Raw genomic sequence first — 57,671 nt, 5'->3', positions numbered from 1 at the left:
GCTAAAAATGAGTGGTTCATAAACTTTTGCTGTTTACTGATACGCTGTTTATTTGCAAGGCGTTCAATTTGCTCTGCCGTCATCTCTTTTAACTGCAGTTGGCAATGCGGGCATACCGTACTTTTGTTTGAAATAGATTTGCTACAACCGGGACATTGTACAATTGCCATAAAAAACTCTCCAAATGCTACAAAAAAGCGCCCAATGTGGGCGCTATTTTACTTGTTTTCTAATCGAATGTCTTTGTTCAATTCGATTCGTTTACACGCATGCTGCTTTTATCGTCACCTTTTTTGGCACTTTGCGATTGCGCACCGTGTTCGCGGTTAAATTTTTCCCAATAGTCATCAACTGATTCTTTCATTTCTTTACGTAATAAGAAAATACCGAATAAGTTTGGCAGCGTCATCACAACGATTGCAACCGCGGCAAGCTTCCACACCAACGTGGTATCAGCAAATGACGCCCAAAAGAAACCTGCAACATAGAAAACACGATAAGGCATTACCGAGCGACTGCCCAATAAGTAAATCATTGCTCGGTCACCATAGTATGACCAGGCAATCGCGGTTGAAAATGCGAACATTAACAAACCAATCGACACAATATACTGACCATTGTCACCAAAGAAACCACGTGTAAAGGCTTTGGTTGTTAGCTCTGCTGAATGCACCAGTGATTTACCACGAATACTAATGCTATCGTCAACTAATTTACCGTCTTTAACTTCAACGGTTCCTGTGTAAACGTGGCGCTCTGTAATACCAAAACGAATATCTTCACCAATTGAGCGAGAATGAATAATCGTAAAGTCATTAACGAGTGCTTTGCCTTTTTCTACCTCAATATTGCCGTTGTACAATTCAACTGAATGTTCTTTGCCGCCATTAAGGTATTGGTACAAAGCTTGTCTTTGTTGTTCGTTGTCTTCATTGTATTGACCTTGAATGATGGTCATGGACGAACGCTCGAATTGAGTGTCAAACTTTTCAGTCCATACACCTGAAGATAAAATCACCAAACCTGTCAACGTACAAATAATGATAGTATCGATAAACGGTTCAAGGATTGACACCATACCTTCCGACACGGGTTCGTCCGCTTTTGCCGACGCGTGAGCAATTGGGGCAGAACCTTGACCCGCTTCGTTAGAAAATAAACCACGGTTTACACCTCGGTTAAATGCATAGGCAAACGATGCACCAAGGAAGCCCCCTGCTGCCGCTGAACCTGTAAACGCGTTTGTAAATACAGCAGCAAAAGACGGTCCAATATTTGCGAAGTTATACAAAATAACACCCAACGCACCGACAATATAAACCGCCGCCATAAGAGGCACGATACGTGAAGTAATCGCTGCAATACGTTTGATCCCACCTAAAATTACCAATGCCAACAACACGGATAACACACCACCGGTGTGCCAAGGCTCAATGCCAAACGTCGCTTCCATACCCTGAGCTATGTTGTTTATTTGCGGTAAACTACCCGTACCAAAAGAACTAATAACGGTTGCGATAGCAAACAAAATTGCTAACCACTTCATATTTAAGCGGCGATCCATGTAGTACATAGGTCCACCTGCCATCGTGCCATCATCGGTTTTTACGCGGTATTTGTGCGATAAAGTAACTTCTACAAACTTAGTCGTCATACCAAAAAACGCAGTCATCCACATCCAAAATAAGGCTGCTGGACCACCAATGGAAATAGCCAGAGCTACACCACCAATGTTACCTGTACCCACGGTTCCAGATAACGCAGTTGCAAGTGCTTGGAAATGAGTGGTATCTCCTTCATGACCTTTTTTGTCAAACTTACCACTTACGACTTTACAAGCATGTTTAAAGTATCTGACTTGAGGGAACTTAAGGTAGATTGTGAAAAATAACCCCACCCCTAATAGTACATACGGGAACCAAGCGGAACCCCCCAAAATGCTGTCTATAAAATCTAGAAACTGTCCGAATGCATCCACGACTCATCCTCTTGTTGTTATACGTAAAAAGCAACCCAGTACTGGGTTGCTTTTTGTTTTTGTTTATTATCTTAATTTATCAACCACACTCACAATTGCAGCAAGTGTGTCTTGTCCAAATTGGTACGAACGTCTGTCTGACCAACCATAATATGGATCAGGTAAATTCGCATTATCTTTAAAAGGCATTTCTACGGTATAGGCCAAAGCCTTAAACTCCTCGCCGACTGCGTTTGATGCAACCGTCAGATTAGCTTCTCCCGGCGCATCTTTGTCATAACCAAACTCATCTTGAAACTCAGGCGTAATCGTTAATAATGCGGCCTTAAAGTCATCTTCTAACCCTTTGAGGCGCTCATCATAACTTGGAATACCTTCCGAACCTGCTACAAAATTGTATGGCAGGGCTTCGTCACCATGAATATCTAAGTACATATCAAGGCCTGTTTCACGCATTTTATTCAGTGCATGATAAACCTCAGGTGACTTTTCAAGGCTCGGCGTTTGCCATTCGCGGTTTAAGTTAACACCCGCAGCGTTCGTGCGCAAATGTCCCCTAACACTACCATCTGGGTTCATATTAGGCACGATATGGAATATAGCTTTAGACAACAGCGCTGCAGCGTGTGGGTCTTCATCATCAAGCAACTTGTGCAAAAGACCTTCTACAAACCATTCAGCCATTGTTTCGCCTGGGTGCTGACGCGCGGTGATCCAAATATGCTTTTTATCATCGCTTGGTTCACCAATCGTTAAAACACTTATATCACGCCCATCTAACGTTTCACCTAGTGTTTCAATTTCACATATATCATGACTTTGTGCCCAATATAGTAAATCTAAATGGCGCTCATAGCTGTATGGCGTAAAGTAAGCAAAGTAGGTATGCGCGTACTCAGGTTCAAAATCAATGATTAAACTGCCATTTTCAAACCTACTCGGTACTCGAAACCAAGTTTGACGGTCATATGAGGCAACCGCATGGTAGTCATCCCACCCTTCTGGATATGCAGATTTATCTAACCCATTAATGTGCAACTTGTGTGATAAGAAAGGAGTACTTTCGAGGCGAAAGTGGAACCACTGAAAAAAATCAGATTCATTGTCTTTATTAATTTCTAGCTGGATATCAAGAGGTTCACTTAAGGAAACCACTTTAATATTGCCACTGTCAAAATTACTGGAGATCTTCATTATGTACCTTAATATTTCATCCCTGCGTAATGCGTGGGAGTACTTAGCTGTTAATCTTGTTAGCTAGCTGTAACGTAATAGGGTCAAGAGTATCACAGCCTGAAACGTTCAAAAACTAAAAAAGCCAGCAAATGCTGGCTTTTTTAGACTAAATCAATATCAACGAGGTAGGCTCGGGAAAGATACTTCTGCCATATCACGCATTACACGTACAACTTGGCAGCTGTAACCAAACTCGTTATCGTACCATACATACAGTACAACACGATCGCCATCTACAATTGTTGCTTGCGAATCAACAACACCCGCGTAACGGCTGCCAACTAAGTCTGTTGATACGATTTCTGTTGACGCTGTGTAATCGATTTGATCGCGTAAATCAGAGTAAAGAGACGTATCACGCAAGAACTCATTCAGCTCTTCGCGGTCAGTGGCCGTTTCTAAATTCAAGTTAATGATTGCCATTGACACGTTTGGTGTTGGAACACGGATAGCATTACCTGTTAACTTACCAGCAAGCTCAGGAAGTGCTTTAGCAACCGCTTTTGCTGCACCTGTTGAGGTAATAACCATGTTTAACGCTGCACTACGACCACGGCGTTCAGCTTTGTGGTAGTTATCAATTAGGTTTTGGTCATTGGTGTAAGAGTGAACAGTCTCAACGTGACCATTCTTAATGCCAAACTTGTCGTTAATTGCTTTTAGCACAGGCGTGATAGCGTTGGTTGTACAGCTTGCCGCTGATACAATTTTGTCTTCACTCTTGATATCTTTGTTATTTACACCGTATACAACGTTTTTGATATCACCTTTTGCAGGTGCCGTTAGTAGTACTTTTGCAGCGCCTGTTGATTTAAGGTGAAGGCCTAAACCGTCTTCGTCTTTCCAAATACCAGTGTTATCAACAATCAGTGCGTCTTCAATACCGTATTTTGTGTAATCAACTTCATCAGGTGAATTAGAGTAAATTACCTGAATGTAGTTTCCATTTGCTTTGATAGCGCTCTTTTCATGGTCAACCGTGATTGAGCCATTGAAAGGACCGTGAATAGAGTCACGACGAAGCAAGCTTGCACGTTTTTCTAGGTCGCCATCGCGACCACCACGCACAACAATGGCACGTAATCGTAAATCAGCGTGAGAGCCGCCACGTTCAATCAGTAGGCGCGCTAATAAACGACCGATACGGCCAAAACCATAAAGTACAACATCACGCGGCTTTTGCTCGCCACCTTTATTAAGGAGCTCGCTTAACTCTGCGTTTAAGTATTCTTCAATAGAACGACCTTCGCCCGCGTTTTTATAAATATAGCCATAGGCTAGCTTACCAAGGTCAATACGTGCTGGCGCTAAGTCCATTTTGCTGATTGCTTCTAAAAAAGGAAAGCTTTCACGCAAACGTAATTTTCGCTCTTCAAAGCGAGCAACTGTTTTGTGCGCTTTGATCACATCAATTGTGCTCGAATTTACTAATGGACGACCATAAACTGCAATTTCAATTCCTGAGTTACGGTATAAACGGCCAATAATTGGCTGCATGTTTTCAGCGTAATCTTGGCGCTCTTGCCAGCTGTTTTGATATTCTTGCTCGTGAGATAAGGTCATTTTTTCTGCCTAATAAACAATTTTTTGAACGGATAGCCCCTGTGGGCATCGCTATTCTAATTTAAACTGCTTTGATTCTCCACTGTTACTCATCAATTCATTGAGCTAGAATAATGAGAATCAACTAAGACAAGAGGAAATCTTATGGCATTAAGGCAAGCTTTTGTCTTATCTGTATTGCTATTAGCTGGGTGCGACAATCCTTTAACATTAAAGCAAGTCTGCGACGAAACGCCGGGGTTTTGTAACGATTTAAATACCGACAGCCACTGTAGAGAAGAGCGTGCCGATTTAATCATTGCTCGCTATGTCGAATACAAACAACCGACTGACGAAAACAAATACCAGCTGCTTAAATTGTTTGAAAGCTACGACAAGTGCGTTGCACGCGCCGCCAAAATTGAGCATATAAAACTAAAAGAAAAAACCACCTCTCGTGTTGAAGGCCATTTAACCAGCCTCAAAGAAATAAACCGTATTTTTAATGAAACACTCAGTACCTCTCACCCAGGTCTGCTCTATTACCATTGGTCAAGAAACAACAACAAGTTAGCAATGAATAAGTTGCTAAACATGCAAGAGCAAGAAGGCGTGCGTGATGACCCTGAGATCCAGCTATTTTTAGCGACCTTTTATGCAAAAATCGATGATAATAAAACGGTAGATTTGCTATATCGAGTACTTGAGCTGAACAAAGCTGGGCAACAACCGGCTCCTGAAGTATACGAAACGTTGACAAGTATTTTTTATAAGCAAGAGAAGTATAAGCATGCTTATACCTTTGCAAAAATCGCTAAGTTATCTGGCTATAAAAATGTCGATATTCTTCCAATCGAGCATCATCTGACTAGCCTTGGAAAATCACTAGATTCTTACGATGAATTAGCATTGCAAACGTATACACAAATTCAAGAAGGTAAGTTTGTCTCACCGAGAGAATTTTAAAAAAGAGCAGCGCTAGCTGCTCCTAAACTTTTAACTTTAAAAGTCGGAAAGTTAAAACTGCTAAACCTTACTTTTCAATTCGCTGGTTACTTGTGCAAGGCCAACTTCTGAAATACGTGTGGTAATTTCTTTTTGCTTGGCACTGAGTAATGAAATACCTTCAGCAACCATGTCATACACTTTCCAGCTGCCGTCATTGTTTTGTCTAAACTTGAAGTGCATATCGATATCAGGACCTGAGTTTTCTTTTATCACTACTTTTACGGTTGCAAAGTTACTATCGCCACTTACAGGTAACTCCTCAAATAGCACATCTTGGCCTTTGTACTGCAACAACGCGTTGGCGTATGTAGTCACTAAATAGCTATCTACGGCATCAATAAACTCTATCGCATCTGTACGCTGAAGCCCCTTGATATGCTTTCCTAGTAGTTTAAAAGACACAAATTTCACGTCTATATGAGGCATAAGACGACTACGAACGATATTCTTCATTAGCGTTGAGTCTGCCTTGCCATCTTTATTTACAGCTTTTATATCTGAAAATAAATCATTACCAACTTTGTTTATTAGTTGATACGGCGTATCAGCAGCAAAGCTAAAAGCCGAAAAAAACAGTGCAAATACGATGAGTAGCTTGTTCATAAGAAACGTCCTAAGTGTTTATATGAGCGTATGATACGCAAACTTTTAATGCACAAAAAGATGCAAAAGAGCACATGTTTGATGGTGATTCAGCACCAACGTGATTTCATCTTATGTGTGCTACCTCCCTACAATAAAGCTCATTGTATGACCTTAAAGGGGCTGTATTCCTGAGCGTAAGTATATCCATAACTACTTCCCAGAAGTGTTAGCATTTGTAAGGAATATAAAGAAAATGTGTGTAAATTTAGATGAGGCTTTGGATGATCTTGAGGCGCCATCCATAGCCATTAAAAGGGTAGGTAAATCAATGCGCTAGCTTTATGCTTTGAAAAGTGCCATGACGAGAATGAATTCTTTCCTTCAATGCCGATGTGATTGAATCAGCATCAAAGCCAATTAATTCATGGCTATGGATACTTAGTGAATCATTCACTAAGCTCTCTGCGAGCATATTGCCTAAAAAAGACATTCTTTGCTGAGCACAAATACTTTTTGCCAACCATGCGCCAGGTAAAGAAACAATGCCAATGTTCGGTGCCTTTTTAAATAACAATGCATCGTCCAATTGAGATAACCCCGCAATACAGCTTACTCTGCCGCAAAACTGTAACAGTGAAATCAGTTCATTTGTGCGCTCACCAGTGCAGTCTATAACCCCTTGAACACCATCATAGCCATACTTACGCTGAATTTGCTCTGCCAAATCATGCTCACCTTGTTCAAATACAGCATCTGCACCAAGGGATTTTAGTAAGTCTTGTTGTCCGGCGACGCAATTTGTAAACACAACCAAGCCCTGCTGCTTGGCAAACTGAATCGCAAGTTGCCCCGTACATGAGTGCCCAGACTCAATAAATACACTATCTCCCTCGTTAAGTTGCAGCTTAAATAGCGCAATGAGTGCCGTCATCCCAGGGGTAGGCAGACACGCTGCCTTGGCGGGGTCAATACCTTCAGGTAACACCGTCAGCGCATAATTAGCAACACTTGCATATTCACTCATTACGCCTGGTGTACTAATGTCGTTATGCCACATAACTTTGGTACCTACCTTAGGATGAACACCTATGGGGGCATCAACAACAGTGCCCACAGCATCAAAGCCAAAAACTCGTGGATACTGCCAACATGGTGTGCCTATTTGAGCAAATTTCTCATCTAAAGCACCTAAGCCAACATACTCTATTTTTACAAGCACTTGTTGCTCAGTAATTTTAGGCACGGCAAGCTCGGCTTGTTCTAGACAAAAGTCATGCCCTATTTTGCTTAACTGTATCGCTTGCATCGTGTTAGGTATCTTAGTATTCACGCTATTCTCTTTGCTAAATTAGGTTTATGCGCCGTCGCTGTTTTAAAGGTTATTGTAATTTATTTAATTATTAGAACATCCATTACCAAGCAGCTCAACTATAAGTTAAAAAGTTGCAAAGTTTTTTAGGTCAAAAGTTACAACACCAAGTCTTTGCTCTAAAAATCCACTTATTTACAAAGAAGAACAAATTACTCTCATAGTTTTGAGCAACAAGTCTGACTCACGGTAGAGCTAAAATCTAGGGTGATATCTTAAGTGATATTCACCCTATAGCACATCTCTGCACAGTTATACTTCAGATACTTTTGGTGCCTCAGTTGTGACTTTGTCACGCTTACCATTAACCAGCATATAAAATACGGGCGTAAACAATAAGCCAAACAATGTCACACCTAGCATACCAAAAAAGACTGCCACCCCCATTGCATGGCGCATTTCAGCTCCCGCGCCAGTAGCAAGCACTAATGGTACAACACCTGCTGTAAAAGCAATCGACGTCATTAAGATTGGACGCAAACGCAACCTACAAGCTCTAATGATTGCTTCAAAAGGCGTTTGCCCAGAGTCAGTTTGCTCTTTAGCAAATTCCACCATAAGGATGGCATTTTTACAGGCCAAAGCCACTAAAACTATCAGTGCTATCTGGGTAAAGATATTATTGTCGCCGCCTATCCACCACACCCCTAGCAATGCCGAGAATATAGTCATAGGTACAATCAAAATAATCGCTAACGGTAAACGCAAGCTTTCATATTGCGCCGCTAGCACCATAAACACCAACAACACAACTAGAGGGAAAATGTACACCATGGTGTTACCCGCTAAAATTTGTTGATAAGTCACATCGGTCCACTCATATGCCATGCCATTAGGTAGATGTTCAGCTAAAATCGCTTCCATCGCTTGTTGAGCTTGGTCTGAGCTATATCCAGGTGCTGGACTACCATTAAGCTCTGCACTTGGATAGCCATTATAATGCATTACTCTATCTGGCCCTGTCGTGGGCGTTGCGGTTAACACTGATCCTAAAGGAACCATATCACCACGCACATTACGTACTTTTAAGGCTAATATTTGCTGTGGATCTAAGCGGCTTTGCGCCTGAGCCTGAGCAGTCACCTGATAGGTGCGGCCAAATAAATTAAAGTCGTTAACATACAAAGAGCCCATATAAACTTGTAATGCGTTGAACACTTCTGACAACGCAATACCCTGCAGTAGCGCTTGTTCCCTATCAATATCAATATCCATTTGCGGCACTTGAATTCTAAAACTCGAAAAAAGGCCTGTTAAAGCGGGATCTTTACGCGCTTCATTCGTGACTGTTTGCAAAGCAGCAAATAATGCTTCAAATCCTTTATTACCTCTGTCTTCAATCTGTAGTTTAAACCCACCCGTGGTGCCAAGTCCTTGGATTGGCGGTGGCGGAAAGACTGCAACAAATGCTTCATCAATGGCTGTAAAACGCTTATTCAGCTCACCCGCAATCGCCATCGCCGATAAACTTGGGTCATCACGGTTCGCAAAGTCTTCCAGTGGTGTAAAAACAATGGCTGAATTAGGGCTATTAGTAAAACCATTTACTGACAAGCCTGGAAAAGATACGGTATTTGCAACACCAGGTACCTGCAGCGCTATTTTTTCCATCTCTCGGGTAACTGCTTCAGTTCTGTCTAGGCTTGCTGCATCTGGAAGCTGTGCAATCGCAACCAAATATTGTTTATCTTGCGCTGGAATAAACCCACCTGGCACCGCATCAAATAATTTAACGGTTGACCCCACCAGTGCCAAATATAGAACAGCCACAACAGCTGATAGCCTAATCAATTTTTTAACTAGCTTTTCATACCCTTGACCACTTTTTTCAAAGAAACGATTAAATGGGGCGAACAGCCAGCGGCCAAATAACTTATCCAAAATAACACTAAACTTATCTGGTGTGCTGTTGTGAGGTTTGAGTAACAAAGCCGATAACGCAGGAGATAAGGTTAGTGAATTAATCGCTGAAATAATCGTAGAAATCGTAATGGTTAATGCAAACTGTTTATAAAATTGACCCGACAAACCGGTAATAAATGCCGTTGGAATAAACACGGCACATAATACTAGTGCAATGGCAATGATAGGCCCAGTTACTTCGCTCATTGCAAGCTTAGTTGCTTCAACTGGTGACAGGCCATTTGCAATGTTACGTTCAACATTCTCGACCACAACAATCGCATCATCAACCACGATACCGATAGCCAATACCAATCCAAACAAGGATAACGTATTAATAGAAACACCTAACCACTGCATTACTGCAAACGTCCCGACCAAAGAGACTGGCACAGCGATTAAGGGAATAATCGATGCGCGCCAAGTTTGCAAAAACAAAATCACAACCAGCACAACAAGTACAATGGCCTCTAACAGGGTTTTTATAACCGCATCTATAGAGCCTCTAACAAAAACTGTGGGGTCGTACACGATATCGTACTCAACACCTTGTGGGAACGATTCACTTAAACGCGCCATTGTTGCTCGTACTTGGTCCGAAAGTTCAATCGCATTTGAACCTGGGCGCTGAAATATCGGCATCGCCAAAGCGGGTTGACCATTAAGTAGCGCTCTTAGGGCATATTGATTTTGTCCCAGCTCAACGCGAGCAACATCTTTAAGACGCGTGATAGCACCTTGATCACCCACCTTAATAACGACTTGTTCAAACTCTTCAATACTACTTAAACGCCCTCTCACATTAAGTAATACTTGGAACTGTGACTCATCAGCTGCGGGTTGCGCACCGAGACTTCCCGCTGCAACCTGCTGATTTTGTTCACGCAGTGCACTGACCACATCCATAGCCGTAAGTTGGTTAGAAGCAAGTGCGTCTGGGTCAAGCCATACACGCATTGCGTATTTGCCGCCACCAAAGAGTTGCACATCACCTACCCCACCTAAACGGGCAATTTCGTCTTTCACATATAAGTCAGCATAGTTTGACAGATAGGCCGTATCATGGGTGTTTTGTGGCGAATATAAATGCACCACCATGGTTAAATCGGGAGACGCTTTTTCAGCAACCACACCGAGCCGTTGCACCTCTTGAGGTAACCGAGGCAGCGCACTATTTACCCTATTTTGAACTTGTACTTGAGCACGATCGAGATCAGTGCCCAAAGCAAACGTTACCGTTAATGTCATACGGCCATCGCTGGTTGCCTGAGAAAACATATAAAGCATGTTTTCAGTACCATTGATTTCTTGCTCTAAAGGAGTTGCGACAGTTTGCGCTATGACTTTTGGGTTTGCACCGGGGTAACTGGCCGAAACCACCACGGTTGGTGGCACTACCTCTGGATATTCACTCACAGGCAGTTGAAATAAGCTCAACGCGCCTGCAATAAATATGACCAACGACAACATGGCCGCAAAGATTGGTCTATGAATAAAAAAGTGAGAAAACGACATTAATTATTCTCCACGTTCAGCAAGCAGCAACGCCTTGGCAGCTTGCTCAGACATCACTAATGCAGCATGATCGGGTTCAATTTCAACCAGTTGAGGAGCCACCGGCATACCCGGTCCTACTCTCGCAGGACCATTAACCGCAATCTTATCGCCAGGCTCTAGTCCCTGTGTGATAGCGCGCATTTTACCGTAGCGCTCACCCAGTTTTACTAGTCTGTATTGCAAAACATCATGCTCGTCTGTCACTAACACAAAGCGATTTTTTAAATCTGTACCAATTGCTTTTTCAGGAACCAGCACTTGTTTTTGAATTTCATTGGCGGCAACACGAATTCGCGCAAAAGCGCCAGGTTTAAGCTGATCATCGGCTTTAAATAATGCTCTTACCCGCAAAGTTCCGGTGTCTGTGTCAATATGGTTATCGACAAAGTCCACAACACCAGCATGATTAAAACCTTGCTCACCTAACATCTGCATAACGACGTTGGTTTGTTTATCACCTTTTAACTGGCTAAATTGTTGATGCCAAGTACGCTCATTAATATCAAAGTAGGCGTACACATAATCATCTGACACAAGGTGTGTGAGCAAACTTACGCCTGCTTGAACTGTGTTACCTTTTGTAAGCTCCGCACGCGATACAATGCCACTAATTGGCGCCTTAACTTCGCTATAAGCCAAATCGAGCTTTGCCGCGTCTAATTTTGCTTTTGTGGCCTGCACATTCGCTTCTTGCTGAGCAAGAAGTGATTGGCGGTGTTCAACCTCTTCTTGAGAAATTGACTTACTGGCAAGTAAGCGACTCGCCCTTTTCACATCGTTCTTTGCTTGTAGCAGTTGTGCTTGTGAATTGGCTAAAAGCGCTTCTAACTCTGCCACGCGCACCATAAATGGGCGTTGATCCAATGTAAAAAGCACATCTCCTTGATGAACTTGCTGTCCTTCTTCAAAATTAACTTCGGCAATATTGCCAGAAACACGGGGCCTAAGTTGTACAAACTCTACGGCCTCTAAACGACTGGTATAGGTAAACCATGCCTGCACTGGATAGGCTTTTACCGACGCCACATCTATGGGTTGTTTAAAAACTTGTGCTTGCTGAGCCTGGGGCGCTTCAGCATGAGATTCGCTACATCCTGTTAAATACGCAAGGCAACCTAATATTGCGATTGTCACTAGTGACTTCTTCATTGACTTTATCTCCTCTTCCTCGAATAGCAGATAGTCTACAGAATCAAAAGAAGCTAAATAAGCATCGATTTTTAAATTATTTAGTGCCAAAATAGCATCAATAAAAATGATTGAGTGATGGTTATGGATACGAGTACACGATTATTGATGTTTTTGGATGTTGTTGAACGTGGTTCTTTCGCAAAAGCGGCTCAACACCGGAACATAGATAGATCCGTTATTTCTAAACAAATCAGTAAGCTAGAGGAAGAGCTTAGTGTTAGATTACTCAATCGCACCACCCGCTCCTTTTCATTGACGGCTGCAGGTGCCGAAATGGTAAAAAAGGCACAACAACTTCGCAAGCTGCTCAGTGAAACGCAACTTTTAGCAGAGAATTACCATACCGAACCAAAAGGACTGCTGAGAATTACCAGCTCAACCATTATTGGCAGGCGCTATGTCCAACCCGTTGTAAATGAATTTCAAAAGCGCTTTCCACAAGTGGAGATTGAGTTACGCCTAGAAGATAGATTAGTTGATATCGTTGGTGAGGGCTACGATTTAGCTTTTCGTGTTGGCGAGCCCAAAGATTCATCCCTTATAGCACGAAAGATTGCTCGAAATAGGCTGGTCATATTAGCAACATCACAGTTTTTAACAACCTTTGGGGTGCCAAAGTCAATGGCTGACTTGAGTTCGTTACCTGCTGCATCATATGCTAGCGAAGGGCTTCGCTTTACAGGGATCAACTATCTAGATGAGCACAACGAACCGCAAGAAGTCGCGATAAAAAGTGTATTCCGAAGCAACGATGGCGAGTTACTAATGATGAAAGTGCTCTCAGACACCGCATTTTGCACTGTACCTGCGTTTTTGGTTGATCAGGAAGTGATTAATGGCCAACTAACCCCATTACTTACTGATGTGAAGCTTACAGATTATTCGGCACTTTATGCCGTGTACCCGCACCGAGATTTACCAGTAAGAACCCGCTTATTTTTTGATGCGATGAGAGAACATATAGGTAAGGATACACCTATTTGGGAAAAGAATATTCCGAATTTTGATACTCTTTATGGCTTCAAACCAACGATTAAGGCACCTCTATTTTAGTAAAATCTATCTCGATATAACGATACTTTTTGTTTATAGCAGTTGTTTATCAATGCAGCATACATTATCAAATAGATAGCTACTCATATTTTCTCAACGCCTTTTTCACCAATCCATTGGACTGTATCCACTTGATACAGTCGTCTAAAGGTAAGGCCTCACTGATGTTAAAGCCTTGAAGATAATCGCATTTTAAGTCACATAGAAATTGCGCCACACGATCATCATTCACGCCGACTGCAGTAATCGCGCATTGTAAACGCTGCGCCATAAAAACTGTCGTTTCAACAATAATCTGCGCTTTTTCATCTTTTAAACAAGACTCGATAAACGAAGGTTCAACTTTGATTTGTGAAACCGGCAAATCCTTCAAAACTTTGAAAGATGAGAAACCACTACCAAAATCATCAATGCTGACAGCAAAACCCATGTCAATGAGGACTTCTATTAACGCTTGAGCATGTTGTAAATCACTGATCATCATAGTTTCTGTTAACTCAAACATCACATGCTTAGCATCTACATTAGTATCGTTAAGTAAGCTGGCAAGTAAGCTAACTAGCTCCTTGTTTAACACATCATGGCTAGATAAGTTGATGTGTACAATCAAGTTACTATCACACTTTAACAGTTTAGGAAGATCTGCAAACACCTGCTTTATAACGAATAAGCTGAGCTGCCTGATTAAGTTGCTGCTTTCTGCCACATTCACAAAGCGCTCTGGCAACATCATATTACCGTTTGATTGTGGCCAACGACAAAGTGCCTCAACACCATGTACAGCACCCGTTTTTGCCCTGATTATGGGTTGGTAATACACTTTTAGCGTTTGTTGTATAAATGCTTCTTTTAAACCTACCGATATATGAAAGTCTTGTTCATTTTCTAGATGTAACGAATCATCAAATATAACTAACGACTGCTTTGAATTTTTTGCCTTATACATGGCAATATCCGCGGCTTTTAGTAACTCAACACTATCACTGAGCTTTTGCGGACTATAGATACTTGCACCAGCACTATATTGAACATCAACCGCAACCCCTTCTACTTGCAGCGGCTGGTCGAGTGCCTTTAGCAGCGCATTATTTTGCTCATATATTTGGGTTTCGATTGCACTGTCAATAACCAATACAAACTCATCCCCGCCAATACGAAACAACGTGCTGCCACTTAACAATGAACTCAACAACCGCTCTGATAGTGCAATAAGCACTTTATCACCAAATAAATGCCCTACCGAGTCATTGATTTGTTTGAAGTTATTTAGATCGATTAACATAACAGAGAATGGCTGTTGCAGCGCGATTTTTGCGTCGATGCTGTTAATACAATGCTCTCGGTTATTGAGTTTGGTAAGGAAGTCAGTTTGCGCGTGAAAGCGCTCATATTCAACCAGCTTTGCGAGTGACTGCAAACTTTGTTTAGCAAGGTAATTCACCAATAAAACAAATATAGACCCAAAGAATAAAATGCTCGCTAAGCCTATGTTTAATAAATCTGCCTGTTGTTGTTCAAACAAATAGGCGGCAAACGCTCCATATCCTAAAACGAAGAAAATAACTAAGCCAAATAATACACGCCAGCCAACATGTGGAGATATTTTACAAGTCTCATAAGCTGAGAAAAGTGCTAAACACAGCCCAACAATACCACTAAAAACGAGAACAAATGCTAACGAACCCACATGGCTTCACCCAGAACAATATAATGGTAGAAGTATAGTGGAAAATCCTATAAACGAATGTATTACCAAAAAATGCGCCCCCTTTAACGGCGCACTATTCTTTATATGTGCTTACTGGCACTATTTAGCGAGTGACTTCAAGATACTCGCTGCGAGATACTCAAGACTGTAAGAAGAAAAAAAGCCATGCCAAAAGCGCGGGGATTTATTGCTGAGGATAACAATCCCCATATTTTGCTCTTTGCAAAGCATCACAACAGAGTGCTGGCCAAAAGTCCCGCCATTATGCCATGCAATATTACCTAAGCCATCTCGCTGCTCTAAAACCCAAGCAAACCCCATATGACTAAGCTCAGAGGTATTAAATACCGGGCACGTTGTTGTTTTTAATAATGCTTGCCATTGTTCACCAGAGCAGCCAAGGTGCGCTTTTAAGAATTGCATCATATCGCTAGTGGTTGAACGCCACACGCCCGCGGGTTCCATTCCTTGCCACTTAAAATGAGGAACAACTTTACCGCTAGCACTGTGTCCAAGTGCAACGCGTTCAGGCTCATAGTGTGTCTCGTTAACATGGGTCTGTGTCATACCCAGAGGCGCAAGTAAATATGATTGAACTGCACTTTCGTAGCTCATCTGTAGACACTCAGCCAAGGTATTGCCCAACAGTGCCATGCCTAGGTTAGAGTAGCAAAACTTACCTGGTTTTAAGGGCGCCTTAATGTCGTTTAGATAATCAGTAATATCTTCTTTTCTAAACTTCAGCAAATTAGATATAAGTGATGAGCGAGAAAAACAGATAGTTTTTATCGGGTTTGCCGGTAAACCCGAAGAGTGTGTTACGAGTTGTTTAAAAGTGACGTCTTTTAATACTGACAGTTTAGGATAGTATCTACCGATTTTATCCTCAATAGCAACAACCCCTTTGTCGATCAGTATTGCTAATAACGTTGCGGTAAACGTTTTACCAATAGAGCCAATTTCAAATACGTCTACATCTTCCCGCTTTGCACAACCAAAGGAGGACTGGTACAACTCCCCATCTCGCCAAACAGCCACATTTATTTGCGGTCGCTGAGTTTTACTTATAAATGCTGCAACTTTTTGTTCAACAAGATGTTTCATGGCTCGCACTATTCCTAAAGTTTGCTGATTAAGTGTACAAAGATTCAACTCCTTACCTATTTTGATACAAGCAAAGACTTTTGCAAAGCGGTAACGACACTATGCCAAGTCAAAAATTCGAACAATAAGGATGTTTTGATTAGCTAGGTTAAAGGTTTGAATCAGACGTGTTATATGCATGGAGGTCAAAGAAGATTCAGAAGGTACTCTCATATTTACCTTGAAAAAAGACAACTACGAGAGCACAGAGGAATTAGAAAATAACGGTTTTATCAAAATTCTATGCACATTTTAAAATGGCATAGAGCTGATCTTTTAAATGTAGGCGCTGTTTTTTTAACGAATCCAAATACTCGTCTGAAGTATTTTCTACCCCTTCCTCAATGCGAATTACTTCATGATCTAAATTATGATAATCGTCAAACAATCGTGCGAAATGACGGTCCTTCATTTTTAACTCATGGATCTTGTCTTTAAATTCAGGTAGTTCTTTGGCAAGGCTATGGCGTTCAATCGTCATGGTGTTATTCCTGTTGTTGGTTGTCTACAAATTTACTTCCGATGTAGTTACAGTACGCTTCATCTGCCTTTCAAATCTTGATCTAGCACAATAGCACGGCCTAAAGCACATAAAAAAAGCCCCACTAGGAGTGAGACTTTTGGGCAAGTATAAAAATTGAAATTGGACTTTTAACAACGTGGTTTAGCGGTCGACTCTCGTGTGATCAGTTTAGCTTCCAAAGTTGCTTGATAAACAGGTGTTTGCTCGTCACTTATCTGCAAGATTAACTGCTCTACGGCTTGGCGAGTCATCTCTTCCACAGGCTGTGCTATGGTTGTTAATCCTGGCCAGATATGACGAGCGATTGGCGCGTTATCAAATCCTGCAATCGAGATATCTTCAGGCACTTTTAACTGCCTTTGCGTAGCCAACTTGAGCACCGCCGCGGCCATGTAATCGTTTGATGCAAACACGGCACTTGGTCTTGGGTTTAAATCTAAAATCGCTTTTGCGCTATCGGCGCCTGAGTGATAACTAAAGTTACCTTCGGCAACAAGCTGCGGATTAAAAGCGATGTTGTGCTCACGCAACGCTCTTTGGTAACCGTTAAAACGTTGTTCGGTTGCACTGTGATCAGGGTGACCTTTGATGAATGCGATACTGGTGTGGCCCAAGTTAATCAGATGCTCAGTGATCTCATACGCGCCTTGCTCGTCATTACTGCGCACCGAGATTGACTCTGCATCGTCAATCGCAGAGGCAACACGGGCAAAGTGTATGTTCTTTTTCTTTAAAAAGGCGATCAGTTCTTCTGAGTCTGAAAACGGGGGGGTAAGTACCATGCCATCTAAGCGTGAAGTTGTCAGCAAGTGCTCAATATTTTCTATTAACGCATCGCCTCGAAGCTCACACGGATGGATCAGTAAATTATAGTTATGCTTATGACATGCTTCTAGTGCACCACTTTGAACACGAGTGATATAGCTTTTACTGGGGTTATCGTATAAGCAACCAATAATAAAGCTTCTATTTCTGGCTAAACCGCGCGCGATTGGGTTGGGCGTATAATCCAGCTCTTTGAATACTTTTAATACTTTCTCGCGTGTCGCAGGACTCACATTTGGCTCGTTGTTGAGTACGCGAGATACGGTTTTTTTAGAGACCCCAGCGTAGGTTGCAACACTATTAATGGTTACTTTTTTCATGCAATTATTCCAAGCCTCTTAATTAGCTGCGTCGCTCATGCAAACATGCCGCGGCACCAATCAAAGGAATATTGTCTTGTACTACTAAAGTCACAGGGATTTGCCCTACATATTGTGACATTAACCCTTTTTCAGTAAATCTTTCAATAAAGCGACTGGATAACAAGCGCTCTGTCATTCTTGGTAAAATACCACCACCAATATTAACACCGCCTAAGGCACCAAAGGTGAGTGCTAAGTCGCCAGCTACACTGCCCATCCAATCACAAAAATGTGTTAAAGTTGCATCGCAAATTTCACACTCTGCGGCAAGCTGGCTTATTTGTGAAGCATTTAAGTCCATTGGAGTATGACCTTTTACTTCCGCCATTGCTCTATATAATCGTGCTATACCTGGGCCTGAAAACACGCTTTCAATTGAAACATGTTGTAAATTTGCACGCAGTGCATGGAGCAACTGTCTATCAAGTGCGGTAACAGGCGCAAGATTAATGTGCCCGGCTTCACAGCTCATAACCGCACTACCGTTTATATCTCGCGCCAAACATGCAGCGCCAAACCCAGTTCCAGGACCCATTACCGCAATGTTGGCATCGGGTTCGGGTTGTCCTGACTTAATGAGTATATTTTGCTCAGTATCTAAGTATGGGGCAGCGTATGCAAAGGCAGCAAAATCATTGATCACAGCGAGGTCATCAAAACCCATGTGCTCTTTTAGTTCAGGGATACTAAAGTGCCATCCCAAATTAGTTAAGTAAACTTGCTGTGACTTAATCGGGCCGGCAACGGCAAGGCTTGCTCTAGATGGTTTAGCCACAGGTAACTGATCAATATAGCGCTTTAATGCACTTTCGAATGACTGAAACTCTGCACTGGGATAAGTAACTTGGTGTTGTATTTCAAATTGGCGAGTTTGCTGGCAATAATGGGTCACGACCGCAAACCTTGCGTTCGTTCCGCCGATATCTGCAACGACAATCGGGTCAAAATCTTGATGTTGGTAACTTGTTGTCTGGGTCATGTTGTTTTCTCTTTTGTCATGGCGCTATTTTGCACCTATTTTTTTGCTCTAGGCTCTATTTGCCCATGCAATTATTTCTATTGGTCACTCAGTTAATTTTGCACGCTAACTGACGTAAAAAAATGCTGCCCACAAAAGTTGGGCAGCCAATACGTTTTGACAACAAAATGATAAAACAGCCACATTATGACACCGGTGTCAGAGTGTGGCAATAAAAAATTAATGATTATGGCGAAATTGGTTGAAAAAATTATTCAAACCCTGACAATGACGGAGTCAACTTCATACGAGCAAAAAAATGAAACACAAAGGTAAAGCGACCTCTTTTGATATTGCCCACTACGCTGGAGTATCCCAGTCAACGGTATCTCGAGCCTTAAGAAACAGCCCTTTAGTCAATGAAGAAACTCGACGCAAAGTCCATGAAGTGGCAGCAAAGCTAAATTACAAAGTAGACAAAAATGCCAGTAATCTGCGCACTCAACAAAGCAGCACTTTGGCACTGTTACTATTTGAAGACCCTACAACTGATGAATCAAAGATCAACCCATTTTTCTTAAGTATGCTGGGTAGCATTACGCGAGCATGTGCCAAAGAGGGTTATGACTTACTGGTTTCGTTCCAATCAAGTAGCCAAGATTGGCGCGCAGATTATGAAGACAGTCATCGTGCAGATGGTATCATTTTGCTTGGATATGGTGACTATTTAGATTACCAATCTCGTCTGCAAAAGCTGTTAGAGCAAGATACCAAATTTGTCTGCTGGGGAGCCAAAGTGGATGGCCGACCAGATTTAACCGTCAGTTGCGATAACTATGGTGGTGGCCAGCTTGCCGCTGCGCATTTAATTGAACACAAACGAACTGATTGTGCGTTTATTGGTGATGCTTCGCATCATTGTCCTGAATTTTTTGCTCGCTACCAAGGTTTCAAAGATACTTTTGAAAAACATAATATTACCCTGAGTGAGCGCAAAATGGCCAATGCGATATCAACGGAAGACTCCGGCTATCATGCAACCAAATCATTAATTGCTAACAACATCAGATTTAACGCCCTATTTGCAGCCAGTGATTTAATTGCGATTGGCGCTATTCGCGCATTACAAGAAGCAAACATTAAAGTGCCAAATGATGTTCGAGTTGTCGGCTTTGACAACATTCCAGCTGCCAGTTATGTCTCACCAGCGCTGACAACCATTCAACAAAACACCACTTTGGCGGGCCAAATGCTGGTGAGTAATCTGCTTAATCTAATACGTGGAGAAAAAGTAGAGTCAACCCTGCTGCCACCTAATTTAATTGTCAGAAACACTTAATCCTAGTAGCACCAAACAAATCGGGCTTTTATTTAAACAGTGTGTTGACATGTATACGACGAACTATGCCAGTTGCATTGAATGATAGAGTGGTTCTAGCACAAGAAAATAACTCAATGCTAAGGCAAGATTACGATATATAGCTGTTCCATAATAAGAGATTGAGTTATTTAGTCCGCAAAACCACATATTGGGCGGCATATACATGTAGCCCGTAGCAGCACGAGTCTACCTAAGTTTTCAAGCGACTAAAATACAGCGCGTATCGCTCTAGCTATCGTGTGCAAACAGTTAAGGCGTTTATTGGCCTCATATCTATCTAACCCATTTATCATCTCTACGCTGTCCATAAAAAATGCAGCATCATAATTACCTGTCCATTTATTTTTTAAATACGTTAAGCAATAGCAGTGCTTATGGTGCAGCTGTGTAAAGCTGGCCTCTTCAATAGAGAGGTTGGGTTTTATAGACTCACCTAGTTCAGATACAAAGTAATATTTAATGTAAATGAACTGTTGATCTTTGGTGTATTTATAAATATCATTAATTCCGCTTGTTTTTATGGCTTTAACTGTAATTTGATCAAACATTGACAACGTTGACATGCCCTTCTTGTTTTAACATTTGCACTCCGTTGTTAACATTATGTAAATTTAACTGTGGAAAAATCTCCCCAACCATAAAAAGGATACGGATGTGATAGAGGGCGATGATTTAAAAGCTATGCGGGTCAATGCGGGTATATCTCAAGACGCGATGGCAAAAAAACTCAAGTGTGATAGAAAAACCATCATAAATTACGAATTAGGTGTGAGTGATATTCGTTCAAAACAGCTTTTTTTGTGGTTTTTATATTGTAAGATAGATGCTGGGTCGTTATTAAATGAAATAAAACAGATCCGCGACATCACAAACAGTAAAGAAAAACCAAACTTACAGGATGAAGAACCATGAAAAAATTAAACCTACACCGTGTATTTAGCTCTATGAATTTATTCATTTCATCTAACAATAAGCTAAACAAAAGTACCAGTGGCTGCGGACTGACAAAAAACATCTGTGTGACAATTAATGGCGGTGCTGGTGCTTCTAAGCCAGAAAGGCCTTCATTAAAAGGTACAAATATTAGAAATAGTTTATGTTCAATTAAAAGCACTCGTGAACTAACAGACAAAAACTGTTCTTCAATTTTAGGTGGAACAGTGCCAAATAAGCCTCCACAAGCAATGAATGCTGGTTTTCCATTTCTCGTTAAGCCTATAGTTACTGACAATGATTCACAAGGATAGAAAATGAAACTTTCAAATTTAATTCTGCTCAGTATCGCTTCTTTGGCGATTTTTTACATTCAGCTGTGGGATGATCAAATTGTCGCGCCTTTACATTTTTCATTACTGAGTTTATGTGCAGTCTATGCCATTCATAAAAAGAATATCAATATGGCTCACATTGCGATGTTTATTCTCGCTATCACTGTATTTAACCGTGTTGTTTATGAAACAGGTTTAATAAATGACGTGACGCCCAGTGGCAATTTATTCTTACAAGGACTCTTTATCTACGGTACAAATTTACTATTTAGCCTTGCACTTGCTTTAGTGTTAATCTTTAGAGTACAACTCTCTCGAACACTCTCTAGATCAGTAAATATCCAGCTCACTCATTTTGATGGAATTTTCCATTGGGTTTTTATCTATATGGCTGTAATTAATCTAATCGCTTTAGTTGAATACACAGCATGGTCCTATTTTGAAATGAAGTCTTGGCGATTGATTTACAATAACTTTGAAGGGCTAATTTATATTGGATGGGCGCTATGCTGTGGTGCATTACTCACTATGATGATTTGCGATACAAAAGCGAATAACTCTGGTGAAACAAGCACTCTCTAATTGATTACTTGCTCACCATTGCTCGTCTACACCCAACGTAAATGAAAAATACTGGCTGGCAGCTAGATTGCCAGCCATAATCCATGTTCATCACTTTTTAATCCCGCACACCCCTTAGCGCTCATCCCTTTTAAACCCGCTCTCACAAATTAATCGAATTATTTTCGCGCGAGTGAAGATTTTTTCACACACTAATAACCATAATGCTACTTATCGTAACTAATTAGAGAGAGCACTATGGATGGTATCAACTTACTAGAGGGCGTAAATGCCACAATCAAGCTTGTGCATGGTTTTAAAGATACCTATGTATATCATAAGGATAATCAGACTGTTTACATTAAGCATGTGTTTGCCCACAAACTCACAAGCAATCTCAAACCCAATATGACCGCGCAAGACATTGACTTAATACGCCAACTTGATGCACTGCATCTGCGTTGCTATGTATTGGTGCATATTAAAAGCTATAACAGTAAGCAATATGATTTAGCGCTCTTTTTAGATGATTATGAAGCAATTCAAGGAGTGTCGAGCGAACTCGCTAAGCAAAGAGCCATGCCTATCAATAACGCCGTCAATTTGATCAACACGATTTTGCTCTAAGGAAACGACGATGAAACATAACACAGCTCGTAGGCAAGCCCTAGTTGAGCAATTTAAGAATGAGCTGCAAACCATGATACGCAAGCTCAGAAAAGAACGCGGGCTCACACAAAAGCAACTTGCCGCTTTACTTGATGTTGATCAAGGCACCATTAGCAATTTTGAAAGCGGCAAAACGGTGATGAACCTAGTCCAAGCCTATGAAATACTTTTGATATTTGGGCGTAACCTGACTGTCTTGCCAGCCACTTCAACCGCAATTGAACTTACCCAATCAAAAGAGCAGCAACAAAAGTACAACCCTCAAAACACGTCCCATTAAATCAATTAAGTCATATTAATTGCACGCAGATTCAAATCTGAAACGCGCCATTTTAGGTAAAATTAAACAGTTATGTGTAGACGCTCGTGAAAAATAACGCCAAATATGGCGTTATTTTTATACATCACATTACACTTTTTTATCAACTAAATTGCCGCCGCTTTTTTCAAGAATTCAATGGCTTCTAGCTGTAAATTTTCCAATTTAGATTGCGTAAAATAGGTACTTATCGCTTGTTTAGACTGATTGGCATAAATTGGTGTAAAGCAGTAGGTTTTATCGTCCTGCTCGGATAAACGTTCCGACTGTTCTGTATAATCATCAATATACTGCTGCATATCCAGCTTTGCATTAAGGTGAAAGATAATAATTCAAATCATCAGTTAAATATAACGAGCACTGAACGGCTTTCAGGCTCGGTACTATGCTAACACCCAACTAAAGATTAGGGATTAGTATTTATCTGAGTGGTTATCCAGTCGATGTATGAAGAAATGCGCACTTGATACGATCTTCCGCCATACAGGCCATGTTTAAAGGTCTTTAGATCTCCTTCAACAAAATCCCAACTAAACATACCAACGAGGTACTGCTTGTCATTATCGAAGTATATGAGCGGGCCGCCGCTATCGCCCGAACCGTCAATGCCTTCGTATTGCAAGCCCTTCTCAGCTTTATCAAATTGAATCGATAGCCAATTGCCATTAACTCTATCTATGATGTTTTGCATCCACCGTAGTGTTTTTTGCCTCTTTGTCTCAAATATTGAACCATTCAGGCCATCACCAGTTGAGCCTCGGCCAAATGCCGTGATAGCTTTGCCTTGCTCATCAGAGCTAGTATAGAGTTCAATAGGCTTAACATGCGTAACAATAAAAAATGCGTTTTGGGTAAATGTGCGGGTATAAGAGCGGGTAATAAAAAACAGCAGGCCTTATCGCCTGCTGTTGAAATTGACGTTACTTAAGCTTTTGCTCCACTATTGGGTAGTGGTCCCATACTTGTTTATCTGCCAGCGACCTTATCAGCTTCACATACTCTGCATGCGTCCACGCCAGTGGGGTTGCTGAGTTAGTGCCCTGTCCAAACTTATAACCTCTTGGGTTAACGCCCACATTGTCCCAAACTTGCTCTGGTAACATCATGCCTTCGTTAGCAAATAGCTCCATACCTTTTACATAGGTTTGCTTTATTTGCTGCACTTTGTCAGCAGATAATTGATTATTTTGTGCCGCTGAAGCGATTTCAAAGTGGCCTCGCTCACCGGTGAAAAATGGCCAAACGCGACCACGTTGCCCTGCGGTATTTTTGCCACCTTGCGCATAGTTGGTGCCAGTGACTTCATCCTCACCGTAACCATCATTACCATAGCGTCTATAGCCCGGGTAAGTACCGCTATGCCCTTCAAAAGTAAAACTATATTTAACTCGTAAGTTATCAATCATGCTTTCATCTTCATACTCAGGCAAGGTGGCCAAAATACTCGGAGCATCAGCTGAGCGCACGCCGTAGCGTACCAACTCTAAAAATCCACCATCAATGATGGCTTTTTTATTCATTCCTTCACGGCCGTTATTACTATTGATTTTGCTATCGCTATTAGGGTTAGAGTCTTGACCAATTCTAAAGAAATACTGGCCATCAGTGGCTTGGCTTTGCGCTTGCTCTTTAAGCACGCCTTCGCTGGTAAACATCAACGCTTCAACTTGCTTATCATATTGCTGTGCCACTTCAAGATAGCGCGCTGCCGCCGCCATATCACCACTACGTTTAGCAATATCAGAGGCAGTCACTAATCCAGCTATGACCGCTGCGGTGGTTGAAGGAGAATAACCATTTTGCTCTTCCCAACGCTCTTGCTGAGTTGCCGGTGGCGTGATTTGCGTATCATTCCAAAGGATTTTTGCTTTGCCACCATGCACTAAAAAGTCAGCTGCTGGCTTTAGCATTTTAGTGTACCAATAGCTAAGCTCTTCATCATTGAGCACGTTTGCTTGATGTAACTTCCAAGCTAGCATAATTGGCATGGCTGTTTGGTCTAGCTGTACACCAACCCACTCCAGCTCGCCATCAACATGAGTTTTTTGCAAAAACCAACCGGTATCGCCTTTATTCCCCGGTGTAGAATCAGTTACTTGTACTTTTTCTAAATACTTAAATGCCGTTTTAGCGGTTTGTGTGTCCCCCATCGCCATAAAGGCCATGGCGACTTGATAAAAGTCTCTCACCCAAACTGCTTTATAGCCTGTCGACCCTTCACTCGCTGGAACCGTGTCACCCCATGGATTAGATAATGAGGCGATCAGTGCCCCCGCATAACTTTTATCTTCTTGCGCTTTTAAAACCATAGCACTGGTATATAAAAGCTTGCCTTGGTCAGCACTGTATTGAGCTAGACGAGACATTGGCTTTAATGACGCAAGGTAGTCTTCCCAACCGATTGCATCCCCTTTCCCGTTATAGGCATCAAGGACTGCTTGATACCCTTTAGAAAGCGTTTTGCTCGCTTGTTCAGCACTTTCGTTTTGAGATTTTCCAAAGCTGAGCACTATATCAAAGTGCGCACTGCCCTTCACATCCCCAAGCTTACCCAGCAAGCTCACATTGCCGGATTCTTCACCTGTTGACGTATATGTATGCTCAAGCTGTTGAGTATTCATAAGCGCCGCGAGATTATCACTTTGTCCTGTAAAACCTACCGACGCTTCTTCAAAGCCGCCTGCAACTTGCAAAGTAAGGTAGTTATCCCCTTCATAGGCAACTAAGCCTTGCTTGGTGACCTTAGCAAAGTCATTCACGCCATTGTTGTTAATGTAAGGGTTTGCAGACACATAGGCTTGAACAGGCGTATCTAAGCCTGTATTAATATGCGTTCGAACAAACAAGCTTTGCCCATCAGGGTCTGTAAAAATATGCTTTTCAAGCTCAAAACGCCCTAACTTATCTTTGCTTAGCACTTTATAGGCGAGCGATAACGGACGGCCTTGTGCATCTTTGTGCAAGTAATCAACTGAGATCTCAAAGTCACTTGAATTACTCTCTGCCACACTAAACGCTTGGCCCTTTGCATCAGTGCCGGTGATAACAAATTGCATCTCTTTAAGCTGAGCTTGATGAATAAGCCCAAACATGGTTTCGGTTATCATACCTTGAGCTAGTGAAAACCACACTTTAGATACTGGACCCGTTTGTGCCTTATCGCTGTATTGACCGTCTACGTATGCCTCATAAGACGTCCCGATACCCGTTTTGCCTGAATATGCCCAATAAGGCTTATCACCAGGTGCACCCGGTGCAATAGCAGTAGAAAGCGTATCTACTTGACCATTATTTTGTGCACTGCCACAGCCCACGAGGCTTGCCGCAATCAGTGCCATTGTTAATTTGTTGATTTTGTTTTTCATAAAAGCTTCCCTAAGCTGCTGCCGTTTTCACACGTAATACCGACACGGCTGCAAAAATAAATGATATGCCACCAATTACTAACGCGTAGATAGGCTGGTTTTCAAAAAGGTGTCTTAAAATTAAGCCTAAAATACTGGCTGCGAGTAACTGTGGGATCACGATGAAAAAGTTAAAGATCCCCATAAATACGCCCATTTTATGACTTGGCAGTGAATTACTCAGCATCGCGTAAGGCAGCGACAAAATGGATGCCCACGCAAATCCAACACCAATCATAGGTAGCCACAGTAATTGCGGCTGTGGAATTAAAATAAAGCTGATTAAGGCGCCCGCACCGAGCAATAAATTCACACAATGTGCTTTGGCTAATCCAATACGTTTAACCATCAGCGGAATAACAATGGCCGCCAATGCCGCAAAGCCGTTGTAGGCGGCAAACAATACGCCAACCCAGTCAGCTCCGTCGTTATAGGCTTTACTGGTAACATCAGAGCTGCCGTAGTGAAAACTGGTCACCGCAGAGGTGGTATAAATCCACATTGCAAACAATGCAAACCAGCTGAAAAACTGCACAACCGCAAGCTGTCTCATCGTTGTTGGCATGGTAAACACATCGTAAATCACTTGATAGAAGCCACCACTCACACGCTGTTTATTTTGCAAAACGCCTGCAATTAGCTGTACAACGGCAAAGCTAAGTAGTAGAGCCGATAATAAATACAGCTCTTTTTCAAGTGCCAAAGCAAAAACACTTGCCAGTAACCCACCACCGAGTACCGAAAATATCAGTGCACCTTTTGCGAAGTTGATTGTTTTAAGCGGCTCAGCCACTTTATTTTGCTTATCCGTACTGGCGTCGAACTGTGCTAGCTGCTCAGGGCTGTACTCTTTGGTTTTTACAATGGTCCACATCACCGCTAAAAATAAAATGGCCCCACCAAAATAAAACGCGTATTTGACTGACTCTGGGATTTGCCCGTTTTCTGCGGTGTTGCTAATGCCAAACCAATTGGTCATCATCCAAGGCAAAGCTGAAGCGACGATTGCGCCTATACCGATAAAAAAGCTCTGCATCGAGTAGCCCGTTGCGCGCTGCTTTTCATTAAGGTTGTCGCCCACTAGGGCTCTAAACGGTTCCATGGTCACGTTGATAGAAGCGTCCATGATCCAAAGCACACCGGCTGCAATCCAAAGCGTTGGCGAGTTTGGCATTATAAACAGCGACAAGGTGGTCAAAATTGCGCCATACAAAAAGAACGGTCTACGACGCCCCAAACGACCCCATGTTTTATCACTCCAATAACCAATAATTGGTTGCACGATTAAACCAGTTAGGGGCGCTGCAACCCAAAGAATCGGAATATCATCAACCGATGCACCCAAGGTCTGAAAAATACGGCTCACGTTTCCGTTTTGCAGTGCAAAGCCAAATTGAATACCTAAAAAGCCAAAACACATATTCCATATTTGCCAAAAGCTCAGGTTTGGTTTTTGTTGTTGCATGGCTATTCCTCTAGTAAATAAACCGCACTGGCACGTGGGGCTAAGGTAATCTTGATTTGGTTATCTTGTACACGCATGCTGGCATAGCGCTCTAACAGATCTTTGGCAAGATAATGTGTGTTTTGCCAATCAGTTGGCAGATGCAAAGTGATAGTGTGTGGCTCTGTTGCATCAAAATTACTGACCACAACCAGCTTTTGATTTGAAAACGCACGGGCAAATGCCATTATGCGCTGTTGCGCTATCGCATTTTGCGTGTCCACCACAATAGAATATAAGTCACCTGCGACAACCGCTGGTAATGTGCTTAACGACATCAGCTTCACGTAATAAGCACGTAAATCTCGTTGTTGCTCACTAAGCTGACCGCCATCAAACTTACCGTTGTTCATCCACGCTTGGTGAGCTGGCACGCCAATATAGTCAAAAATACTGGTTCGACTTGGTTTACCAAAACCTGCGTCTTCAGAACCATCTTCACCTACCGTTTGACCAAAATACAACATGGTCGGCGATTTGCTGATCAAATGAGACACCACCATGGCTGGTTTACCCATTCGCGCATCCCCTGCAAATTCGTCGCTGGCAAGACGTTGCTCGTCATGGTTCTCTAAAAAATGCAGCATGTGCTTGGCGATATCTTGTACTTTGTGCTGTTGTGCAAGCACATCTTCGGCGCTGCCAGTTTGTTGCATAAGCGCTTTTAAACTGTCGTAAAAGCCAACTTTGTCGTACAGATAATCCATTTTGCCTTTATGGATATAGTCTCGATAAAGCGCGGGGTTATATACCTCTGCCAGCAAAAATGCGTCAGGGTTTTTCATTTTTATTGATGAATTTAAGAAACTCCAAAACTCAACGGGGACCATTTCAGCCATATCATAGCGAAATCCATCCACACCGCGTTTAAGCCAGTAATGGGTAATATCTCGAAACTTGTACCAGCTATCAGGTAAATCGTGCTGCTGCCAAAACGCATAGTGCTCAGCAATAGGTTTTTTCTCAAAGCCTGCTGGCAGTTGGGGAAAATCATAACTGCCGTCGGGTTTGACGCCATAATTTACTTTTACTGTCTCGTACCAATCATTGATGTCAGGCTGCGCAGCTCTTGAGCCGTTTCCTGTCCATTTTGCAGGCGACTCAGCAAACTGCCCATCACTTTGTGGGTGAGCCTGACCGCCCAAAGGCTGGTAGTCGTCACTTTTTGGTACTTGGAAATCTTCACCAACAACATAGTAAAAGTTATTGTCTCTGGCGTAAGCTTTTGATGTGTCGTCATTGGCACCAAAGTCCGCTACGCCTTTAGGTGCTGATGCAGACTGATAGTTTCTGGCTACATGATTGGGCACAATATCAATCACCACTTTCATTCCCGCTTGATGAGTACGCGCAATTAAGGCATCAAACTCTGCAAGTCTTTGGCTAGGGTCAATCGCTAAATCGGGGTTAACGTTATAGTAGTCTTTGACTGCATAAGGTGAACCTGCGCGACCTTTAACCACATCTGGGTCGTCTGCAGCAATACCAAATTTGCTATGATCAGTCACCAATGCGTGATGCAACACACCCGTATACCAGATATGCGTGGTGCCTAGTGCTTTTATCTCTTGTAGTGCTTTTGGTGTAAAGTCAGCAAATTTGCCAACGCCGTTTTGCTCAACTGTTCCCCACGGCACATTGGCCGTTTCTTTGTTGCCAAATAGCCGAGTAAAGACTTGGTAAACAACAGGCTTACTTATTTTCACCCCATTCGTTGAGATATCGGTTGCATCTTTAGACGCACTGTGATCACTGGGCTCTGAGCAACTAATGAGTGCAGTTGCACATATCAAGCCTATCATTGAGCGTTTGAACTGGCTTAGCGCGCCGTTTGATTTATTATTTATCATTAAACTTGTAGTCACTTGTTGTTGTCATAATGTGGCTTATTGCAGTCTACCTTGGCTTATCACACAGGTTGAACCGCTTGCATACGTATTCACCACATTGATTCACACGCTAGTCATGCTTTAGCAGTAGCAACCTGGCGCCCATTTTGGGTATTTCGACAGTTTGAGAAACATCAACCGACTCATTGTGCAGCAGGTCTATCGCCATTTTTGCGCCCGCTAAACTCTCTTTATAGCGCGCCATATCAATCTTCATTGGCTCTTGATTCTTGTTAAGTAGCACTAAAATGCGCTGCGTCCCAGTACTTCGCACATAACTGTATATGCCTGAATAAGGAGCAAAATGCGTTAAAGCTCCTTGGCTCAGCGCAGGGTAAGCTTGGCGTATATGTGTTAGCTTTCGCACATGGTTTTGCATCATGCGCTGCGACTTGCTCAAGCCTTTAGCGGTTCGCGCATCTTGTGTATGACCTTCAAAGCCACCAGGAAAATCAATGCGGATATCACCATGATCATTTGATGGCGTGTTGTCGAGCAACACTTCCGTGCCATAGTAAATTTGCGGAATGCCACGAGTGGTGAGCAATAAAGTCATCGCTAGTTGTGTTTTATTTAGCGATTGCTGTAATTCAGTGAATACCCTGCTCATATCATGGTTATCTAAAAATATCAGTAAGTTGTCTGTATCGGCGTATAAAAAATCATTGGCTATCGACTGATACACTCTTATCCAGCCAGTATTCCAGCTTTCTTCTTCGTTAAGTGCTTTGATTAGCGCTTCTTGCAATGAAAAATCCATCACACTTGGCAAACTTGAACGATAACCATCTTGATTCACTTTGCCACGCTGCCAATATGATGCGATAGCAGGGTTGGTGCTCCACTCTTCCCCAACGATATTAAAATTGGGGTATTCCGTCATAATTCGTTCGGTCCAGTTTGCTAAAAACGTCTTATCTGAATAAGAGTATGTATCTACCCGAATGCCGCTGAGGTTGGCGTATTCAATCCACCAAATCGCATTTTGCATAAGGTAGGTCGCGAGCAAAGGCTGGCGCTGATTCAAATCGGGCATACTCGGTACAAACCAACCATCATTAAACTGCTTTTTATCAAATTCACTGGCATGAGGGTCTTGAATGGTTTGCCTTGCATGGCTTGTACCGCTAAATTGGCCAGCAAAGTTTAACCAATCCCGCGTTGGCTTATCGCTAACCCACCAATGATTTGAGCCGCTATGATTAAGCACCATATCCATTATAACCCCGATACCTCTTGTTGCGGCTTCTTGAGTCAGCTGTAGATATTCGTCGTTAGTGCCCATACGCGGGTCAACGCGATAAAAATCAGTAAGTGCATAGCCGTGATAAGAGTATTCAGCCATATTATTTTCACGTACTGGCGTGAGCCACAACTGGGTGTACCCCATGTCTTTGAAGTAATCTAAATGCGCTATGATGCCAGCAAGATCGCCGCCATGACGTCCGCCTCGATAAGCGGGATTGGCTTTTTCTAACATGCCTTCAACACTGTCGTTTTGAGCATTGCCATTGGCAAATCTATCAGGGTTTATCAAGTAGATAACGTCTTTGCTTGAGAACCCTTGGCGCTGCGCACTGCCCGTTTGACGTGCTAACAATGGATAGCTGATTTGTGCTTGCTCACCGTGAGAATTAACTTCAAAAAGTAACATCCCAGGCTTTGCATCTGGGTCAATTGTTAAATTGATAAAAGCATAATTAGGGCTATCACCAAATTGAACACTTCTCATGCTCACGCCCTGATAGGGTGTTAAACGGATCTCAGCATCTGCAATATTACTTTTACGCACCATAATCTGCACATCAGGGTGTTTCATGCCAACCCACCAGTTTTTGGGTTCCAGCTGGTATGCGCTCACTGAGCTGACAGCGCCAAAAAAACTCATAATTATAATGACTAAAAATATCCGCATATAGTACTTCACTCCGTTGTTATAATTTTGCAAGAAACTGCTCATGGCTTGGCATTCGCTCTACAGTATGCTGAATAAGCGTATTAAGATTGCTCAACAGCTCTGCTCTTTGTTGTTCGTTGAGTACCTGAATGAGCGGGTGTAGTTGCTTTGGTCTTAGCCCCTGACCAATAAAAACTTGTTGCCAAGCTACCTCTGCAAACAGTTCGTCATCTTCTCTTAACAGCTTACCTGTTCGCTCAAAAAGGCTTATTTTATTTGCAAGACTTGGTGGTATTTCCATATTTTGGCACTGGCGCCAAAAGTCAGAATCGTCTCGTTCATTTAACTTGTAATGCAAAATAATAAAGTCGCGGATCCGTTCAAATTCGGTCTTTGATTGCTGGTTGTAAAGTGCAACTTGCGTTGGTTCAATGCCTTGATGAGGAAACAACTTAACCAATCGCACTATAGCCGTTTGAATAAGATGAATGCTAGTTGATTCTAAAGGTTCTAAAAAGCCGCTCGATAAGCCAATGGCAACCACATTTTTGTGCCATTGCTTGAGTCTACGCCCAGTTCTAAAACGGATAAGTTTTGGCTCAGCAAGCGGCTTTGCCGGTAAGCTATCCAGTAGCAATTGCTTGGCTTGTTCATCAGACAAGTGCTTGCTTGCATACACCAAACCATTTCCAATACGGTGTTGCAATGGAATTTGCCACTGCCAACCACAACTATGAGCAATTGCGCGAGTATACGGAGCACGCTTGTCGTCACTGTGCTCACAAGGCACTGCCAACGCACTATCACAAGGCAACCAATGTGACCAATCTTCATACCCTGTGTTAAGGGCTTTATCAATAAGTAGCGCGTGCATGCCAGTACAATCTATAAATAAGTCGCCCTGCACTTGCTGGCCGCTGTCTAATGCTAGCGAAACAATATTTCCTGACGTTTTATCTTTATGAACGTCTTTAACCGTGCCCTTAATGTGCTTAACCCCCATACTCTTGGCATGCTCGGCGAGAAACTGGGCATATAACCCCGCATCAAAATGATAAGCATAAGAAATACCCGGTAGCTTGGTGCCTGGGATAGCATTGAGTTTTGCGAATTTGTGGTGTTTTGCAGCTTGATAGTTTAATGAAAAATCCCAGAAGTCTGAGTCATTCCCTTGTTGTTTTGCATGTAACCAGTGATTATGAAACTCACAAAATGGAAAGTCTTTACCTATCGCCCCAAAAGCATGCATATAACAGCTATCTTGCGTGCCCCATCCTTCAAACTGAATCCCCAACTTTATGGTTGCTTTGGTGGCTTTTATAAATGCCGCTTCATCAATTCCCATCGCGCTATTAAAAGGCTGTAAAGGTGGAATAGTGGCCTCACCTACGCCAACTGTGCCGATATCTATTGACTCAAGTACCGTAATATTAAGTAGCTCACCCATCACTTTGGCTAAAAACGACGCACTTAACCAACCAGCTGTGCCACCTCCAACAATGACTACCTTCTTAATTTGCCCAGCAGACATAGTAGCAACCTCATCATAGCGTAATACAAAAAAGCCCTTGTTTTTAACGACAAGGGCTTCGACTCAATCGCGTGTCAGCGATTAAAACTTATAGCTTAATCCTAGCATGTAAGTACGACCATAATCTTGGTAGTCTCGGACTTGCAGTGCGTTATCGCCTGATAATGCAGTGAACGGCTCTTCAGTGATGTTTTGCACTTGCAAAGATACTGATAACCCTTCTAGCTCTTTGAAGCCACCTTCACCGAAGTCGTAACCTAGCTGAGCATCCCAGATTGTTTCACCGAGAATATCTACTTGCACAGTATTAAAACCTAAACCGTAAACATCACCTTTGAATTCGCTACGCTTACGCATACTAGTACGTGCTTGGAAGCCATAGTTCTCATAGTAAAGCGTAAAGCTTTGGATGCGATCTGATAAACCAGGTAACTCATAGTCATTGTCGTTTTGATCTTTAATATCAGACTTAACGGCTGTGTGGCTGGCGATAATACCAAAGCCTTCTAAGCTCTCGTGGAAGATATTAAATGGCAATGCTACTGACAATTCGTAACCCCAAAGGTCACCGCCACCACCATTGACTTTACCTTTACCCGTACCGCCAGAGTTTGCTGGTACTTCACCAGATACAGGGTCTACCACTCCCGTCATATCAATTTGATACTGACCGTCAAAGATCCACTGTTTTAAATCTTTGTGGAATAACGCTACTGAGAAATAACCTTCAGCACTGAAGTAATTTTCATACGTTAAATCAAAACCAACCGCTTCTTTAGGCTCTAGTGTTGGGTTACCACCTTCAACTTCCCAATAGTTGCCATTTTCATCAGGGCGCTGGTTATATTTGGCATTAATTGACGAATTCATTTCATCAAGACGCGGACGAGAAATCGTCTTTGCAGCACCAAAACGTACAGTTTGCATCTCATCAAGGGCAATCGATAAATTTAGACTTGGTAGTAAATGTGAGTAGTCATGCTCCACATGCGTTGGAGTCATCACAACGCGGCCATCTACCTTATCAAACGCGTTACCTTTACCTGTTTGCTCTGTTTTCACATAGCGTAAACCAGCGTTACCAGTCACAGGAAGACCCGCAATTTCCGCGTTAATATTTGCTTGTACAAATGCCGCTGTTACTTGCTCCTCAACCGTCCAAGACTTAGTTGCATGACTTGGATTTGTTAAGCTTTCAGCTAATAAATCAAATTGACCGTCAGCAACCATTGCGCGTGAGTCATAAGCAATCATGTTACCCATACCAATAAAGTCTAAGTTTGCACTGCCAAGACGATATTGCTCAGGAACAGTTAACATACCTGGATTATCTGGATAAGAGAAACCAGCTACTGTCATAAAGTAACCTTCTGATTGCTTGGTTTTCTTTCTATCGCGATAAGATAAACCAAACTCAACACTGCTTACAAAGTCATTGTCTAATGCTTGTTTAGCAGCAAGTTTTAACGCATTTAACTCATCGTCAATCGTTGGGGCGTTAATAAAACCATCTTGTAGCTGGTTTTCGTAAGGATGGTATTCATATTCCCCTTCGGCATTTTCTGCGCCAACTACACCGTACTTTTCATTCAGCGCAGAGCTCCAGCCCCAAGATAACGGACCACCAATTTTGATTAAGTCATAATCACTATAATCAAGTTCATGGGTAAACTGTGCACCTGTATTTCCGCCAGAGAACGCATAACCTAGATTATCAGCAGCACCTCTGTCGTTACCACGGCCTGTACCTGAGTAGCTCTCTAAGCTCCAAATTTTCTTTTCTACACTTGAGTGACTTGCGTCAAGCTCAAGCGTTAATGATTCATTTACGTTATATTTAGTGTTAAAACCAAATGCACTCAGCTGCGCTTTACGGTCTTCGTAGTCATTACGCACAACAACACGCTGACCTTCAGTTAGTGCACTGGTTACAAAACCTGTTGCTTCGTCAACCGTAGCGTTTTCACCAGCAATTGAGCCCTGACCCCACGCAAATGGAATTTCAATACCACGTAATATTTTTTCGTCTTTAAAATCAACGTAAAGTGCATCAAAAACCATTGATAGGTTGCTTGTTGGCGCCGCTTCTAACACAAACATGACTGAATCACGCTCTAGCGTCGAAGAGCGAACAAATGGCTTTGCCCCACCCAAAATAGAGTATTGTTTACCATCGGCTTCAAACTCTGGGTAACCCCATGCATTCCAACGTTTTTCTTGGTTTGGCGACGTCATTGTTGTCAGCGCTAATGCAACACCAACGGTGTCATCAGCAAATTTATCAACATAAGAGAACGTGCCGCGTAAACCTGCATCTTTACCATCAGGGTTTAGCTTATCGAAGCTGGTTTTCTCATACATAGTATTAAGCTGAATGATACGCTCATCAGTGCTCAGAGGCTTGATGGTTTGCATATCAATTACACCCGCAATACCTTCAGCTTCTAGGTTGGCACTGGGTGTTTTATAAACAGTTACGCCACTCATAACCTCTGACGGGTATAAGTCAAATTCTACGCCGCGGTTATCAGAGATTGACACTTGCTCACGACCGTTAAAGGTCGTCGCACTTTCGTCTTCACCAAAACCACGCACACTTACTTTACTTGCACGACCATCTAGACGCTGCGCTGTCAAACCTGGCAATCGCGCAATTGACTCAGCAATTGAAGAGTCAGGTAATTTCCCTATGTCTTCGGCAGAAATTGATTCCACAACTTCAGAAGAGAAACGTTTTGTGTTGATAGACTCAACAACGCTGGCACGAAAGCCTTTCACCTCTATTACTTCTACTTTTTTACCTGCTTCATTTTTAGCCGCGTCGTCAGCTGCATAAGCTGTGTGTGATACAACTCCCGCACCAATCAGTGCAAGTGTTAGCATACTTGGTTTGAACATAGACATAGTGTTTTATCCCAATTACCCAATTTATTACTGGTCACCTTATTATTGGCTGCTTTGTTATGTTTAAAGCTATTGGTGTCCAGCTACTTTTGTTGTCAGGATGCATATTAGCCCTCAGACATTTTTATAAACAACTTTATGCATACGTATTCAAACTATAGCCAACAGCAATGCATTTACATTAACTTCACATTAAAAAATATAACTTATTGATTTTGATAGCTTTAAACATTCTCTCAAGTCAATTGCATTGTCACAAAAATATAGCGACTCTATACAGTATACTTAACTTGATTTCTTATTTTTGTCATAAAAACAGGTTATGTTCCGCGTTGCTGCATTCTAATACCACGCCCGAAGTTAAATTGGTAAGACCAATTAAATCCCTGCCAAATTCAGTAAAAATATTGCCTATATAGTCACCTTTTTTCTCATTGATAAGATTGGTAAACTTTTTTTACACATCTACTACACCACTTTTTAGTTACCTTGTAGCGACGCCAACTTGGGTATTTAAGCTGCATACGTATGCAACTTTTTTACAGTATTTAGGGGATAACGTATGCTTTTGCCCAATATTGACCCGAACCAATTTTATGTTACAGCTTTAATGGTCGTGGTACTGAGCAAAGATTTGGAGAATATACATGGCTCAACAGCAGTGGTGGAAAGGTGCGGTGATCTATCAGATCTACCCACGCAGCTTTCAAGATACAAATGGTGACGGCATTGGTGACCTGCCAGGGATCATAAATAGACTGGATTACATCAAGTCGTTGGGCGTTGATGCGATATGGATCTCGCCATTTTTTAAATCTCCTATGAAAGACTTTGGCTATGATATTAGCGACTATCGCGATATCGATCCGATGTTTGGCAACTTAGATGATTTTGATACATTAATTGAACAAGCACATAAACGTGATATCAAGATCATTATTGATCAAGTATTAAGCCACACTTCAAATCAGCACCAGTGGTTTATTGAAAGCCGTGAAAGCTGTGATAACGACAAAGCAGATTGGTACGTATGGGCTGATGCTAAGCCTGACGGCAGTGCTCCAAATAATTGGTTATCTATTTTTGGCGGCACTGCTTGGCAGTGGGAGCCAAGACGTTGCCAATACTATTTACATAACTTTTTAACCGAACAACCCGACTTAAACTTTCACAATCCAGACGTGCGTAAAGCAGTGCTGGATAACGTTGAGTTTTGGCTTAAAAAAGGCGTTGATGGGTTTCGTTTAGATGCCATTAACTTTTGCTATCACGATGCACAGCTTCGTGATAACCCAGCAAAACCAAAAGAGCTGCGCCAAGGCCGTGGGTTTAGTGAAGACAACCCGTATGCATTCCAGTACCACTATTACAACAACACACAACCCGAAAACCTTGCATTTATGCAAGAGATCCGAGCGCTGCTAGACCGTTATCCTGGCACTGTTAGTTTAGGAGAAATCTCTTCTGAAGATTCACTGAAAACCATGGCTGAATATACTGCCGATGGCAATAAACTGCATATGGGATACAGCTTTGAGCTTTTAACAAAAGACTATAGCGCACAGTATATTCGTCAAACAGTCAGTACGTTAGAATCAGTGATGACTGAAGGCTGGCCTTGCTGGGCATTTAGCAACCATGATGTAGAGCGCGTTGCAAGCCGCTGGAGCAAAGACGGTAAAACGGTGAATGACCAGCAAGCCAAAATGCTCACAGCACTACTGGGGTCTTTGCGTGGTAGCGTTTGCATGTACCAAGGGGAAGAGCTTGGTTTAGGTGAAGCAAGCGTTGCTTTTGAAGACTTGCAAGACCCGTACGGCATTACCTTCTGGCCTAATTTTAAAGGCCGAGACGGTTGTCGTACTCCAATGCCTTGGGAACAGCCGCTTGATAATTCAGGTTTTAGTTCAGGCAAGCCTTGGTTACCTGTTTATGCAGAACATCAATCTCGTGCTGTAAACTCTCAGCTGCAACAAGATGACTCTGTACTTAAGTATTATCAAGAGTTTATGGCTTGGAGAAAACAAGCCCCAGAACTGCTGTATGGAGATATCGAATTTATCGAAACGGCTGAACCAGTCTTGGCATTTTACAGAAAGCATCAAGGTAAAACGCTGTTGTGTGTATTTAACTTAGCGCAAACACCAGCGGTACTGTCGATAGAGTTAGCGCAACCTAAAACATGTGAACTGCGTCATAACACAGCGCACTATCATGAAGGCCAGATTAACTTGCCAAGTTACGCATGCTACTTTGCCTACTTATAATTTTTGATTAATATATTCGATTCATTAAGCCCCTACCAAGGGGCTTTTTCATAATCTTGCTTATGCCGCTGACACGTTTATGGTAGAGAACTTTTCACTGGTTTGCGCAATCTTTGTTAGCGCGTTGATTTTCAGCGCTTTGTAGTAACACCAGCCCTGATGCACCGTCACCCCTTTACTTAACAAATAAGCCGCTTGGTGCGGTGTCTCAACGCCTTCTGCTATTAACTTTTTATCTAGCTTATTGGCCATTTCAATTACCGCATTGAGGACCGGAGACTGTAAGTTATCAAGGCCAATTGATGCAACAAAACTTTGGTCGATTTTTAACAAGTCTATCGGAAAGCTCTGTAGATACTGCAGACCGCTGTATCCTGTACCAAAGTCATCAACGGCAACTTCAATGCCTTGCTGGACCAGCTGCTCTAGAGTTTGCTTCACTTGGTTTTGCGACAGCACATCACGCTCTGTCAGCTCGATTGTCAAAGCGTTGATCTGCCGATGAGCACGATAAAGTGCACTTAAATAGTCCTTACAAGACAACAGCTGACCATTAACATTAAAAGACACTTTAAAGTTTGGATTTTGCGCCAGAAGCGGTTTTAATTCTTCAACTGCAGTGTTTACCTGCGCAATTGAGATTTCAACAATCGCCCCACTTCTTTCTGCCTCTGGAATAAAGTAAGCAGGTCCCAGCTCCCCTTCTGTAGGATGCTGCCAGCGGATCAGCACTTCTACACCCACGATTTGCTGGGTTCTAGCATCAATTAAAGGTTGGTACACATTAAACAATTGTTGCTTCGCAATAGCCTGTTTCAACTGAGATTTTAAACTTAGCTGTCGAAGCTCATAATGATGATGTAAAAAGCTCAATGCAGCCCATACAAACACATATAGCAAACCCAACACAGTCAATGAAGATGAGGCTACGGTAAAAATTGATGAGCTATCGCTGCTAGCTACTATTGTCAACTTTGGAAGCGAGGCAAGTGGTTTTGCATATAAAAATTTATCCTTACCATCATCAAATTGACCTTGCGCATGACGCGGGCTATGAACCGGAAATAACGGCTTCTTTAAAGGCAAACTATAACCGCCTTGTAAAATGATGGGCACGCCTGTTTCGCTATCAACCAAAGCTATAAAATCCAATGCAGAGTATTGCTCAAGATCCAAGGTATGACGAAGCCAATCACTAGGCAGTAAAACATTAACTTCATAGCCGTCTCCACGTGTTCTAGCTAACACAAAAGCCGATGCTTCCATATACTCACTGATAATCGGCCCATGGTACCTTAGTCCATCGGCTTTGATTGGTGCTGTAGTCTGAATTGGTGGATTTAATTGACCATAAGAGTTACAGGTTAATTGCCCCTTTTGATTGACGATACCAATTTCACTCATTGCGGGGTTTTTAAAAACTTGCTGGCGTAATTTGAATATGGTTTCAGGGGGGCAATTTACATCTAAAGATTGAGCTTGGCTCAGAAAGACATCAATTTCTTTAAGCTGAGAGTTAAGCTCAAAATGTACTTTTTCGGCAATACTTTGGATATGCAGCTGCTCTGCATCACGGTGTTGTATAAATAGCAACGCCAGTAAAATGCCAAAAATCAAGCTGCAAGCCAGCCAAGCTAAAGCAACACTTCTTAATTGCTTTGCAAACATAAATGCACTTGGCATGATCTAAACCCCAGCCTGCCATTTTTAGAAGGCCCAATTTTAAATAACAAATGTGGCTTTTTTATGACAAAACAAAAGGCCCTGAGCATAAACCCAAGGCCTTAAGAATAGTGTTCACTTATAGAAAATTTTTAACTTTCTTTACTGGTCCCAACTTCGACGCGAGTCTTTAGTTTTTGACCTGGGCGGAAAGTTACTACGCGACGCGCAGAGATAGGAATGTCTTCACCTGTTTTAGGGTTTCGACCCGGTCTCTCTTTTTTGTCACGGAGATCAAAGTTACCAAATCCAGAGAGCTTAACTTGCTCACCTTTTTCAAGCGCTGAGCGGATTTCTTCAAAAAACGCTTCAACTAAGTCTTTGGCATCCTTTTTGTTTATCCCCAATTTTTCAAATAGGTGTTCAGCTATGTCGGCTTTAGTAAGCGCCATATCTAGTCCCTCAACGATGCATTAAATTGTTTGGCCAATTCGGCCACCACGTTGTCTACAACTTGGTTGATGTCTTTCTCTTCGAGCGTTCTATCAACCGCTTGTAATGTAAGAGCAATCGCCAAACTCTTAAAATCTGGCTCAATACCTTTGCCCTTATACACATCGAATAAGTTTAGGTCAACTAATTGATTTCCGCCAACTTTCTCAATGCTTTCTAAAATATCGCCTATTTTTACGTCATCTGCAACTAAAATAGCAATATCTCTTCGATTTGATGGAAATTTAGACACACCAACCGCTTCTGGAAGTTTACGAGTACTTAACGCATCTACTTCAACTTCAAACACATAGGCAGTACTGTTCAAACCTAGAGACTTTTGTAATTGTGGATGAACTGCGCCAATAAAGCCAACTTTTACATCATCAAAATATATAGCCGCAGATTGACCTGGATGCAAGCCGTCATTAGCTTGTGCTTTAAAGCTAAAGCGCGCACTGTCGTTTGTAAGTGCAAGCAAGGCTTCTACATCACCCTTAACGTCAAAGAAGTCGGCTGGACGAGATGCAATAGACCAGTGCTCATTGTGCGTATTACCGTACACAATACCACCTAAAACAGCAACTTGCGCTACACCATTTTCCGCTGAGTCATCTTTTAAGAACTTTAAGCCTTGTTCAAATAAACGAATGCGTGACTGTTGGCGGTTTTGGTTATAAACCACCGCATTGATAAGGCCAGTCATCAGGCTAACACGCATCGCCGACATTTCTACTGAAATAGGATGTGGTAAAACAAGCGCATCTAACTCTGGGTGCAATAATTTTTGTGCTTTAGGGTCAACAAAGCTGTATGTAATCGCTTCTTGATAACCACGAGATACTAACTCGTTACGCATACGCGACACTGGTACATTCGCTTCAGCATGTGTAGTCATCTTAAGTGCCGCTGTAGGCGCAACATTTGGAATGTTGTTGTAGCCAAAAACACGTGCAACTTCTTCAATCAGATCTTCTTCAATACTGATATCAAAACGATAACTAGGCACTTGTGCCTGCCATGTGCCTTCAGCAAAGCTTAAGCTAAGGCCTAAACGCGTGAGAATGTCCGTTACTTTCGCATCTTCAATATGGTAGCCAATTACTTTGTCTAAACGCGCACGACGTAGCGTTACTGACTTTTCTTTTGGTAAATCTGCTTCAGAGACTGCTTCTACAACAGGACCCGCTTCACCACCTACGATGTCTAATAGTAATGCTGTTGCACGTTCCATTGCATCGCGCTGAAGCTTGTAGTCAACACCACGCTCATAACGGTGAGAAGCATCAGTGTGCAAACCGTAGCTACGAGCTTGTCCGGCAATTGCCAACGGAGCAAAGAAAGCACTTTCAAGCAAAATATCTTGCGTGCCTTCTTTAACACCTGATGCTTCACCACCAAAAATACCCGCCATTGCTAATGCTTTATTATCATCTGCAATTAATAGCGTTGAAGGGTTTAGCTTAGCAGTATTACCATCTAGCAACACAAGCTCTTCACCTTCATTGGCATTGCGCACTTTAATACCACCTTCAATGGCACTCAAATCAAACGCATGCATTGGATGACCAAGTTCAAGCAATACATAGTTAGTTACGTCAACAACTGGGTCAATTGAGCGCACGCCTGAACGACGTAGTTTCTCAACCATCCAAAGCGGTGTCGTAGCATCCAAATTAATGCCTTTGATGATACGACCCAAATAGCGTGGACATGCCTGACTGTTAACCAATTCAATCGAGATTTTGTCATCAATTGTTGGCTGCACAGCGTCAATCGCAACTTCAGTAACGTCTAATGAGTTTAAAACGCCCACTTCACGAGCAAGGCCTTTAATACCTAAACAGTCGCTGCGGTTTGCAGTTAAATCAACGTCAATCGTTACATCATCTAACGAGAAATATTCACGGATACATTGGCCAATAGGAGCATCGCTTGGCAATTCTAAAATACCATCTGAGCTATCAGCCATGCCTAACTCTTCAAAGGCACACAGCATGCCGTGAGAAGGCTGACCACGCAGTTTTGCCTTTTTGATCTTAAAATCACCTGGTAATACAGCACCAACTTTCGCTACAGCGACTTTTAATCCTGCGCGGCAGTTTGCAGCACCACAGACAATAGCTAATAATTCGTCTTCACCCACGTTTACTTTAGTAACGCGCAGTTTGTCTGCATCAGGGTGTTGTGCGCATTCAACAACTTCGCCAATTACCACACCAGAGAAACTGCCAGCAATTGCCTCTACGCCATCAACTTCTAAACCCGCCATTGAAAGCTGTTCAGATAGAGCCTCAGTATCAATGGCTGGATTAACCCACTCGCGTAACCACTTTTCACTAAATTTCATATTTACTTCGCTCTTATCTGAATTGGTTTAGGAATTTTAAATCGTTTTCGAAAAATGCACGTAAGTCGTTTACGCCATATCGCAACATGGTTAAACGCTCCACACCCATACCAAAGGCAAAGCCCGTGTATTTTTCAGGGTCAATACCCACAGAACGAAGTACATTCGGGTGGACCATGCCGCATCCTAATACTTCTAACCATTTACCGTTCTTACCCTTTACGTCAACTTCAGCTGACGGTTCCGTAAACGGAAAGTAAGATGGACGGAAACGTATTTCCATGTCTTCTTCAAAAAAGTTACGTAAGAAATCGTGCAAAATACCTTTAAGCTCAGTAAAGCTCACATCCGTATCAACCATCAAACCTTCAACCTGATGGAACATGGGTGTGTGTGTTTGGTCGTAATCGTTACGATATACGCGACCTGGAGAAATAATACGTAATGGCGGTTTCTCAGCTTCCATTGTACGAATTTGCACACCACTGGTTTGTGTACGTAGTACCAACTTAGGATTGAAATAGAAAGTATCATGATCCGCACGTGCAGGATGGTGCTCAGGAATATTTAAGGCATCAAAGTTATGGAAATCATCTTCCACTTCCGGACCAGATTTAACAGCAAAACCTAGCTCACCAAAAAATGACTCAATACGCTCAATCGTACGAGTAACAGGGTGTACGCCACCCACTGGCATAGTACGACCCGGCAATGTCACATCAATTGTCTCTTGGGCGAGCTTTTTCTCAAGAGCTTGTTGAGTTAAAAACTCACGCTTTTCATTAATCGCATCTTGTACTTGTGTTTTGGCTTGGTTGATCACCGCCCCTGCTTCTTTACGCTCTTCTGGCGCCAAAGTACCTAGGGTTTTTAGTAATCCAGTGATCTCACCTTTTTTACCAAGGTAATTAACTCGGACATCCTCAAGGTGGGCGATTTCGCTTGCGCCTGCGACGGCTTCTAGCGCCTGCGCTAAAATATTCTCTAAGTTCATTCTATACCTGATCTTTATGGAGGTAATTTGCTGTGTATTAATCGCTTATGATAACTGAAAGCAAGGACTAGATTCTAGCCCTAACTTGGCTCAGTTTGCCTTTGACAGTGAATATTTGTAAAAAGTTATCGCTTAAATGGCAAATTACCTGATAGAGAGTAACTATGACCATTGGTTGGTCACAAATTGAGCGTACTTTTAATAAAGGGAATCGTGAGTTTGCGCTGCGCGGCCATCGAAGCATGGTCAAGTTTGTCTAACACATCAAGTAATGCGCGCATGTCTCGGCTCAGTCTGGTTAACAAAAACCGCGCACATTCGTCAGATAGCTCAAGTCCTCTCATATTTGCACGCTTTACCAGCGCCTCCGCTTTATCATCATCGCTCATTGAACGGATCTGAAAAGTGGTCCCCCAAGCTAAACGAGACTCTAAATCTGGCAAATTGATATTGAGCATATTGGGCAGCAGATCAGCGGTTACTACAAGGCACTTATTGGGCTCATTAAAACGGTTGAAAAAGTTAAACAGCGCCTTTTCCCAAGACTCAATTCCAGCAACTAAGTGCACATCATCGATACACACCACATCGAGTGTTTCCAGTCCATCTAATACAGCCGGACCAAAATCGATAACTTCGCGCAAGCTCAACAAAATAGTCGATAGCCCCATTTCTTGAGCATGAATACACGTTGCATAAAGCAAATGTGACTTGCCAGAGTCTGCCAATCCACACAGATAAGTGTACTGGAACCCTTTGCTAATATTTAATAAAGAAGTTTTTAGGTGATTTACTTCTAAAGATTTGGCGCCGCCAAAATATGATTCAAACGTTTCGTCATCAGGCAAAGTGACCGGCAAAGCCATTTGTAGAGGTTCGTTACTCATCACTGCCCGCCTACCCAGCTGTATCTGAGGTTACCAATATTGGCAACTTGATAAAAAGCATGGGGGTCAATATAAACACTAAATGCCTGCTCCAAATTAAGAGATTTTATCAAATCATCCAATGTTGAGCTGTGCTTAATTACGAAGCGAATTTTATCAGCTGAACGATAAGTAACATCCACATCCACAACCGTACTCATGCTCTCAAGTTGTCTTTTAGCAAGCTCTATAGAGGTGAATGTGTTTAAATTATCAACCAGCAACGAAGTGGTTTGCAGCGTAATTGACCGTGTTGGGTCGATAGCATAGTTTTGCGCTAATGCCTCAGAGAAATTATTCACCATCGTGATTAAAATTTGCTGTTTATCACCCACTAATTTATTTACTTCAAACGACTGTGCGTCAGTATAACGCCATTCTAACTGCCAGCTGCTGCTATTGGGTTGTTGAAACATTCTTGCTGTGATAACGCGTTCTGCGTTATAGCGTTGTGAGGCAAACTCAACAGGCTTAGAAAAATTCCCCCACACCTCGGCAATGCTTACTTTGGTTAAATCATCTAAATCTAACAACGGTACAATCACAGGCACGCCCCACTCGGCCGCAGTATCGTAAATAAGTCTTTCTAATTGTGGATAGCTATCTTGGGTGACAAACTCCCTGCGAAAATTGTCTTCAATTGCCAACCAAATGGCGATAAGGGGTCTTCTATTACCCCAAAGAGGTAACTGTGCATCACGCACCAGTTCTTCTACTCTACTCGGCTCAAACCTAACACGTATTTTGGTTGACCCTTCAGGGGTCTCAAGATACTCATATTTGAGCATATAATCTGAAATTGAACGCATTGCTTGCTTGATCAACGCTGAGTCTGCGCCGTCATGGCGGCCAGTAAGCTTTTTAATAACGTTATACAATGCTTGCTTACTTGCCTCAACACGGGTATCTCGGCTTTTATCAGTGACGTAAAGCTCACTTTGATATAGATCAGTCACCTCTACTGCAGCACTTTGCAACGACCATACCCAACAAAAAATAAACAATATTCTCAATGCCATAACTTAAGCTACAGGAAACCTTTATAACGCGATCCTAAAGCAAAGTGCAGCCAAAGCAAAGTCCTTAGCAAACTTAAAGTTATTTTGAGACTGAAAAAGAAATTTGCCCTTTACCGTTGTTTTTTGCTTCATACAAAGCATCATCTGCCTGATGCAATATACCTTCAGCACTGAATGTTTGTCCGTAATTACCGGTAACACCAATACTGCAACCACACTTTACTTGCCTTGTGGCTTCAACCTCTATTGGTACGCATATCGCTTCTAAAAGTCTTTCGCATACTTGCTTTAATACACCAAAGTGTAGTGGCTCAGTCATCAGCACTACAAATTCGTCGCCACCTAAACGCGCAACCAAATCATAGCTTCTCACTTCCTTAGATAATCTTTGTGCGACAACTTTAAGCACAGTATCTCCTGCTTGATGACCATAGGTATCATTGATTGGTTTGAAGTCGTCTAAGTCTATATAAAGCACATACACTTCAAGCACAGCACGCTTAGACTTAGAAGAAAGGCGTGACAATTCGTTGAATAAGTACTTTCTGTTGGCCACACCCGTTAAGTTGTCATGTAGTGATTCATATTCAAGCTGATGCTGTAGCTGCTCTCGTTTAGTCACTTCCAAACGCACTTCTTCTAGGCTTTTTTGTAGCTCTCGGGTGCGCTCTAGCCCCCGCTCTTCCAACTCTCTTTGATAAATTTGTAAGGCTTCATTGGCTTCCACCAGCGCCCTTTGATTGTTAAACGCATCTAATGCTGAGGAAATCACATGACTTATCGTATAAAGCACATCAACAATACTTCCCGAGTATTCTTGCTCATTGCGATAAGACTGAATGATGAATGCGCCTAAAAAAGAGCTACGGTTGAGCAGTGGAAAGCAAAGCCACTGTTTAGGCATAGTACCAAGCACTTGAACATCGCCATTGGCAATCAGCTGCTTAATTTCTTGTTCCGTGAAGTTACAAATTTTACGTTGGTTGATTGCATAACCAGTTAAGGTATTTTCAATCACATTCACATCGATATCTTCTAAATCCTCAACGCGAACATCATCCATCACATCGTGAAAATAAGGAAAACTGAGCACGCCATCATCATTGTCAAACAGGATCACATAAAAATTATCGGCATAGGTAACTTTTTGCAAAATACAATGAATATCGAGTAAAAACCGTTGAATAGAGTCACTGGTATTAAGACAAGCGACGATATCTGTCACACTGTCAATAACGTTGTCTTTCGTTATTTTTTGTACAGTCATCGCTCCCCTTAGCTTATAAACGCGCGTAGAACTCATAGCTATGAGTATAGGATAGGATCTTAGGTTAGCTAAAACCTGCCAATAAAATAACCGCATAACAAAATACTGTCATATTCCCTTAATTAAAGGTAAATATTATGTAATATTTATTAACCCATAATTAACCATTCGAGTTGTCGTGCGCCGTTCTATTTTTATTGTTTTACACACACTAGCTATTTTCACTATTTCTTTTAGTTTACTTTCGGGGCTTCGCATCGGGTCTTTAGATAAGCCATATCTGTTAAGCATCGCCATGCTTTTGCCTGAAGGCCAAATACACTCATTACACTTAATCAGTGGTATGTCGCTACTGGTGCTTGCGTGCTATTACTGTTATTTCAAACTCGCTCATCGTAAAGTGATAGCTCAGTCTTTCTATCACAAGCTCGTTACATGGTTTGGTTATACGATAATACTAATAAGCTTGCTAAGTGGGGTTTTGTTGCGACTTGATTGGTTGCCACAATCTTTGCTGCCAATTCATTATTTAAGTGCAATAGCCCTCATTTTGTATCTATTACTACACAGCTGGGTGTATCTGCTTCAGCTAGGACGAAATGCATTTAAAAAAATACTGTTTATCCCGCTTAAGCGAATGCCATTTCGTTTAACGGGGGGGTTAATTATTTGCATTTGTGCATCGTACTATTACACACAATCTTTGACTCACACGCTATCTGTCTCACCTATTGCTGCAGAAGTATTGATGGAGATTGACGGCTATGACAATGAACCTCAATGGCTGGATGCGCCGATATTTTTTGTTGATACCAACCATGGTGCAAACTTTGTTGATGGCCACACGCAAGTGGCTATAAAAGCGCTGAGTAACGCCCAAGAAACATTTTTTTTATTTCGTTGGGCTGACCCGACTCAAAGCCTGCGTCATTTACCGCTCATAAAAACCCAATCGGGTTGGAAAGTTCAAGAAAATGGCTTTTATCACTTTGATGAACAAAGTTACTACGAAGATAAATTTGCCGTTATGTTATCTAATAGCTGCTCGTTTGGTGCAGATGGCACGAGCTATCTTGGCAAACAGCCTTTTAATTCATACCCTGCTAACTGGCACGGCAAAGGCTATCACGCCAGTTTAGATGGCAAAATACGAGATCTTTGGCATTGGAAAGCAGTACGTACTAACGACATGGTACTAGCGGATGACAACTTTTTTGGACCTTTGGTGACACCGCTTAGCGCAGAGCGCCGATACAAAGCTGGCTATCAAACCGACGGTAAAGAAAGCGGCTCGTATGTTATGAATTGGCAATGGTATTCAAAAAACCAAGTAACACCTAAAAGATTGCCAAATCAAAATACCGAAATATCACAACCCGTATTGCCATGGTTTGGCAGTCACCCTTACCAAAAAGAACATGATATCTACCCAAGCGGCACACAGTTAAGCTCTGTACTTTATCGCTCAAACCGCTTTGAAGGTGACAGGGCAGATGTCAGAGCAAAAGGCCGCTGGCAAGATGGCTACTGGACGCTAGAGCTTGTCAGAAAGAACAAAACAGCTTCACCCCACGATATTGAGCTTGCTAACCACACTTGCATGTGGGTATCCGCTTTTGATAGCAGCCAAATTGCACATACCCGCCACCAGCGAGCAATCAAGTTGAGGTATGCATTGTGATAAAACGCTTGTTGATTTCTTTATTGTTGGCGACTGGGCTTTATTGCCTTGTTCACTATTCCCATGCGCCGTCAATTCTACCTACTCCTCATGCTAGATATACGAAAATAGCCGCGACAGGCGCGCCATTAACACCTTGGCAAGGCCCTTGGGCTTGCGTATTCGACAGTCAACTAAACGTACTCTGGGAAGTGAAAACCGATAACGAGTCGATTCATGATGGCTACTGGACATACTCTTGGTTCCAACAAAGCAAAGGACAAGCAAACTTTGGCGATTGTTATTTTGAGTCACAGCGCTGTGATACGCAGGATCTCATTGAACACACCAACATCCAAGGCTTATGTGGACAACATAACTGGCGGCTGCCAACAGAGCAAGAGCTTGCTAGCCTGATACAATCGCCTTCTCGACCCGGCCGTCCATATATCGCCCATGACTATTTTAGCCATATAAAAAAAGGCGATTATTGGACAAGCCAATCAGATGCCAATCTATCGCAGCAATTTAAGCACCTAAAACTAGGGGCTAAAGCAGTTAACTTCCATGATGGCACCGTTAATGCCTTGCCATATAGAAATGCCGCATTTGTGATCTTGGTAAGCCCGCTTACCAAGTCACATCCACTGTCACAGATAAGTAGTCGTGATAACTCAATGAAACAATAATGAATACAGGACCAAGGAAATGAAGACACATATCGTGAGTCTTGCTGTCGGTTTGGGTTTATCGCTCAGCGCCCACGCAGGCAGTCAGTATCACAGACTAATTTGGGACCACAATCCAGCATCTCAAGCAACGATTGGATTTACGCCATCAGGCGCAAGCAATCATCATATCAAATATGGCACCTCAACAGATGAGCAAACTTGGCTCACTCACAATGTTGATGTAACGCATACATTTGATGGTAGTTTAAGCAGCAGCTTTGCAACTTTAAAAAACCTTACCGCCAACTCGAATGTGTATTATCGAGTATGTGATAGCGAGGGCTGCTCTGAGCGCTTTTGGTTTAAAACTGCCCCAACCGATGCCCAACCTTTTACGGCTATTGCTGGCGGTGATACCCGTACAGGATGGACAACACGTCGTAAAGGCAATGAACTCATCGCCAAGATACGTCCGTTATTCATCATGCATGGCGGTGACTATACTAATGCAAACTCGGCATCAGAGATGACTGAGTATCTTAAAGATTGGCAGCTTACTTTTTCAAGCGATACCATCGACGGGCTAAGTTACAAACGTATTTATCCATTTGTAGCCACACACGGCAACCACGAAGATGATAACTATAAAACACTTTGCCAAGTGTTTGGCGTTGACTATAACCAAGATGGCCAATGTACTAGCTTAGATACCTATGGCGCCTTCAATGTTGGCACTTTGCTGCGCGTTTATACGCTCAATAGCCAATATAAGAACAGTGGCTGGTCGAGCTATGCAACGGCTATGAATAACTGGTTAGCACAAGATTTAAGCGCCCATGGTAACAGTGCAACTTGGCGCAGCGCACAATATCACAAGCCGATGTACCCGCATTACTCAGGTAAATCTGACAACACCATTTTACACACTTGGTGGGCTAATGAATTTTACAACAAGGCAATGAATCTTGTAGTTGAGTCGGACACCCATATCAACAAGCTAACACAAGCGTTACAACCCACATCAGATGGCTTCAACGCAACCACTACTGGTGGCACTGTTTATGTTGGTGAAGGTAGCTGGGGTGCCCCCGCTCGTTCAGCTAACGATCCAAAAAGCTGGACTATTGACTTAGCCAGTATTCAACAGTTTAAAGTACTCTCTGTCAGTGCTGACAAGTTATTGGTGCGCACTGCTCAATTTGATGCAACAGCAGATACGCTCAGCCTTGAACAAAGAGCTGCAGACCCGCTAGCACTGCCCGCAAATATCAACTGGTGGCAAGCAAGTGAAATCGGCGACACACTAACACTTAAACAAGCCAGCAATAAACTCAGTGTGATAGATAATGGCAGTGGACCTGTGGAACCACCACGTGCAATCGCGCTACAAAATGGTGAAGTTGTTGCAAACCTCAGTGCAGCTAAAAATAGCGAAGTTCATTATGTGCTTGAAGTACCTGATAACGCGAGCAATCTAACATTTAGCACCTCTGGCGGCTCCGGCGATGCAGACCTTTACGTTAAGTTTGCGCAATTAGCCACTTTGCAAAGCTATGATTGCCGCCCATATGAAAACGGCAATAATGAAAATTGCCCAATTAGTGCGCCGCAAGCAGGTAAATACTATGTCATGCTACATGCTTATGATGCCTATTCTGGCATGAACTTAGTGGCTAGCTATACCGTAGGCACCGTCCCTGGTAAACAGCAACAATGGCCAGATTTAAGCGCAAGTAAGGGCGATTGGCTTTACTACACCTTTGATGTACCAGCGGGCGTAAGTAACCTTGTGGTAAAAACCAGTCAAGGCACAGGCGATGCCGACCTTTATGTTAGGTTTGGACAAAAACCTACCAGCTCCAGTTATGAATGCCGACCTTTCAAAGAGGGCAATACAGAGCAATGCAATATCGCTAATCCACAAAGTGGCACTTGGCATTTAGCCATTAAAGCGTACAGTAGCTATTCTGGCGTATTGCTTGAGGCACAAGCACAATAAAGCCCCCTTGCCCCTTGTTATTTGCCTAACTGACCATAAGTCTTAGGCTAATACTTTACAAGGGGCATGCTATGGACTTTTTACATACCATGGTGCGTGTTAAGGATTTAGACGCATCATTACATTTTTATTGTGACCTATTGGGTCTTATCGAAGTTAAAAGATACGACAGCGAGCAAGGTCGCTTTTCATTAATTTATCTGGCCGCTCCAGGCCAGTTGGATGAAGCAAAAGAAAGCTTCAAACCTACCATTGAGTTAACCTACAACTGGGATCCTGAAGACTATACGGGTGGACGCAACTTTGGTCATCTGGCATTTTCAGTCGATGATATTTACGCCATTTGTGACAAGCTTCGCCAATCAGGCGTAACCATTAATCGCCCACCTCGCTGTGGTCATATGGCGTTTGTTAAATCTCCGGATGGTATTTCTATCGAGCTTTTGCAAAAAGGTGAGGCACTGGCGCCACAAGAGCCTTGGCTTTCAATGCAAAACACTGGTACTTGGTAATTGATATGCTAAACACCCAAGGCTGTGGTGTTTAGCGTACTATTCCTAAATCTTTGTCGGTAATGTGGTAGTCGGCCAACAGTTTGTTCAACGCCTTATCAAATAACGGGTCTCGCATTAAGTTATTGATAGTGTCTATTACTGCCTGCATAGATTTGGTTGCCACCATTGCCCGCGAGTAAAACTCATGGGGCTGCTGCGAAAAATGAATATCGTTTTGCCAGTGCTTATTTTGCGCCACCAAATAATTCACGGTTGCTCGACTAATCACCGCAACATCTAAACGCTGTTTGACGACCATCTCTAATAATTGCAGCTCAGTACCTGTTTCAACCACAATCGCTTTTTCAAGCGTTACTACCGGCGCAACTTGAAAGTAATAATAGCCCCTTATCCCACCGATTGTTTTTGCATACAAAGACGATGGACCATCAAATTCAAAGGGCGCTTTCACATGCGAAACAAACTCGTCCCTATCATTCATAAACGCTTTAGACCACGCAAATTTTATTTGCTCACGGTCTCTAAACCAAACTGGACTTACGCCCATAATTAATCCGTCTAATGTGTTTTGCTCGATGTCTCTATTTAGACGCTTACGCGGCATGTATTCTAATTTAAAGTTAATCATGGACTGAAACTGATTGAGTAACTTGGTCAAATCGAAATACAGGCCTTTTTCTTCTTCAACATCAATAAGGTAAGGAGGTTTTAAATGGTAGGCATAGATTTTTACTTGTTGCGCTGCATAACTGGGCAAAATAATAAACAGCAAACTCATTACTGCTAGTTGTAGTAAAGCGCGATGTGGTATAAACGTCATGGCAGGCTAGTAGCTCTATCTCGTTTAAACTAATTCCTACACAGTGTTAACCAGTCACTAATACAATGCAAACAATTTATACGTTTATCCAGAAGCGTGAATAAGGCACATAGGCAAAATTAAGCCTATGTGCCGATGAGGTATTAGTTACAACCACCGTCGTTGTAAGTTACTTTGAGTGATGCCGCTTGTGAGTCGCCCGACACTTTTAAGTAGCCCCAAAACTGGGATTGACCACTTACACTAATGCATTCTGCGTTACCTTGATTATCAGAACGCGCATCAACATTAGTGCCATTTGGCCAACCTGAGTTACTGTACTCCAAAGTTAAATCGCCACTGCCGTTAGCGGTTTCGATGCGGATAGTGCTTTGCTCATTCACACTTTCTAAGCTAAACCACATAACCGATTCATTACCCAAGCATATGAGCTCGCCGTCTTTTGCTCGTCCGCTAGTTCTTGCCGCTTGAGTTTGGCATGCATCAGGAAGTGACGCGATTGGCGCATCAAAATTAGCAACTAGTTGCACATTGCTAAAGGCATTGTAGCCTCTGATCATCACAAAATACTTGCCCGCCTGAGGCTGCGCAAAGTCACATTGCTCACTGTTACCACCCACATATGGACGACAATCATAACTTGTTAGTGTAGGTTCACTGTTATAACGCACATATAAGTCAGCATCCCCTTCGCCTCCAGATATTGCGAAGTTCAAATTACTCGCCTGCTGCGGCACATCCAGCACAAACATTAACTCTTCATTTTGTTGCCCTGAGATAGTAACGGCTTGGCCACGTTTAAGCGGAGTTGCCCCTTGCCCTTGTGCCACGCTTACCGAAGTACTTGCGGTGTTTGACAACCCATCAGAGTCTGTAACTGTTAATGTAACGGTATAGTCACCCGCATTGTCATAGGTATGAGACGGATTAGCCTGTGAGCTTTGGTTACCATCACCAAAGTCCCACTGGTAGGTGGCAATCGCGCCATCCGCATCGCTACTTCCTTCACTTGAGAACGTAATCGCTTCGCCCTCATTACCACTGTATGGTCCGTTTACTTTGGCAACAGGTGCAGACGGTCCTCCCTTTGCTAACTCCTCTGTCCACTGGGTAAATTCGCTATCAAAGCGTACCTGCCAGTCATTGATAAGCGTTTTATAGCCAGCCCAATCGCCAACACGGGTTTTACCAAGCATTTTGTTCAACTCATCGTTGTGACGCTCAAACATAAAGCGCACAGCAAGATAACCCCAGCGATATATTCTGTCTTGGTCAAAGCCGGCATAAGTGGTAGCAAACACTTGCTGTAAATTGTAAACCGAGCCGTCTTTTATGGTATCAATTGCTTTTTGGTTGTCATTTAGGTTAGCAATGTATTCAGCAACCCCTTCGCTCCACCAAACAATGGCTTCCGTCGGTGCGTTAAAACCACCGTAAAGATCGAATCGCCCATCCAAATAATGCACGTATTCATGTTCTAGGTTCCAAACAAAGTGATCTGCTTTTGCATAACTTGCCTCATATGCGACAAAGTTAGCCTGATTATCCGTTTTGCTAGGATCACCCTCTAAATACATACCCCCATTGTTGGTATCGATTTTAAATATGGCTTTTGCATACTTTTTATAATCGTTACTACTGTTGAAGACATTTACTTGTAAAAACGAGTTATTATCATCCGCAACTGGTGTTTGATTGGTCGCTAAACGGGTGTGAAAGCGCGTTTCTTCCGCCGCCATAGTGTCACACGCTGAAGATAGTTGCTGCGGTGTCATCTCTTGTGAACGAATACGAATAGTGCTGCTACATTGATGCGTTTGTGACAGCACTTGCTGTGTTAAAGTGTCTTCAAAGTTACAGATCCCAAACTCTGAACAATCTGCATAGTATGACGCCACATCCGCTGCATTTAGCCACAGCGCGTCACCAAAACCATAGCTTTTGTAGGTTGAGAAAAGCTGCTTCAAACCGTTGGTTACAATCGCTTCAATATCGCTCGCGCCATATTTCTTTAACCTTGCAAGCTCACCAGATGCATTGACAATTAAAAACTCAGAGTCTGAGTTAACCATCCAAGATTTTTGCGTAAAGGCAACGAGCTTATTCACTAAGTCGGTATCTTTTTTGATTTTGCTAACATAAGCATCATTCCACTGACCACGGAATAAAATAGTGAAAATACCATTGATGGCGTTGCGCATATTACGGTTGCTTGCGTAGTTTTCGTCAAAGCGAGTTAACCACTGACGCACAACCTCCAAATACTCGTGCTGTAGCTCTGCACTGTCCATCGTGGTGATGACTTCTTGAAGCACTTTGCCATGCTCGTTATTGTTGTCATAAAAATGGCTGTTATTTACAAAGGCGTCGATTGATAACTTAACGTTAGCACTGATGCTGCTATCAAAAGTGACCGCGTCGTTATAAAACTCAACATAAAAACCCGCACGAATGAACAAAAACAGTGCAGTTAAGTCATTGCTGCCAGTACCTGTATAGCTGCTAGCAAGTGTTTTAGCATGTTCCACCGCCGCGCTCATTTTTGCATTTGTAAATACCGCAACTTGCACATTGCTACTGGCAGAAAATAGCTCATTAACACAGCTCGTGCCTTGTGATTTAACCAAGTCAACAAGCTGATCAGCTGACGCATTTGCCAGCGCATCAAGGGAGCAAGCTTGCATTGCATCTACAGACGCAACTTGATGTACTCTAAACTGCGGATTTAGGGTTTCAACTCTATTTAGGGTTGACTGCGCCGCAGGCGCGCGTTCGTCCTTTTTTGCGTGCTCATGACCATGTTCTGTATGCTCAACAACCTGTGCTGAATAAGGCTGCATAAGTGCAGGTTCTATACGTTCCGACGCCATAATGCTTTGACTGACGCTCAGCCCCAAAAGTGGCAGAGATAAAATAATGTTGTTCAGTTTCATAATGTGTACCTTTGTATGTTGTGTATCCAAGTCCATCAATTGTGGACACATTACAATTAACATTAAATAAACAGTGTATACAATATATTTTATATACCATTAATGAATATAAACATATCGAGAATGGTATAAGCGTCATTAGTAAATCGGTCGTAAGAACATGAATAGAACTCGCTCCTCTTATGCAATATTTGATTTTCAAACAGCAACTTAAAGTGAAGTCACAACATTGTGCGCAATACCTATTTTAAAAGCGGTTTAATTAATTTTTTGCTTCTATTTGGTATGCAATACTTGGATCACATCGAAACAAATAAAGGTGTGCATCAGCTTATAAGTGCATAGACTCAATCACTTCGAGCAGGCTTTTTCTACAAACTGCAAACCTAGCCTATAATAACGATGTTGTTCACGTATCAAATCCTTAATCTGATGAATTAAATCAGCCAGTGAATGCGATTTCTTTTATTGTTACGATTAGAGGCTGTTGATCTTTGGACATTAATCATTCAACAACGATTGGCAGCCACATCATTATGAATGCTAGGGCCACGTTGCTCGCATAATTTCTTGCTAGTTTGTCGTATCGAGTCGCTATTGCTCGATACTTCTTTATCTTCATAAAGGCGTTTTCAACAAGGTGGCGATATTTATATAGACACCAATCTATGTCTTCGTTGCCAACCTTGCTGTTTCCTTTTCTTGGCACATTGGCTCGGCTGCCTAACTCTTCAATTTGGTTTCTAAAGTCATTACTGTCATAGCCTTTATCTGCCGTTATAACTTCTGCTTTAGGGGACCTCAAAACTAGGCTTTTAGCATGATTTACATCGTGAATGTGACCGCCAGAAAGTTCAAAGTAGACTGGCAGTCCACAGCTATCAACAACAAGATGAATTTTAGTTGTATTGCCCGCTACACTTTTGCCAACCGCCTCATCGTTATTACTACATGCACCACTGCTATCTTGATGTGCTTTCACTATACTTCCATCAACAAATAGCCATTCAGGGTCACTAAGTGATGCTAATGTTTCAAAGAGTTTCTGCAAAACCCCTTTTTTAGACCAAAGGTTAAAGCGTCTAAAAACAGAATTCCAAAGGCCAAATTCTCTGGGTAAATCTCGCCACTGGATGCCTGTCCTCATTCGAAAAAGAATGCCCTCCATCGTCATACGGTGCTCGTATTTATTATAAACACGGCCTGTAGCGTGCAGTATTTCTTTGAGGTATTCCCAAGTTGTATCTGTTAACATCATTCTCGGCATAGCAACGTCCAATCTTGGTGGTATGTTTGATTTTTGGCGAAACCATTATACCTTGTTGCTATGCCGTTTATTATTTAAACAAAGATCAACAGCCTCTAGTCGGTTGCTCAATGTGATTGGTATTAAACTGGCAAGCAGGACATACGTTTTGATATAAGTTTTATGTTCAGTATTCGGAGTGGCTACTTTGACCATACCAACACATCATTTATTACCGTACCTTTGCCGCGTTGTATTCTTTGTAATCGCTAGTTTTACTATTTTCAGTTTTAGTCATGCCAAAGCACTAAGGGTTGTCACCGAGCACTTCCCCCCATTTCAAATTGCGCCATCAAACAATGCTCCTGAAGCAGGGATAGCACTCAATTTTTTTAAGCGTATTCAGCAAGAACTCGGGCGAGACGAAAAAGCGGAGTTTCTTCCTTGGGCAAGGGCATACAAAATAGTCGACACTGAAAATCACTTAATGCATTGATCTTCTTGATGATCTAAACGATCTTACTATCCTCATTTTGCAACGTTTGTTTTCTCACCCCTCAAAACCTTGCAAAATGGAGATTAA

At 42.4% G+C, this 57,671-nt stretch carries 46 protein-coding genes (1 of these 46 running past the window's edge); 14 read left to right on the top strand and 32 right to left on the bottom strand.

Annotated elements, in window-relative coordinates; translation table 11 throughout:
- The 4 genes from HC733_RS04980 to HC733_RS04965 all read right to left on the bottom strand — a co-directional run.
- Positions 1-170, bottom strand: the 5' portion of a protein-coding gene (locus HC733_RS04980) for a hypothetical protein (protein WP_190363950.1). Its footprint begins 157 nt before the window's first position; the window shows 170 of its 327 coding nt (coding positions 1-170); it begins with the start codon at positions 168-170; its stop codon lies beyond the left edge, outside the window.
- A gap of 77 nt (positions 171-247) precedes the next feature.
- Entirely contained in the window at positions 248-1,978 is a 1,731-nt protein-coding gene (locus HC733_RS04975; RefSeq protein ID WP_190363949.1) for an amino acid carrier protein, read from the bottom strand.
- A 66-nt stretch (positions 1,979-2,044) separates the two neighbouring features.
- Positions 2,045-3,172 (bottom strand): M14 family metallopeptidase, encoded by a 1,128-nt coding sequence (locus HC733_RS04970; protein ID WP_190363948.1) that lies wholly within the window; start codon positions 3,170-3,172, stop codon positions 2,045-2,047.
- A gap of 159 nt (positions 3,173-3,331) precedes the next feature.
- Positions 3,332-4,777, bottom strand: coding sequence for a glyceraldehyde-3-phosphate dehydrogenase (locus HC733_RS04965; protein ID WP_190363947.1), 1,446 nt, complete (start codon positions 4,775-4,777; stop codon positions 3,332-3,334).
- Positions 4,778-4,921: 144 nt separating this feature from the next.
- Between HC733_RS04965 and HC733_RS04960 the strand changes: the two genes are divergently transcribed.
- Positions 4,922-5,722: a DUF2989 domain-containing protein gene (locus HC733_RS04960; protein ID WP_190363946.1), complete on the top strand. Its 801-nt coding sequence runs from the start codon at positions 4,922-4,924 to the stop codon at positions 5,720-5,722.
- A gap of 60 nt (positions 5,723-5,782) precedes the next feature.
- Here the strand turns inward: HC733_RS04960 and HC733_RS04955 are convergent, their stop codons facing one another.
- The 4 genes from HC733_RS04955 to HC733_RS04940 all read right to left on the bottom strand — a co-directional run bounded on the left by HC733_RS04955 (position 5,783) and on the right by HC733_RS04940 (position 12,326).
- The gene (locus HC733_RS04955) at positions 5,783-6,367 is read right to left on the bottom strand and encodes an MlaC/ttg2D family ABC transporter substrate-binding protein (protein ID WP_190363945.1); all 585 of its coding nucleotides are present in this window, start codon (positions 6,365-6,367) and stop codon (positions 5,783-5,785) included.
- 307 nt (positions 6,368-6,674) lie between these two features.
- On the bottom strand, positions 6,675-7,679 hold the full coding sequence (locus HC733_RS23510; protein ID WP_190363944.1) for a zinc-binding dehydrogenase: 1,005 nt from the start codon (positions 7,677-7,679) through the stop codon (positions 6,675-6,677).
- A 291-nt stretch (positions 7,680-7,970) separates the two neighbouring features.
- Positions 7,971-11,135: an efflux RND transporter permease subunit gene (locus HC733_RS04945; RefSeq protein WP_190363943.1), complete on the bottom strand. Its 3,165-nt coding sequence runs from the start codon at positions 11,133-11,135 to the stop codon at positions 7,971-7,973.
- A 3-nt stretch (positions 11,136-11,138) separates the two neighbouring features.
- Entirely contained in the window at positions 11,139-12,326 is a 1,188-nt protein-coding gene (locus HC733_RS04940; protein ID WP_190363942.1) for an efflux RND transporter periplasmic adaptor subunit, read from the bottom strand.
- A gap of 123 nt (positions 12,327-12,449) precedes the next feature.
- Between HC733_RS04940 and HC733_RS04935 the strand changes: the two genes are divergently transcribed.
- Positions 12,450-13,421, top strand: coding sequence for a LysR family transcriptional regulator (locus HC733_RS04935; protein ID WP_190363941.1), 972 nt, complete (start codon positions 12,450-12,452; stop codon positions 13,419-13,421).
- A 79-nt stretch (positions 13,422-13,500) separates the two neighbouring features.
- On the opposite strand, the gene HC733_RS04930 is transcribed toward HC733_RS04935, so the two are convergent.
- The 5 genes from HC733_RS04930 to glk form a co-directional block, all read right to left on the bottom strand.
- Complete coding sequence (locus HC733_RS04930) at positions 13,501-15,108, bottom strand: EAL domain-containing protein (protein ID WP_190363940.1); 1,608 nt, start codon at positions 15,106-15,108, stop codon at positions 13,501-13,503.
- Between the two features lie 120 nt (positions 15,109-15,228).
- Entirely contained in the window at positions 15,229-16,233 is a 1,005-nt protein-coding gene (locus HC733_RS04925) for a serine hydrolase domain-containing protein (protein WP_190363939.1), read from the bottom strand.
- 280 nt (positions 16,234-16,513) lie between these two features.
- Positions 16,514-16,753, bottom strand: a complete 240-nt coding sequence (locus HC733_RS04920; protein ID WP_190363938.1) for a YdcH family protein — start codon at positions 16,751-16,753, stop codon at positions 16,514-16,516.
- Positions 16,754-16,923: 170 nt separating this feature from the next.
- Positions 16,924-17,940, bottom strand: a complete 1,017-nt coding sequence (locus HC733_RS04915) for a LacI family DNA-binding transcriptional regulator (RefSeq protein WP_190363937.1) — start codon at positions 17,938-17,940, stop codon at positions 16,924-16,926.
- 22 nt (positions 17,941-17,962) lie between these two features.
- Positions 17,963-18,961: a glucokinase gene (gene glk / locus HC733_RS04910; RefSeq protein ID WP_190363936.1), complete on the bottom strand. Its 999-nt coding sequence runs from the start codon at positions 18,959-18,961 to the stop codon at positions 17,963-17,965.
- A gap of 298 nt (positions 18,962-19,259) precedes the next feature.
- Between glk and HC733_RS04905 the strand changes: the two genes are divergently transcribed.
- The gene (locus HC733_RS04905; protein WP_171626011.1) at positions 19,260-20,279 is read left to right on the top strand and encodes a LacI family DNA-binding transcriptional regulator; all 1,020 of its coding nucleotides are present in this window, start codon (positions 19,260-19,262) and stop codon (positions 20,277-20,279) included.
- 248 nt (positions 20,280-20,527) lie between these two features.
- On the opposite strand, the gene HC733_RS04900 is transcribed toward HC733_RS04905, so the two are convergent.
- On the bottom strand, positions 20,528-20,884 hold the full coding sequence (locus tag HC733_RS04900; protein WP_190363935.1) for a hypothetical protein: 357 nt from the start codon (positions 20,882-20,884) through the stop codon (positions 20,528-20,530).
- A gap of 91 nt (positions 20,885-20,975) precedes the next feature.
- On the opposite strand from HC733_RS04900, the gene HC733_RS04895 reads away from it, so the two are divergent.
- The 5 genes from HC733_RS04895 (at position 20,976) to HC733_RS04875 (ending at position 23,099) form a co-directional block, all read left to right on the top strand.
- Positions 20,976-21,233 (top strand): helix-turn-helix domain-containing protein, encoded by a 258-nt coding sequence (locus tag HC733_RS04895; RefSeq protein ID WP_190363934.1) that lies wholly within the window; start codon positions 20,976-20,978, stop codon positions 21,231-21,233.
- A complete protein-coding gene (locus HC733_RS04890; RefSeq protein WP_190363933.1) occupies positions 21,230-21,568 on the top strand; it encodes a hypothetical protein in 339 nt (112 codons plus the stop codon). The genes HC733_RS04895 and HC733_RS04890 overlap by 4 nt, the downstream gene beginning before the upstream one ends.
- Before the next feature lie 3 nt (positions 21,569-21,571).
- The gene (locus HC733_RS04885) at positions 21,572-22,171 is read left to right on the top strand and encodes a hypothetical protein (RefSeq protein ID WP_190363932.1); all 600 of its coding nucleotides are present in this window, start codon (positions 21,572-21,574) and stop codon (positions 22,169-22,171) included.
- A 237-nt stretch (positions 22,172-22,408) separates the two neighbouring features.
- Entirely contained in the window at positions 22,409-22,777 is a 369-nt protein-coding gene (locus HC733_RS04880) for a hypothetical protein (protein ID WP_190363931.1), read from the top strand.
- Positions 22,778-22,787: 10 nt separating this feature from the next.
- Positions 22,788-23,099, top strand: a complete 312-nt coding sequence (locus tag HC733_RS04875; protein ID WP_190363930.1) for a helix-turn-helix transcriptional regulator — start codon at positions 22,788-22,790, stop codon at positions 23,097-23,099.
- 146 nt (positions 23,100-23,245) lie between these two features.
- On the opposite strand, the gene HC733_RS04870 is transcribed toward HC733_RS04875, so the two are convergent.
- The 8 genes from HC733_RS04870 to HC733_RS04835 form a co-directional block, all read right to left on the bottom strand.
- Positions 23,246-23,437, bottom strand: a complete 192-nt coding sequence (locus HC733_RS04870) for a hypothetical protein (protein ID WP_190363929.1) — start codon at positions 23,435-23,437, stop codon at positions 23,246-23,248.
- Positions 23,438-23,544: 107 nt separating this feature from the next.
- Entirely contained in the window at positions 23,545-23,973 is a 429-nt protein-coding gene (locus HC733_RS04865; protein WP_342365989.1) for a trypsin-like serine protease, read from the bottom strand.
- 85 nt (positions 23,974-24,058) lie between these two features.
- Entirely contained in the window at positions 24,059-26,503 is a 2,445-nt protein-coding gene (locus HC733_RS04860) for a glycoside hydrolase family 15 protein (RefSeq protein WP_190363928.1), read from the bottom strand.
- 10 nt (positions 26,504-26,513) lie between these two features.
- A complete protein-coding gene (locus HC733_RS04855) occupies positions 26,514-28,007 on the bottom strand; it encodes an MFS transporter (protein WP_190363927.1) in 1,494 nt (497 codons plus the stop codon).
- A gap of 2 nt (positions 28,008-28,009) precedes the next feature.
- Positions 28,010-29,896 (bottom strand): alpha-amylase family glycosyl hydrolase, encoded by a 1,887-nt coding sequence (locus tag HC733_RS04850; protein WP_190363926.1) that lies wholly within the window; start codon positions 29,894-29,896, stop codon positions 28,010-28,012.
- A gap of 109 nt (positions 29,897-30,005) precedes the next feature.
- Complete coding sequence (locus tag HC733_RS04845) at positions 30,006-31,850, bottom strand: glycoside hydrolase family 13 protein (RefSeq protein ID WP_190363925.1); 1,845 nt, start codon at positions 31,848-31,850, stop codon at positions 30,006-30,008.
- 19 nt (positions 31,851-31,869) lie between these two features.
- The gene (locus HC733_RS04840; RefSeq protein WP_190363924.1) at positions 31,870-33,363 is read right to left on the bottom strand and encodes a tryptophan halogenase family protein; all 1,494 of its coding nucleotides are present in this window, start codon (positions 33,361-33,363) and stop codon (positions 31,870-31,872) included.
- An 81-nt stretch (positions 33,364-33,444) separates the two neighbouring features.
- Positions 33,445-36,267 carry a TonB-dependent receptor gene (locus HC733_RS04835; protein ID WP_190363923.1) on the bottom strand — a complete coding sequence of 941 codons (2,823 nt, stop codon included), beginning with the start codon at positions 36,265-36,267 and terminating at the stop codon, positions 33,445-33,447.
- 647 nt (positions 36,268-36,914) lie between these two features.
- Here HC733_RS04835 and HC733_RS04830 point away from each other — a divergent pair.
- Positions 36,915-38,534, top strand: a complete 1,620-nt coding sequence (locus tag HC733_RS04830) for an alpha-glucosidase family protein (protein WP_190363922.1) — start codon at positions 36,915-36,917, stop codon at positions 38,532-38,534.
- Positions 38,535-38,594: 60 nt separating this feature from the next.
- Here HC733_RS04830 and HC733_RS04825 read toward each other — a convergent pair whose 3' ends face one another.
- The 7 genes from HC733_RS04825 to HC733_RS04795 form a co-directional block, all read right to left on the bottom strand.
- Entirely contained in the window at positions 38,595-40,217 is a 1,623-nt protein-coding gene (locus HC733_RS04825; RefSeq protein ID WP_190363921.1) for an EAL domain-containing protein, read from the bottom strand.
- Positions 40,218-40,348: 131 nt separating this feature from the next.
- A complete protein-coding gene (gene ihfA, locus HC733_RS04820; RefSeq protein WP_010362644.1) occupies positions 40,349-40,648 on the bottom strand; it encodes an integration host factor subunit alpha in 300 nt (99 codons plus the stop codon).
- A gap of 2 nt (positions 40,649-40,650) precedes the next feature.
- Complete coding sequence (gene pheT / locus HC733_RS04815) at positions 40,651-43,038, bottom strand: phenylalanine--tRNA ligase subunit beta (protein ID WP_190363920.1); 2,388 nt, start codon at positions 43,036-43,038, stop codon at positions 40,651-40,653.
- A 13-nt stretch (positions 43,039-43,051) separates the two neighbouring features.
- Positions 43,052-44,032 carry a phenylalanine--tRNA ligase subunit alpha gene (gene pheS / locus HC733_RS04810; protein ID WP_190363919.1) on the bottom strand — a complete coding sequence of 327 codons (981 nt, stop codon included), beginning with the start codon at positions 44,030-44,032 and terminating at the stop codon, positions 43,052-43,054.
- A 179-nt stretch (positions 44,033-44,211) separates the two neighbouring features.
- Complete coding sequence (gene hda, locus HC733_RS04805; protein ID WP_194709978.1) at positions 44,212-44,919, bottom strand: DnaA regulatory inactivator Hda; 708 nt, start codon at positions 44,917-44,919, stop codon at positions 44,212-44,214.
- Positions 44,919-45,977 carry a DUF2066 domain-containing protein gene (locus tag HC733_RS04800; protein ID WP_190363917.1) on the bottom strand — a complete coding sequence of 353 codons (1,059 nt, stop codon included), beginning with the start codon at positions 45,975-45,977 and terminating at the stop codon, positions 44,919-44,921. Before HC733_RS04800 ends, hda begins: the two co-directional genes overlap by 1 nt.
- 79 nt (positions 45,978-46,056) lie before the next feature.
- On the bottom strand, positions 46,057-47,244 hold the full coding sequence (locus HC733_RS04795; RefSeq protein ID WP_190363916.1) for a GGDEF domain-containing protein: 1,188 nt from the start codon (positions 47,242-47,244) through the stop codon (positions 46,057-46,059).
- Positions 47,245-47,422: 178 nt separating this feature from the next.
- Here HC733_RS04795 and HC733_RS23505 point away from each other — a divergent pair, with 178 nt between their 5' ends.
- From HC733_RS23505 to gloA, 4 genes are all read left to right on the top strand, one after another.
- Positions 47,423-48,925, top strand: coding sequence for an ethylbenzene dehydrogenase-related protein (locus tag HC733_RS23505; protein ID WP_190363915.1), 1,503 nt, complete (start codon positions 47,423-47,425; stop codon positions 48,923-48,925).
- Positions 48,922-49,593 carry an Lcl domain-containing protein gene (locus tag HC733_RS04785; RefSeq protein ID WP_190363914.1) on the top strand — a complete coding sequence of 224 codons (672 nt, stop codon included), beginning with the start codon at positions 48,922-48,924 and terminating at the stop codon, positions 49,591-49,593. The genes HC733_RS23505 and HC733_RS04785 overlap by 4 nt, the downstream gene beginning before the upstream one ends.
- Before the next feature lie 19 nt (positions 49,594-49,612).
- On the top strand, positions 49,613-51,574 hold the full coding sequence (locus HC733_RS04780; RefSeq protein WP_190363913.1) for a pre-peptidase C-terminal domain-containing protein: 1,962 nt from the start codon (positions 49,613-49,615) through the stop codon (positions 51,572-51,574).
- Between the two features lie 71 nt (positions 51,575-51,645).
- Complete coding sequence (gene gloA / locus HC733_RS04775) at positions 51,646-52,086, top strand: lactoylglutathione lyase (RefSeq protein ID WP_190363912.1); 441 nt, start codon at positions 51,646-51,648, stop codon at positions 52,084-52,086.
- Positions 52,087-52,117: 31 nt separating this feature from the next.
- Here the strand turns inward: gloA and HC733_RS04770 are convergent, their stop codons facing one another.
- From HC733_RS04770 to HC733_RS04760, 3 genes are all read right to left on the bottom strand, one after another.
- On the bottom strand, positions 52,118-52,909 hold the full coding sequence (locus HC733_RS04770) for a substrate-binding periplasmic protein (protein ID WP_190363911.1): 792 nt from the start codon (positions 52,907-52,909) through the stop codon (positions 52,118-52,120).
- Positions 52,910-53,052: 143 nt separating this feature from the next.
- Entirely contained in the window at positions 53,053-55,842 is a 2,790-nt protein-coding gene (locus HC733_RS04765; protein WP_190363910.1) for a collagenase, read from the bottom strand.
- 505 nt (positions 55,843-56,347) lie between these two features.
- A complete protein-coding gene (locus HC733_RS04760) occupies positions 56,348-57,109 on the bottom strand; it encodes an IS5 family transposase (protein ID WP_190363909.1) in 762 nt (253 codons plus the stop codon).
- Between the two features lie 187 nt (positions 57,110-57,296).
- On the opposite strand from HC733_RS04760, the gene HC733_RS04755 reads away from it, so the two are divergent.
- The gene (locus HC733_RS04755) at positions 57,297-57,584 is read left to right on the top strand and encodes a hypothetical protein (protein ID WP_190363908.1); all 288 of its coding nucleotides are present in this window, start codon (positions 57,297-57,299) and stop codon (positions 57,582-57,584) included.
- Positions 57,585-57,671: the final 87 nt, after the last annotated feature.

The sequence above is a fragment of the Pseudoalteromonas sp. S16_S37 genome (genome assembly GCF_014694405.1).
GTDB lineage: Bacteria > Pseudomonadota > Gammaproteobacteria > Enterobacterales > Alteromonadaceae > Pseudoalteromonas.
This window is presented reverse-complemented; position numbering and strand designations above follow the sequence as displayed.

What these genes read in the sequence shown, in the direction of transcription:
- HC733_RS04970 (WP_190363948.1), bottom strand. Translation starts at nt 3,172, where the DNA reads ATGAAGATCTCCAGTAATTTTGACAGTGGCAATATTAAAGTGGTTTCC.
- HC733_RS04965 (WP_190363947.1), bottom strand. Translation starts at nt 4,777, where the DNA reads ATGACCTTATCTCACGAGCAAGAATATCAAAACAGCTGGCAAGAGCGC.
- HC733_RS04960 (WP_190363946.1), top strand. Translation starts at nt 4,922, where the DNA reads ATGGCATTAAGGCAAGCTTTTGTCTTATCTGTATTGCTATTAGCTGGG.
- HC733_RS04955 (WP_190363945.1), bottom strand. Translation starts at nt 6,367, where the DNA reads ATGAACAAGCTACTCATCGTATTTGCACTGTTTTTTTCGGCTTTTAGC.
- HC733_RS04945 (WP_190363943.1), bottom strand. Translation starts at nt 11,135, where the DNA reads ATGTCGTTTTCTCACTTTTTTATTCATAGACCAATCTTTGCGGCCATG.
- HC733_RS04940 (WP_190363942.1), bottom strand. Translation starts at nt 12,326, where the DNA reads ATGAAGAAGTCACTAGTGACAATCGCAATATTAGGTTGCCTTGCGTAT.
- HC733_RS04935 (WP_190363941.1), top strand. Translation starts at nt 12,450, where the DNA reads ATGGATACGAGTACACGATTATTGATGTTTTTGGATGTTGTTGAACGT.
- HC733_RS04925 (WP_190363939.1), bottom strand. Translation starts at nt 16,233, where the DNA reads ATGAAACATCTTGTTGAACAAAAAGTTGCAGCATTTATAAGTAAAACT.
- HC733_RS04920 (WP_190363938.1), bottom strand. Translation starts at nt 16,753, where the DNA reads ATGACGATTGAACGCCATAGCCTTGCCAAAGAACTACCTGAATTTAAA.
- HC733_RS04915 (WP_190363937.1), bottom strand. Translation starts at nt 17,940, where the DNA reads ATGAAAAAAGTAACCATTAATAGTGTTGCAACCTACGCTGGGGTCTCT.
- glk (WP_190363936.1), bottom strand. Translation starts at nt 18,961, where the DNA reads ATGACCCAGACAACAAGTTACCAACATCAAGATTTTGACCCGATTGTC.
- HC733_RS04905 (WP_171626011.1), top strand. Translation starts at nt 19,260, where the DNA reads ATGAAACACAAAGGTAAAGCGACCTCTTTTGATATTGCCCACTACGCT.
- HC733_RS04900 (WP_190363935.1), bottom strand. Translation starts at nt 20,884, where the DNA reads ATGTCAACGTTGTCAATGTTTGATCAAATTACAGTTAAAGCCATAAAA.
- HC733_RS04890 (WP_190363933.1), top strand. Translation starts at nt 21,230, where the DNA reads ATGAAAAAATTAAACCTACACCGTGTATTTAGCTCTATGAATTTATTC.
- HC733_RS04885 (WP_190363932.1), top strand. Translation starts at nt 21,572, where the DNA reads ATGAAACTTTCAAATTTAATTCTGCTCAGTATCGCTTCTTTGGCGATT.
- HC733_RS04880 (WP_190363931.1), top strand. Translation starts at nt 22,409, where the DNA reads ATGGATGGTATCAACTTACTAGAGGGCGTAAATGCCACAATCAAGCTT.
- HC733_RS04875 (WP_190363930.1), top strand. Translation starts at nt 22,788, where the DNA reads ATGAAACATAACACAGCTCGTAGGCAAGCCCTAGTTGAGCAATTTAAG.
- HC733_RS04870 (WP_190363929.1), bottom strand. Translation starts at nt 23,437, where the DNA reads ATGCAGCAGTATATTGATGATTATACAGAACAGTCGGAACGTTTATCC.
- HC733_RS04860 (WP_190363928.1), bottom strand. Translation starts at nt 26,503, where the DNA reads ATGAAAAACAAAATCAACAAATTAACAATGGCACTGATTGCGGCAAGC.
- HC733_RS04855 (WP_190363927.1), bottom strand. Translation starts at nt 28,007, where the DNA reads ATGCAACAACAAAAACCAAACCTGAGCTTTTGGCAAATATGGAATATG.
- HC733_RS04850 (WP_190363926.1), bottom strand. Translation starts at nt 29,896, where the DNA reads ATGATAAATAATAAATCAAACGGCGCGCTAAGCCAGTTCAAACGCTCA.
- HC733_RS04845 (WP_190363925.1), bottom strand. Translation starts at nt 31,850, where the DNA reads ATGCGGATATTTTTAGTCATTATAATTATGAGTTTTTTTGGCGCTGTC.
- HC733_RS04840 (WP_190363924.1), bottom strand. Translation starts at nt 33,363, where the DNA reads ATGTCTGCTGGGCAAATTAAGAAGGTAGTCATTGTTGGAGGTGGCACA.
- HC733_RS04835 (WP_190363923.1), bottom strand. Translation starts at nt 36,267, where the DNA reads ATGTCTATGTTCAAACCAAGTATGCTAACACTTGCACTGATTGGTGCG.
- HC733_RS04830 (WP_190363922.1), top strand. Translation starts at nt 36,915, where the DNA reads ATGGCTCAACAGCAGTGGTGGAAAGGTGCGGTGATCTATCAGATCTAC.
- HC733_RS04825 (WP_190363921.1), bottom strand. Translation starts at nt 40,217, where the DNA reads ATGCCAAGTGCATTTATGTTTGCAAAGCAATTAAGAAGTGTTGCTTTA.
- ihfA (WP_010362644.1), bottom strand. Translation starts at nt 40,648, where the DNA reads ATGGCGCTTACTAAAGCCGACATAGCTGAACACCTATTTGAAAAATTG.
- pheT (WP_190363920.1), bottom strand. Translation starts at nt 43,038, where the DNA reads ATGAAATTTAGTGAAAAGTGGTTACGCGAGTGGGTTAATCCAGCCATT.
- pheS (WP_190363919.1), bottom strand. Translation starts at nt 44,032, where the DNA reads ATGAACTTAGAGAATATTTTAGCGCAGGCGCTAGAAGCCGTCGCAGGC.
- hda (WP_194709978.1), bottom strand. Translation starts at nt 44,919, where the DNA reads ATGAGTAACGAACCTCTACAAATGGCTTTGCCGGTCACTTTGCCTGAT.
- HC733_RS04800 (WP_190363917.1), bottom strand. Translation starts at nt 45,977, where the DNA reads ATGGCATTGAGAATATTGTTTATTTTTTGTTGGGTATGGTCGTTGCAA.
- HC733_RS04795 (WP_190363916.1), bottom strand. Translation starts at nt 47,244, where the DNA reads ATGACTGTACAAAAAATAACGAAAGACAACGTTATTGACAGTGTGACA.
- HC733_RS04780 (WP_190363913.1), top strand. Translation starts at nt 49,613, where the DNA reads ATGAAGACACATATCGTGAGTCTTGCTGTCGGTTTGGGTTTATCGCTC.
- gloA (WP_190363912.1), top strand. Translation starts at nt 51,646, where the DNA reads ATGGACTTTTTACATACCATGGTGCGTGTTAAGGATTTAGACGCATCA.
- HC733_RS04770 (WP_190363911.1), bottom strand. Translation starts at nt 52,909, where the DNA reads ATGACGTTTATACCACATCGCGCTTTACTACAACTAGCAGTAATGAGT.
- HC733_RS04765 (WP_190363910.1), bottom strand. Translation starts at nt 55,842, where the DNA reads ATGAAACTGAACAACATTATTTTATCTCTGCCACTTTTGGGGCTGAGC.
- HC733_RS04760 (WP_190363909.1), bottom strand. Translation starts at nt 57,109, where the DNA reads ATGCCGAGAATGATGTTAACAGATACAACTTGGGAATACCTCAAAGAA.